Genomic DNA, 56,445 nt, shown 5'->3' on the forward strand with positions numbered 1-56,445 from the left:
ATTTCCCAATTAGTAAGACCCCTTGAAGACGACGAGGTTGATAGGTTCGGGGTGGAAGCACAGCAATGTGTGGAGCTGACGAATACTAATCGGTCGAGGGCTTATCCTAAACAACCCCCAAAAAGTGAAGTTAAGCGTTGCAGCTTATTCCGAGTATTTTTCGGGGACCCCATAATTGACTTAAGGAATCATTATTTCGCATCCAGTTTTCAAGGCGCAAATCTTGAATATAAGGCCCGTTGGTCAAGGGGTTAAGACACCTCCCTTTCACGGAGGTAACAGGGGTTCGAATCCCCTACGGGTCACCAATATTTACCCTAGGGGTAAAAAAAGTATGGAGGCTTAGCTCAGCTGGGAGAGCATCTGCCTTACAAGCAGAGGGTCGGGGGTTCGATCCCCTCAGCCTCCACCATATAAGTTTTGTAATGCCGCGAGGTGGAGCAGTCCGGTAGCTCGTCGGGCTCATAACCCGAAGGTCACAGGTTCAAATCCTGTCTTCGCAACCAATTTTTTTTGGATGTTATCCGAAAGTAGCATGGAGCTGTGGTGTAGAGGCCTAACATGCCTGCCTGTCACGCAGGAGACCGCGGGTTCGAATCCCGTCAGCTCCGCCATTTTTACAAAGCTTTATGCCGGTGTAGCTCAGTTGGTAGAGCAACTGACTTGTAATCAGTAGGTCGTGGGTTCGACTCCTATCGCCGGCACCATCTTTAAAACACAATATGCATGCGGTCGTGGCGGAATTGGCAGACGCGCTAGATTCAGGTTCTAGTGGTGTAACAGCCGTGGAGGTTCGAGTCCTCTCGACCGCACCATATGCGGAAGTGGCTCAGCGGTAGAGCATCGCCTTGCCAAGGCGAGGGTCGCGGGTTCGATTCCCGTCTTCCGCTCCATAATTTTTTGCGGCCTTAGCTCAGCTGGATAGAGCGTTTGACTACGAATCAAAAGGTCAGGAGTTCGAATCTCTTAGGCCGCGCCATTTTTTCTTAATTGAATAACGGGATGTAGCTCAGCTTGGTAGAGCACCTGGTTTGGGACCAGGGGGTCGCATGTTCAAATCGTGTCATCCCGACCATTTCAATTCATTGGAAGTCAGCAGACGTACTTGGTACGTATGGCGGGCTTTTTTTAGTTTATGGACAATTATGAACAACTTAAAGATGAGGTGAGTTCTTATGCTGCGTATTGGTATTATTGGCTCCAACTTTATTACGGAAACGTTTATGAATGCAGCACGTCAGGTAGATAAGGTTGAAGTGACGGCGCTATATTCGCGAACGAAGGAGCGAGCAAAGGCATATGCGGATGCACAGGGCATTTCTCATACCTTTACGGACCTTGAAGCAATGGCGCAAAGCGATCTGATTGACGCGATTTACATAGCAAGCCCGAATTCGCTGCATGCGGAATATGCAATCACTTTTATGAAACATGGGAAGCATGTGCTTTGCGAGAAGCCGCTAGCTTCCAATGCTGCTGAAGTGCAAGCGATGTTTGAAGCGGCGAGGGAGAATAAGGTGCTGCTGATGGAAGCCATGAAGTCGACCGTGATGCCTAACTTTGACGCGGTTCGTGAGAATTTGCACAAGATTGGCAAGGTTCGTACTTTCTTTGCTTCGTTCTGCCAGTACTCCTCTCGTTACGATAAATACAAAGCAGGAGAAGTACTTAATGCTTTTCTGCCGGAATTGTCGAATGGCTCCCTGATGGATATCGGCACATACTGCATATACCCGCTTGTTGTGCTGTTTGGCAAGCCGGATAGCGTCAAGGCAAGTGCGGTTATGTTGGAGTCCGGAGTGGACGGCAAGGGCAGTCTGATCCTGAATTACGGGGATATGGAGGCCATCCTCCTGCACTCGAAGATCTCGAATTCGAATATGCCGGCTGAAATTCAAGGCGAAGCAGGCAATATGATTATCGAGAGAATCAGTCAGCCGGCTAGCGTTCGAATCCAATACCGTGACGGGCGTCCTGAAGAAAGCGTAGGCAGACAGCAAGCGGATAATTCCATGGTATACGAGATTCAAGCATTTGCCGAGCTTATTGAGCGTGGAGAGCTTGAGTCCCCGGTTAACTCCTATGCCAACTCTCTGGTTGTTATGGAGATCATGGATGAGGCACGCCGCCAGATCGGGCTTGTATACCCTGCGGACAAGAAGTAAGCTCATAAAAAAAGCAGGCTGTTCCGGATGAGAAACTCCGAAACAGCCTGTTCGATTATTGAGCAACCGCTTCTGGGGTTTGCTCGTTTTGCTCCAGCTGCTGCATAAGGAAGCCGGAAAGCTCCTGATAACGCTTAGTGATCGTAGCAGCGGATACTTCATATTTCTCGGCAAGATCGTTTTTGCTCTTACCGGACTCGGTAACCTCACAGACCATATATTCCAACGCCGCACAGAATGCGCCGGATTTGCGATACGATGGTTTCGTCATATTCGTGAAATCATGCCAGATCATAACGGCCATTGCGATATGGTTAGGCTTGTAATCCTGTTTCATGGAAGCAATAAGTTCATGCGCCAGTTCTGCATATTGCGGATTAGCCCACGTGGATTCGTGGTCAACCAAGTGAACCAGTTCAGCTTCTGTAAAATGACGAATTGCATTGGAGGCTTTGCTTGTTCTAGCCGATTGTTCGTCCTTCGACATGCAGCACTTTTTATATTTCAAGCCGCTGCCGCAGTGACATTGTTCATTTCTACCTAGTTTAGACATAAGAGCTCCTTCGTGCGAAAATCTTTTATGCAAGAGTACATTCCTATATAATAACATAAAAAGAGGTATGGAAAAACGAAAAGCCTTCATTTTCCATTCTTTTCGTCTGGGGTAATTATTTTCATACGCCCGGGACAAGAAGCAAAGAATAGTTATTATACATATCTAGAAAGGTGTGAATGAGCGATGACAAACGTTGCATTCGTTAGCAATTTAACCAAGTACGCTGAACTAATCGTTCGAGTAGGCGTTAATGTACAAGAGAACCAAGAGGTATTTATTACAGGGGCTATCGATCAAGCTGACCTTGTACGACTTGTTGCCGAGCAGGCCTATTTGGCTGGGGCAAGCAATGTCCACGTCGACTGGACGGATGACACATTGTCCCGCCTCAAATACGAGAAGGCTGCCGATGATGTCTTTACCCGTTTCCCGGAATGGGAGACCGCCAAACGGAATTCCTTCGTGGAGCGTAATGCCGTATTTATCTCCATCGTTTCTTCGAGCCCGGATCTGCTGTCCGGCATAGACTCGCAGCGTATTGCCAACTACCAGAAGGCTGCTGGCCAAGGCCTGCAAGCATTCCGCAGAGCGGTTCAATCCGATAAAGTCAGCTGGACCGTTGTAGCCGCGGCCGGTAAAGCATGGGCTTCCAAAGTATTCCCGAACGTTAAAGAAGAAGAAGCCGTCAACCAGCTTTGGGAAGCGATCTTCAAGGCGGTTCGTCTCCACTCGGAAGACCCGGTGAAAGCATGGGAAGAGCATAATGCTACGCTTCATTCCAAAGCGCAGGCGCTCAATGAGAATCGTTTTGTGAAGCTGCATTATACGGCTCCTGGAACGGATATGACTATCGAGCTTGCGGATAAGCATATTTGGGTTGCTGCAGGCAGCGAAAACCAGAACCATGTTTCTTTCATGGCTAACATGCCGACTGAGGAAGTATTTACCGTGCCGCAAAAGAACGGGGTAAACGGTTATGTATCCAGCACGAAACCGCTTAGCTACGGTGGCAATATTATCGATAACTTCAAGATTACGTTTGAAGCCGGCCGAATCGTGAAGGTAGAAGCTGAGCAAGGCCAGGAAACTCTTCAAAAGCTTGTTGATACAGACGAAGGCTCGCATTACTTGGGTGAAGTTGCGCTAGTGCCGCATGAATCGCCGATTTCGCAATCGAATATTTTGTTCTATAATACTTTGTTTGACGAGAATGCATCGAACCACCTGGCAATTGGCAGCGGTTATGCGTTTAATATCGACGGCGGGAAACAAATGTCTCCGGAAGAGCTGGCCGAGAACGGCGTTAATGCCAGCATCACGCATGTTGATTTTATGATTGGATCCGCGGAGATGGATATTGACGGCATCAAAGCCGATGGAACAATCGTGCCGATCTTCCGCAAAGGGAACTGGGCATTTTAAGAACGGTAGGTGAGGATGAAATGGCGAAGAAGAAAAGAACGGCACCTGCTGCGAGCCACAGGGCGAACACAAGCCCTCAGCAGGAGCAGGGAACAACGTTAAAGGATATCCTTAGCGCAGACGTACTGCAGAAGCTTAAAGCCCAATCTGACGAGATGAAGGCGGCTGAGGAGCAGCGGAAGCAGAAAGCGCGGACGGAGGCCGAGGAGGCCCGCAAGAAGGAACAGAAGCGCCTGGAGAGCGATATGAGCTATCTGCTGGAGAACAGCAAGCTGGATTGGCGGAAATATAAATAAGTGCAAGGAAGAGGCCTCTAAGCCGCGAGACATCGCGGTTTAGAGGCCTTTTCTTTTTTTGGGTAAGGCAGAATCGTGCTTGTCATCATATAACTATTAATAATAATATACAACTCCTTTTGCATAGGCATGGTATAGAAGTACGGGATTTAGGCGATTGCTGAGAGAAAGGGCTGAAATGTACATTGTACAGGTGACGATGATGAGAAAAAATCTATCGGGTAGCAAGCTCCTTCTTCCGGAAGAGCTGCGGTTCCAGAACGTGACGGAGAGCAGGCTTACGATTCATGAGGTGTATGACCGCATATTGAATTTTATGGCGAGTGATCCAAGGGCGGCGTATCATTTTGTCATTGGGACAGACAGCCAAGGGTTTAACGGATATACGAAGTTCGTAACAGGCATCATTATCCGGCGGATGGGGAAAGGTGCCTGGGCTTGTTACAGGCAGGTTGTTGTCCCGCGAGAGCTGACCTCCCTGAAGGAGAAGCTGACGATGGAAACAGCTTTGTCCCAGGAGGTTGCCTATTATTTCGTGGATGGCGCAATCCAGCGAATGGAAGAGGTGCTGCTGCCATTTGTATACCAAGGAGCTTCGCTTGATTTGTTTATCGATATCGACGCAGGTACGGAGCCAACCATTAATAAGACATCGCTTTATGTAGAAGAGATGATCGACCGGGTAAAAGGGATGGGAACGTATCTGGCAAGGGTGAAGCCGGATTCCTACGCGGCATCGGCTTATGCCAACCGCCATACGAAGAAGCCTGTCCGATTCAAAAAGCGCCAGGGTCTTGTGTAAGTAGACGGCGTTTCTTTTTTTGCAACAATAATGAACAAGGTTTAGCTTAATTCATAGCAGGACAAGTTCTTAAGCAGCCGCAGGCCTTATGGCCTGCGGCTTTTTTGCGTTTCGGAAGGTTTTTTTTCGATAGCTGTAGAATGAAATACGTATAGGGGAAGGATGGGATGTCATGGGAAAGGAAAGGACGCTAGTCATTAGCGATATTCATGGTTGTTATGATGCTTTTAACCGGCTGCTCGAGCGGGTAAATTACGAGCCGGTTAAAGATCAGCTCATCTTGCTTGGAGATTTCGTCAGCAAGGGACCGGACAGCAAGCTGGTTGTTGAACAATCGGCAAGCCTGGTTCGGGAGCATGGTGCCATTGCGGTTCAAGGCAATCACGACGAGCGCTTCGTGGATATTGTCCGCAACAAAACCAAAGAGGCAAGGGAGAAGTTCTTCCGCCATGGCGGCCGTCAGACCGTGTACAGCTATCTGAAGGGGAGCGATATGACGGGAAGCGAGGATGATCTGCTGAACAGGCTCAGAGAGACGGTTCTCGAGCGGTATCCTTATCACGCGGATTTCCTCGAGCAGCTGCCTTATTACTACGAAGATACGCATTTTATTTACGTGCATGCGGGGCTGAATCCGAAATACACGAACTGGAAGGAGCAGCCGAAGAGGGATTTCTTATACATTAAGGATTCGTTCCACAGGGCGGATACGGTCGTTGATAAAGTTGTCGTGTTTGGCCATACGAAGACCGTTGATCTGCATGGCAGAGCGGATGTCTGGTACGGCAAAGGCAAGATTGGAATCGACGGCGGCTGTGCAAGCGGCCTGCAGTTAAACGCGCTTGAGATTATCGGCGAAGAGGTACGGTCATTCTCGGTGCCGGCAAGAAGAGCAGCGATATCATAGTAAGAACCTGGAGCGGAGCGGATATTCCGCTCCTTTTATTTTTAAGATTTTTAATATATAAGAGAAAGGTGAAGGATATAATCGAAAAATGTCGAACTTATGAGTAATAAGAACTATTTTCCAATATTTGAGGTGTAAAGATGAAGGCCATTCTGAAGTATACGATTTTCATTCTATTATCTATAGCAGTCATCACTTCAATAAGCCCCACAATCACCTTTGCGAATGAAGAATCAGCATCGAAAATACGAATTACAGAGTGGCAGCTCCATCCGGGGAATGATGAGGATAACCAGATACCGCCTGCCGATGGCTGGATAACCGTAAGGGAAAACGAGAAGGAGCCTGTGTTGCCCAAAGGGACAAGCTCCATGTGGGTTAAAATTCAACTGCCTGCTAAATCGGATTCACATTCAGGATTGCTTGTTAATAAAGCTTATGCGCAAAATGTTTATGCTTATATTGATGGCAAGTTAGTTTATGAATCGATTAGGGATCACTACTATGACGTAAATAAATTCGTTATTCCTTTGGACGGTCCAATAAATGAAACCCTTTACATTCATCTGGTAAATGAAACAGGTAACATAGGAATAAAAGGTTTTGTGTTTGGCGAATATACAAGTTTATACCGTAATATGCTTTTGAACGATTTACCAGATATTATTTTGGGAGCGGCATTTATTTTTGTAGCTGCAATTATGTTCTTTTGCATGATATTTCTTAAAAAGGTGCATGTATCAGGATGGAAATCACTGAGCCTCATTATTTTATCATTAGGCTGCTTGCTGATTTTGTATTCACCATTTCTATATTCGGTATATGAAGAATATGGATTTTTCTTTGCAACGGGAACGGATTTGTCCATTAATGTATTATTTCCTGCTTTATTCTTCTTTTTAGAAACTATATTTGGAAGAGGAAAGTTCGCACTTGTACGTATAATAAAATATTACGCATTGAGTCTTATAACCTTATCAACTATTGGGTTAGGAATAAATATCGTTACCGATAATGCTTACTATTCGATCTATTATTTATTAACGACAACTCTATTTGCAATCGGCGTAATAGGTGGAGGTATTATTTTTGTCGGTTTGCTAGTCGTTCATAGTTTAAAGAAACAGAAAGATGCGATCATTGTTTCTATTGGCTTCGGCATATTCATATTACTTGCAGTATTCGATATGTTTCAATATTATGCAGCATCAAGAAACTATGAGTTTATTTATTGGAAGTGGGGCATTGTATGCTTTATCCTTTCTTTGGTTATTACTCTTGGTAGGCAGATTGTATTAAGTTTTGAAAAGGTTGTCACTTATTCAAAGCAGCTAGAGATTTTTAATAATGAGCTTCAGCGATCGGAAAAAATGGATATGATCAGTCAGCTTGCAGCTTCAGTTGCACATGAGGTTCGTAATCCCTTACAAGTAACACGTGGTTTTTTGCAGCTACTAGAGGAAAAAAGTATAAGCAACAAAGAAAAAAATTATATGCTCTTAGCAATCAATGAACTTGATCGCGCTTCCGAAATCATTACCGATTTTCTTACGTTTGCGAAGCCTCAGTTAGAACATGTTACTTTACTTAATATAGCGAATGAGTTTAAGCATATAGGCAGCATTCTTATACCTCTAGTAAATTTACAAGGTGGACAGCTAAGATTAGATATTCCAGATCATTTACAGATACAAGGGAATTCATCGAAATTTAAGCAAGCTTTCATAAATATGATCAAGAATAGCATTGAAGCATTAGAAGGCAACGGAGAAATTGAAATAAAGGGATACCGAGATGATCATAAAGTAGTCGTTCATATAAAAGATAATGGAATCGGTATGACCGAAACCGAGCTTGCGAAACTAGGTGAGCCTTACTATTCAAACAAAACTAAAGGTACTGGGTTAGGTCTTATGGTCACCTTTAGCATTATTGAAGTAATGCAGGGAGATATCGTATTTAAAAGCCGTAAAGGAATCGGCACTGAAGTCATTATTACTTTTCCAGCAGCATAATAGAAGAACCCCTCCAATTCTCGGAGGGGTTCTTCTGTATGATCAATTACCAAGTAGGAATCTCTTCATTTGAAGCAGCTTTCATCATCGAAGGTTTAGGAGGGAGGACAAGATAGAAATGCTCTGGCGATTCTTCTACTACACTGATTTCAAAATTTTCTGGAATCTCAACGCCAAAGACGTCCTTGATAGCTGCTTTAGGATCAGCCAACAACTGCTGTTTAAAAGCGTCATCTTCCCAAGCTTTTTGAATAATTTGATCGCGAGTAACCTGATTCGACAAAATAACCCCTCCAAAATATGTAGTAATACAACTTGAGTACTAGAATTATAACATAACAACTAGATAAATTATACTAAAATCTGTGAATTTTCGACAAAATGTAATAAAATATGACTAGTCTGATAGACGGTGTTGTTGATTGATTAGATAACTGCTTTGAGAGGGAAAAATAAAAGGGAGCCAACATCAAAATTTGATGTTGGCTCCCTTTTATTTATAAATTACCAGCTTGGGAATTCTTTAACGTCTTGTTTTTTCATTGCGGATGGCTTAGGCGGGATAACGAAGAAATATTCGTCGGACGATTCTTCTACTACTTTGATTTGCGCAGTAGTAGGAAGTTCGATGCCAAATGTTTCTTTAACAGCAAGCTTAGGGTTAGCTATGAATTGTTGTTTGAAAGCTTCGTCCTCCCAAACCTTTTGAATGATTTGATTACGAATAGCTTGAGGAGAAGTAGTGCGTGTATTAGGCGTCTCGAATTTGTCGAACAGTACAAATGGAGCAGGTGCTTGTTTTAATGCGATGTTTTCCATTTCTAAATCCCTCCATAATATATGTAATAATTTATATGTACAAATAAATTATATCATATAAAATAGGCACATTATACTATTATCTAGGTATTATTCGACAGAATATAGTCGAATCCGCCAGACAACAATGCGGTTTTTGTCACATCTACTTGTTTGGCAAAATAATAAAGATCTTCATAGATGGAGTAACTAAAGTGCAGTAGATGCTTTAATTGCAGGGTGTGATTGGCTATGAAACTGATATGTTCATGACAACTATTTGTATAGTCGAGCAAGATACTTCGATCGTAGATATAGGATTCAACTTCCAACACTTCGAGTGGCGCTTCTTGTTTTTTTATGGCTTTAATCATAGACAAGAGACAATTATAGTTATTATCTTGCAAATCTTCCTTCCAGTCTGCCAAATCATCTGCGAGTTGTAGGAGAACAAGACTATGGTCAACAAGCTGCTCCACTTCTTCGATTTTCTCTGGTTGATTTGCTAATAACAGGGCTCCTGTACTAGCTAGCTTAAGAGGAGAAGCTTTTTTGGCGATCATTAGATTATCCGACATGAAGTAGTCTTCTTTATTTTCGTTTACAACAGTTACTGCCCACTCGTTAACGTATTTCTGCCGATAGTTCCAGAATGGAGATGCTGCTTCAAACATTTCACGAAGAATGAACTCAAACTCGGAATGGAGAAGCTGCGCAAGAGCAAGTTGTTCTTTCCATGCGATAGGAGTCTCATCCATTACGTCGTCTTGCAGGAAGTAATAAAGCATATTGAATACGTTCGCCAATGAAAACTTACGACATTGTTCAACGGGTATGTTAGTGATCTCATTCATCCAATAGGGCAGCAGATAACATATATAGTTTTTCGCACTTTCCTTTTGAAAGACATCAAACTTGTCCAGATAGACTAATCCCTTTTGATTAAATGGAGAAGGAAACTTATTGATTCTTACACGAGCTTCTGAAAAGACTTCTAATAACTCTTCCTTGAATGAATCTAAGTAGTTCCTAGTCATGATGCCCTCCATTAGTTAGTTCATTATTCATCACGCTTCATAACCTCCATCAAAGCAACAATCTTGACGGAGTTGAACTCCTCCGGAGAAAGGCGCGAGAGAAGAGTTTCCTTAATAGATTGCTTCTCTTCCGGCGTCAGGCCGTCCTTTGCTTTATCGGCGAGTCCGGTTAATTCCTTCATGGAGAACTTGCTGAGCAGAAGCTGGGCCGCTTCATCCTTATTCTTCACAACAAGCTGTCCGCCTGTGGACGGCTTGTCCGCCGGCTTTGTATCTTCCTTACCGCCGCTTGCCGTATTGCCAGAACTAGAACCTGATTTATCCGGCTTTACCTCACTTGTACCTTCGGCTTTACCGCCGTTGCCGGCCTCGGTAGAGATAGAGCCTTGCAGGGCTTCTACAGCCTTTTTATCGAAATATTTGGAGTTATCGGCAATGATCTGCTGAACGGCAGGATCCTTCTTGAACGATTCGATTTCATCGGTGGTCAGGATTTGATCGGCCATTTCATTCATCATTTTATTGGATAAGTAGTGGAACCCGATCTTATAACCGGCAAATCCAATGACACCAACGATGACGATGAGGGTCAGCAGCCTTGTCCAAATCATCGTGCTTTTCTTTAAGGGTTTTCTGGAGCCGCCAGGATACTTGATCCAGGTTCTGCCGTCCTTGCTTTTGTACTTTTGAATACCTACTAGACGGAGGGGCGTATTCACCTTTTTGAATTCCATTTGTATCGAAATCTCCTTTTATATCCCAGTTGTAATGTGGCTTATTATACCATATAAAAGTAGATTACTAGAAACCGATCTAGTACCAATTCCTCACCTGTTCATTCGAAAGAACTAGCAGTGAATTAATTTACACTTTCCTGCCTATTTGTTAAGTTTTGATTGAGAAATGCTAATATTTCCATTAAGATAGGGGAAACACTAGGTAAATTTTCCAGAACAGGACCAAGGTCGTGGATAGGACTGTACCTCAGCAGGTTAATGAAGCCATGGCTCCTGCATTAAAGTTAGATGAGAAGCGTTACTTCTTTAATGTGGAGGTTGTCGGGCATGACAAGGGAGCTGGAGGTTTATGTTGTCTTAACGGACACGGGAACATTATTTACGAGAACGATTAAGTGGTTTACGAAGGATCCGCTTAATCATGCGTCGATCGCGTTTGACAGCGGGTTAAACGAAGTGTACAGCTTTGGCCGGAAAAACCCGCAGAATCCGTTCTTCGCCGGCTTTGTGAGGGAGAATATGCGCGGGCAGCTATTTGCCGAGGCCAGATGCGCCTTGTACCGCTGCCGCATACAACCGGCTGCTTACGCCAAGATGCGCGGCGTTATTGCGGAGATGGAACGGAATAGGGAACTGTACCGGTATAATCTGATCGGGGTTATTGGCCTGCTGTTTAACACAAGGCTTATTAAGAGGGATTACGCCTACTTCTGTTCGGAATTTGTGGCATCGGTATTCGAGAAGAGTGGTGTCCATCTTGTAAATAAATCTTCGTTTCTTGTGACGCCGGGGGATCTAGAGAATACATCCAAGCTGGAGCTTGTGTACGAGGGCAGGCTGCAGGACTTATTAGATAAATGCATAAACGAGGAAATTGGAAAACGCCTTGCGTAATGGCCGCAAGGCGTTTTTGCTTTTTTTAACCGTTTACAACTTCGCCGCCGTTAATATGGATGAATTGGCCGGTCACATAGCTGGAATCCTGGGAGGCCAGATATACATAAGCCGGGGCAAGCTCATACGGCTGTCCGGCGCGTTTCATTGGCGTATCCGATCCAAAGGTGGATACGGATTGCTCATCGAAGGTGGACGGGATAAGCGGAGTCCAGATTGGACCGGGAGCAATACCGTTGATCCTTATGCCCCGTCCCGCCAGGTTGGTTGCAAGCGCTCTTGTAAAAGAGACGATGGCGCCTTTGGTAGCGGAATAATCAATTAAGGTCGGATTGCCTTTATAGGCGGTGATCGATGCCGTATTAATAACGGAAGCGCCTTGCTTCAGATGAGGAAGGGCGGCTCTCGTCAGAAAGAACATGCCAAATACGTTAGTCCGGAAGGTCTTTTCAAGCTGCTTCGCCGTAATATCTTCAAGCCGCTGCTGCACATGCTGCTCGGCTGCATTATTAACAAGAATATCCAGCTTGCCGAAAGTCATCACCGTCTGCTCAACGGCATTACGGCAAAATGCTTCATCCCCGATATCTCCGGGAATTAACAGGCAGCGTCTTCCGGCTTGCTCGATCTCCTGTTGAACAAGCTTGGCGTCTTCATGCTCATTGTAGTACACGATGCTAACGTCGCAGCCTTCGAGGGCGAACGCGACCGCTACCGCACGGCCGATACCGCTGTCTCCTCCGGTAATAATGGCAGCTTTATTCTCAAGCTTGTTTGCCGCTTTATATTGATCGGTTTTATAGACCGGAAGCGGGTTCATCTCGGATTCTATACCTGGCTGATGATTCTGATGCTGGGGCGGGAAAACCGCGGTCTTGTTGCTTGATGATTGTGACACAGGGTAAAGCCTCCTTTTCTGGATATCCGTTCTTATCTACTAGTGTGGGATGTTGGAAGGCCTACTATACATTATGCTTGAGCGGAGGCGGAGGAATAGGCGAAAGTCCGTCTATATGCGACATGTGTCTAATAAATGTGCCGTGCTAAAAAAGCTAATTGACAATGATTATCATTGTGAATATACTCATTGGTAGTTCATTACGGAATTATATATTAATTGGATGAGGGGTTAGGGATTCATGAAAATCAAGTTAGCTGCGTTAGTGCTGGCGAGCGCGGTCGTATTTGCGGGATGCGGCTCGAACAATAACAATGCGGATAATGCTAAAGAGGCTGCCGCGAATACAACAAATACAGAGCAATCGGCACCGAAGGTGGAGAACTGGGATGAGATCACCGGCCAATACCGCCAGTATGCTCTCGATCAAACCGATAAGCTGGTTGCCGAAACCGATAAATTTGTTCAAGCGGTGAAGTCCGGCGATGTAGAGACGGCGAAGTCGCTGTACGCGCCAACCCGGATGTATTACGAGAGAATCGAGCCTATCGCGGAAGCCCTTGGCGATCTGGACCCTAATATCGATGCCCGCGAAAATGATGTAGAGGAGAAGGACTGGCGCGGTTTCCACCGCATCGAGCAGGCGCTTTGGGTGAACAACGCAACTGCCGGCGCGGAAGATTATGCTTCCCAGTTACTTGACGATACGAAGACGCTTCGTGCCTTGATCGAAACGGTAGACGTAGAACCTAGCCTGCTCGTAACAGGAGCTGTTGAGCTGCTAAACGAAGTATCCTCTTCGAAGGTAACCGGCGAGGAAGAGCGCTATTCGCATACGGACCTATATGATTTTGCGGCTAACGTGGAAGGCGCGAAAAAAATCTACGAGCTGCTGAAAGCCGAGCTGAACAAACAGGATGCTGAACTGGAAGCGCAAATCGGCACAAGCTTTGACAACCTGGAGCAGGCACTCGCAGCGTATAAGAGCGGGGACGGATATGTTTCTTATACCGATCTGAAAGAAGAAGATACCAAGAAGTTGAGCCAATTGCTTGACGCATTAGCTGAACCGTTGTCCCAAATGGGAACGATTCTGGGAGCGTAATGAGATGACAACAGACAACAAGGATAACCAAGCTGGAGACAGCATCTTGGAGAAACCGATCAGCCGCCGGGATATTTTGCGGCTGGCCGGTGTTGGAGGCGCCGGGCTATTGCTTGGCGCTTCAGGCGTTGGAGCGATTTTCGGAGCAAAAGGCAGCGCCGTCTCCGGCGCAGCCAAGCCGAGCAGCGAGGACAGGATAGAGTTTTACGGCAAGCATCAGGCGGGTATAACGACACCTGCGCAGGACTTTCTGATGTTCGCTGCATTTGATCTGACTACGAATTCGATTGACGACGTGCGCAAGCTGTTCAAGGCATGGACGGAAGCTTCCGCGTCCATGGCAAAGGGCGAAATGATCGGGGAGGTAAACGATAATCGGCATCTTCCGCCTGCCGATACGGGGGAAGCCGCGGGGCTGAATCCTTCAAAAACAACGATTACGTTTGGCGTAGGACCGTCCTTTTTTGACTCGAGATTTGGTCTTGCCTCCAAACGGCCGGCTGCGCTTGTGGATTTGCCAGCCTTTGGCGGCGATGAGCTGCGCGAGGAATGGTGCGGCGGCGATGTTGGCGTTCAGGTGAATGCGAACGACATGCAGACTGCCTTCCATGCGATCCGCAATCTAGCCCGCATCGCAAGGGGCAAGGCGGTGCTGCGCTGGACGCAGGAGGGTTTCCAGCGTACCGGCGGCGCCGATCCGAAAGGAGCGACTCCGCGCAACCTGATGGGCTTTAAGGACGGTACCGGCAATCCGGATACGAAGGACGAAGCGTTGATGAACGACGTCGTATGGGCGCAGAGCAGTGATGGCACGCCGTGGATGGCAGGCGGCAGCTATATGGTTGTCCGCCGCATCCGGATTCGGGTGGAAGTATGGGACCGTTCAACCCTTGGCGATCAGGAAGCGACATTTGGCCGGCATCGCGACAGCGGTGCGCCAATCGGCTCCAAGAACGAGTTTGATTCGGTGGACCTCGCCAAGAAGGATGAGAAAGGGAAGCCGCTCATCCCGGTAAATTCCCATGTCGCGCTGGCGCGGGGGAATGGCTCGGTCAAAATCCTCCGGCGATCCTATTCCTATTCGAGCGGCATGGATAACCGGACAGGGCAATTTGATGCAGGACTCTTATTTATTTGTTACAACCGCGATACAAGAAAGCAGTTTATTCCGATGCAGCAGAAGCTTGGACAGATGGATGCCTTGAATGAATATATCGTTCACAACGGCAGCGCCTTATTTGCCTGCTTCCCTGGCGTACGCGAAGGCGGCTATATCGGCGATACGTTATTGTAGAAGGGAGAATGACTAGATATGGCTGGACAACATCAACCTAAAGCTCTAATCTCCCGGGTATTGCTGCTCCTAATTGCGGTATGGATCGGGACGTTTGCTGCAGCTTTAACGATTAGCTTCAACAACACCGCTTATGCTGCCCAAGCGTCGTCGTCCGAACAGCTGGGCAAGCTGCTGCCGCTTGTTGGCGGCGCTCTTGCCGCGGCGGGCGAAGGTGATTGGCAGGATGCCAAGGAGCATATCCGGCAGGCGAGCGAGAGCTGGGAGCAGCTCAAGACCGGGTCGAAGGCAGACTCTGCCGATGTATCCTCGGCCATTGCTCACGCCACGGAAGCGTTGGAGCAGGCGGCAGATAAGCCGGATGAAGCGAAGACCGCTCTATCGTCGCTAGCGAAAGCGATCAATACGTTTGTGAAGAGCGAGAAAGCAGCCGAGATGCCGGCGCTGTCCGGGAAAGACGCTGCCGCAAGCCTGCTGCCTCTGGCGGAGAAGCTGCTTAGCAGCATTGAGGCCGGACAATGGGAGCAGGCGAATGCCGCTTACAAGCAAATCAATGACGGTTGGCCGCCGATTGAGCAATCGATCCGCAGCGAGAATTTTAACGTGTATGGCAAGCTGGAGACGAGCATGAGCATGATCCGGATTGCCCTGCAGGCTGAACCTCCTCGTGCCGAGGATGCCAAGACCTATACAACAAACCTGATTACTCTTATCAACGACTATAAAGACGGGAAAATCGCAGCGGTAAGCACGGATTCCGAAGGGCTGACAATTGCGGATTTAATCGCGATACTAAATCAGGCTTCAAAAGATATTGCAGCGAACCATTTTGCCGAAGCAAACGGTCAGATGCAATCCTTCATCAGCAGTTGGCCTGCAGTTGAGGGCCAGGTGTCAATCCGGTCCGCCTCGGCTTATCAGAACATCGAGATCAAGATGACCGATGTGTCCAAATACCTGCTTGCTTCCACCCCGTCGCCGGATAAAGCGGAAGCGGTTATTGAAGAAATCCGCAGTCAACTCGAACCGATGACGGCCGAGGCCAAATATACGGCATGGGATGCCGGAATGATTTTGCTGCGGGAAGGACTCGAGGCGATTCTTGTTCTGGCGGCGTTGCTTGCTTATTTGAAACGCACGGACAATCAGTCCAAAAATGTCTGGGTATGGTCGGGCGTATGGACGGGATTGCTCTTGAGTATTGCCTTGGCCGTACTGTTGACTACGGTCATTGCCGAAGCAACCGCGGGCAGCGCGCGGGAAGCGATGGAAGGGATTACGGGACTTGTATCCGTGCTTCTGATGCTTTCCGTGGGCAATTGGCTGCACAAGAAATCGAATCTGCAGGCTTGGAACAAATTTATCGATGACCGGATGGGCAATGCGCTTGCCAAGGGAAGCTTATGGTCCCTCTTTATCGTCTCGGGTCTCGCGATTTTGCGGGAAGGCGCGGAGACGACAATTTTCTATATCGGCATGGCGGGCTCCATCGATCCTATTCAGATGATCCTCGGAATTGGAGTCACGTTCCTCCTGCTCTTGATTATCGGTTTTGCGATCATCCGATTTAGCGCGAAGCTGCCGATCCGGCCGTTTTTCCTTACGGCTTCGGCTCTGATCTATTACCTGGTGGTCCGTTTCCTTGGGGAAAGCATTCATTCGCTTCAGGTCGCTTCATGGCTTCCGGCGCATTCCTCGGAATCGCTTGCCACCATTGGTTTCCTGGGCGTATACCCGACGTGGGAGACAACGATTCCGCAGCTGTTCGTGCTGGCGGTTATATTAACAAGAATCGGAATTGTGCAACTTCGCAAAGTCCCGGCCAGGGGGCTTGCCGATTGACGTTTCACTTGATATGCTGAGTACATTAAAGTGAGGTGATCATATGTCCGCCAATGAACATAACGAGGTTCAAGCTGAGGCGCCAGCGCAAGCCAAGCCGCTTACACAAGCTGAGCGCGCGAAGCAGCTTCTTGCTCAGAAGAAGCAAGGGCAAAACGGAGCAGCCGGTCAGAAGCATCAATCGACTTCTACGCAGGCTATGAAGAGCCAGAATACGAAGAAAGTAAACAACCAGCGCAAAAAAATGGGTGTTTAATAAAAACATGCAGGGGCTGTCTTTAACTAGTCAATTCGGGACTAGGCAAAGGCAGCCTTTTTTCATAGCGATACCCAGCCCAAATACGTATAAATGCCGCCACTTTGCCTCATCCTTGGAATAGAGAAGAGGAGGAGGTTCCCCTGCTGAGCTATTGGTTAACGCATCGCCGCAAGCTGCCAGGCCTGATGCTCGTTTGCGCTCTCATCGTCATGCTGGAAGGGGCGGAAAGCGCTGCTAGAAAACAGAATCCGCTTGCTAATCCAAGCACCTATGCGGCTGCCGTTCAAGTGGAAGAGGCACGTTATTCGGAATGGACCATTCATGTCTCATCCTCGCATCCGAATTATCGGCTGGGCAAAGCCGAGCCGGTGTCCGGAGCCTATCTAGGCGCCTATGTTCTGCAGAACTCAACCATCCATAACAGTATGACGGAGTTCAATAGCTTAGCAGGGAAGCAGCATGCCAGCTTTTTTAAATATGTCGGTTACGGAGAGCCATTCCCGGCGGAGTGGGTGTCCGAAGTAAAGGAAGCGGGTGCATTCCCCCACATTGCATGGGAGCCCAATGACGGGCTGGCTAAGGTGAAGGATGATGCTTACCTGCGGACATTTGCCGAAGCGGCGCGCAAGGCAGATGTGCCCATTTTTCTGCGTTTCGCATCCGAAATGAACGGAACCTGGACGAATTACAGCGGAGATCCGGACCTCTATATCAAGACTTGGAGAATGGTTCATGACGTATTCGAGAAAATAGCCCCGAAAACGGCCATGGTCTGGACCGTGCTTAATGTGCCGGAGCGCCCGATTGACGCCTATTATCCGGGTGACAATTACGTAGATTGGGTAGGAATCAACGTCTATAACGTAAGATATCATAACGGAGATATCCAGCAGCCGTCGGATTTCGAAGATCCGCTTCAGATGATGGATTACGTATATAACCGGTTCAGCAGGACTAAGCCGATTCAGCTGTCGGAATATGGCGTTACCCACTATACGGTGACCGACGGGGTAAAGGATAACGCATTTGCCATTGCGAAAATCAATCGTCTGTACTCCAGCCTTCCCAGGCTTTATCCAAGGGTTAAGGCTGTCTTTTATTTTGATGTGAACAATCTTGCAGAATATAATGAGGTACGGCGTATTAATGATTATTCCATCACGAATGAACCTCGGATCATTGAAGCCTACAGACGGGCGACAGCCAGTCCTTACTATTTGAGCCGTTTAGAGGATGACTTTGGAAGCGGGACTTCCGCAATCGTAAACCAGCCGTTTACGTACCGCGGTCATATATTCAAGCTGGACGGAGAGCTGTATGTGGACGAGGATTTCTTCAGCCGCATCCTCCAGGCGGACGTGAAGACCATGAAGGACGGAACAACCCAGCTAATCCGATGGGACAACGGAATACCAAGAATGGCGCAGGTTCCGTTCGTTTCGCATAAAATATGGAGCGGTTACAAATTGAACGGCTTCATCCCGTTATGGCGGGACATAAAAGCTCTCCCCCTTGTTCTGACAGCTAAGGAGCTGGGCTACCAAATCAGCTGGAATGGAATTCACATCTACATGGAGGAATGAAACCGCTTATCCCCCCGCATAATGAAAGTACACAATTCCATTAACACAGCATGAACGGAGGGATGAATCATGACAGCGATCAGCGGCTCGCCTATACGGATTTACTTGCTGGCTGGCGTTGCTACAACCAAAGGCTATTTTGATGAGTGCAGGAATCAGCTTGACCGGATATTTCGGGTGGATGGCCGCGAGCCCATCATTCATATTCTGCACCCGTATGGAGATGTCAGCCGCAATCTGTACCGGCAAATTGTTGAAGTCGGCACGGATCTCACCAACCGCTTGTCCATAGGCCGGATTGGCGGGCGTGCGGCATTCCAGCAAGTGAAGGAAACGATGAAGAGCGAGGAGGAGCCAATCCTTTTTATCGGACATAGCGGGGGTGGGGCAGCAGCCTATCAGGCGGGAAAAATGCTGCATCAGCAGCGTCTGAATCGGAATTTCCGGATTGTTCAGGTGGGCTCGCCTCGTATTCCGATTCATCCTGAGCTGCGGGATAAGGTATGCTTTCTTCATTCCGTTGATACGGAAGGAAAACTCACCGATCCGATCAGCCGGATCGGCACTTGGGGAGGATGGTCGGCAGAAGGGGCAACGGTGCCTCGCTGGAACCGGTTCAAATATTCTCCGTCTATTGTGGAAGGGATTCCGTTAATCGGCGGACATGCTCATTATTTCTGTCATCAGACTCCTTATGTGGATCAGAATTCGGTATGCAATTTGGATAAGACCATTAATCGGGTACGGAACTGGCTCCTTCAATCCTGGACCTGAAAACGCAAAAAAACTCCGCAGCTTTGCGGAGTTTTTTGTTCAAGTTAGCGGGCACCAGCCGGGCGGCTCCGAGCAAATCGCTTCGGCGAACAGCGGCTCCTCGCCGCATAAGTCGGCAAAATAGCTGCTCAGAATATGGTTGCCGGAGACCGAGCCCATCCGGAAGGCGCGTTTTACCTCGCCTTTGACATGCATATAGAAATACGTTTTCTTCGTATCCGGAGACTGATAAACAAGCGGAGGCAGATGGGGAACGATATCGTATTCGTTTTGGAGACGCCAATGCGTCTCTACCGTATTGTTATATAGCTTGACGAAGCGCGTATCCCCGACTCTTGGAGCGCCAAAGGTATAGACGATGGGCGCGGTAAAAGGCGTATTGACGGCGATATCGAGCGCAGCCAGGGTGGCAAGCGCTCCGCCTAAACTATGGCCGGTAATAAATAACGGTTTTTCAACGGGAAGCTGTCCGATCAGATCAAGCACCTGCGAGCGGGTTGATGTATAAATGTCGGTAAAGCCTTTATGGGTTTGGCCGGCATTTTTAACGGGACGGTATGTTGTCTGTTGGGCAATAAAATCCGATACCCAGTCCACGGCTGAACCGGAGCCCCGGAAGGCCAGAACGGAAGAACGGTCCGATTGCAAGACAAAGCCAAAGCGTTCTTCGGTATCATCATAGGCTTTAGCAGAGAAAGCCCCTACTAATTCATACCCTCGGGGGACAAGGAAAAGGCCGTCCTTGTTCTCGAATTGTGAGTAAGTCTGTCCAGCAATACCGGCAAGAAACAGGGCGATGCGGAGATCGAATTGCTGCGGTTGGCCTTGTCTCATAGGCCTTGGCAACGCCGTTGTCGTATTTGCATTGGACCTTCTCGTTGTTTTTGCCATATACGGATCCCTCCGCTCTTATCTTGGGCTGGTTATGTATACTATGTCTGGGCGCTTGTATGGGGAACCGATTCCTCTTGACTTTTTGAAATAAAACATTGTAACATGATAGAAATTTCATATGCAGGCAATGACCAAAGACATGATCTCCTTCCCTAGATCCGCCCAGAGAGAGAAGCCCCGGCTGAAAGCTTCTTCGGTGAAAGATCGGGATTACCGCTTTGCAGCCGTCACCTGGAACCCGCAAACGATTTGCGGCTGTACATGTAACCGACTGATCCCCGTTAACGGATTCCAATGAGCATCGTCGCGCCGGTAACGCGCGGGATGGAATTAGGGTGGAACCACGAGCTGAACGCACTCGTCCCTTGCAGGGAGAGCTGCGTTTTTTTGCGTTCAAAAAATAAGGAAGAATTGGAGGAGCAAAAATGGAGATTCAAGCTGTTTGGCCAGACGGAAGCATAAGGAGGGTGTTGCAAGGCACGACCATTGCGCAGGTAGCGGAATCAATGGATGCCGATTGGAAGAAAAGAATAATAGCGGGGGCAATCAACGGCACGATTGCCGATCTTGATGAGCCGTTTGGCGATGGCAGCCGAATCGACATGATTGCTCTGGACAGCCCGGAAGGGCTTTATATATCCCGGCATAGCACCGCTCATGTGTTAGCGCAGGCGATCAAACGGCTGTACGGCAGCGAAGCGGTAAAGCTGGGCATTGGACCGGTAATCGAAGACGGCTTTTATTACGATGTAGACCTTGCTCATACGCTTTCGACGAAGGATCTGGAAGCCATAGAGAAGGAAATGCGGAGCATCGTCAAGGAGAATTTGCCGATCAGGCGGAGGGTTGTATCGCGGGAGGAGGCGCTGGCTCTTTTCGAAGAAAGAGGGGAGCCGCTCAAGCTGGAGCTGATTCGGGATTTGCCTGAAGGAGAAGTAATCCGTATTTACGAGCAAGGGGAATTTGCGGATCTGTGCCGTGGGCCGCACTTGCCTTCAACCGGCCGCATCAAAGCCTTCAAGCTGCTTCACGTGGCAGGTGCTTATTGGAGGGGCAATTCCGACAATAAGATGCTTCAGCGCATTTATGGTACAGCGTTTCTCAGCAAGACGGAACTGGCTGACTATTTGTACCAGCTGGAGGAAGCGAAGAAGCGGGACCATCGCAAGCTGGGCAAAGAGCTGGAGCTGTTTATGTTTTCGGAGGAAGCGCCGGGGATGCCGTTTTACCTGCCCAAAGGAATGGCGATAAGGACTGCGCTGGAAAACTTCTCCCGGGAGCTGCTTAACCAGAACGATTATGAAGAGGTCCGCACGCCGTTTATGATGAATAAGCGGATGTGGGAGCAGTCGGGACATTGGGAGCATTACAAGGACAACATGTATTTCACTAAGGTTGATGAGTCCGAATTTGCATTAAAGCCGATGAACTGCCCGGGGCATATGCTGATCTTCAAGAACAGTCTGCGTTCCTATCGGGAGCTACCGATACGACTGGCGGAGTTCGGTCAGGTACACCGGCATGAGCTGTCGGGGGCATTAGGCGGCATGATGAGGGTGCGCACTTTCTGCCAGGATGATGCCCATCTTTTTGTCCGTCCGGATCAGATTGAAGGGGAAATCGGCAAGGTCATGAATTTGATCGGCGAGGTGTACAAGGTATTCGGGTTTGCTTATACCGTCGAGCTGTCGACCCGGCCTGCCGATTATATGGGCTCGGATGAGCTGTGGGATGAAGCCGAGCAGTCTCTAAAGAATGTGCTGGATGCACAGGGAGTGAACTATCGCATTAATGAAGGGGACGGCGCTTTTTACGGGCCGAAAATCGACTTTCATATCGTGGATGCCCTGAAAAGAAGCTGGCAATGCGGAACGATTCAGCTTGATTTCCAGATGCCGGAGAAATTTGATCTGTCTTATATCGGCGAAGACAATAAGAAGCAGCGGCCGGTTGTTATCCACCGCGCGGTTTATGGTTCTCTCGACCGGTTCATCGGTATTCTGATCGAGCATTACAGCGGGGCTTTCCCGATCTGGCTGGCCCCGGTGCAGGCCAAGGTAATACCGGTATCGGAGCATGAGCTGGATTACGCGCTTCAAATCAAATCGCAGCTTATTCAAGCAGGAATTCGGGTTGAAGTTGACGCCCGCAGCGAAAAGCTCGGGAATAAAGTAAGGAAGGCCCAGCTCGAGAAGGTTCCTTATATGCTTGTCGTCGGGAAGAACGAGCGTCTAAGCGGCAGCGTATCGGTCCGCAGACGCGGCGAAGCGGAGGGATCCGTGCAGCAGCCGGAAGAGATCGCCGGAGCGATTGTAGAGGAACTCCACAGACGGAGATAGGAATGGAAAAAAGGCGCTTCCTGACGATGTTAAATCGTCTTGGAGCGCCTTTTGCGTGATAGCTTGGACAGGTGGTTCGATTCAGTCTCCATGCTTTCGCTTCTATCGGTTAACTGTTCTTCGAGCATCACGGCCTGCTTTTTACTTTTCTTGTTCTTATTGGTATCCCGTCCCGTGAGCAAATCGCCGGTCCACCCTTTTCGCCATAACCAGACATAAATCAGGATGGTAATGACAAGGATAACGACGCACATTCCCGCAAAGCCCAATTGATGAGTATCCCACGGAAGCGGCTTGAAGTTTGTTCCCCATAGAGCACCTATAACGGTTGCAGGCGTGAAGATAACGGTGAAAATGGTCAGCGTCTTCATAATATCGTTGCCGCGGAAGCTGGAGAGCGCATCATCCATCGAAATCAGCGTATCGATCTCGAGTGCGTAATGCTTCAGCAGAGATTCAATCCGGTCCAGCTTGTAGGTGGTGCGTTTGAATACTTCCGTATCGGTCAGCGCGTCCATGAAAGCTTCCTGAGCAGCACCGTACAGCTCGCGAATAGGGATAAAAAGATGGCTCCAATGCAATAAATCATAGCGGCGTTCAAAGATGACGTCGAGGAGCCCCGTTCTGTTCGAAATCCGCATGGCCTGCTCTAGCTCGCCTAGCCTTTTTTCAAACCCGTCTAGTCCCGAATGGAACGGTCCAAGCAGCTGCCCCAGCATAATAAAAAACGCTTCGGGAGCGGATGCGCAGTCTTTGAGCCTGGAAGTAACGGAATCATCCTGCAACCGAATCATGAGACGCAGGTCTGTGTGCAGGGTAACAAGCTTATCAACGGTAAGCCAGAAGTGAAAAGGCTGCACATCGGTCATTTCCTCCGAGGCCTGCAGCATCAAGGTGCCCGATACGATTGTACCGTGATTGGCATAATGCGCCACGGTAACCTTATTGACTTGTCTGCCCCAGCACTCGTCCAGCCAGCTTGAGCATTCGGGAAGGAGGCGCTTGCATGCCAATTGTTCTTCAATGTCGTCGTCTGTTACAGGAGGTGCTGTAAATGTCATAGATGCCTTAGACGTTTCCGTTTTTTTTCGATTGTCTTTGCGCTTAGGCAGTTCCTCGGTCATCTCCATCGGAGGCCGTTCCAGCTGAAGCACATGCCATTCCCAGTCGGCGGGATAGCGAAGCATCCGGTGAATCATTTTTTACCTCCTGTTCGTTCCTGTCTAAATTCCGAATTCCATGTCGCTTACTCTTCATCATAACCTGAACGGCTTTCTTGCACAACCTTCCTATTACCGAGATTAAACGAGATTGATTGCGGGTGAAACAGGGTATAACTACCTTGAAGGAAGAAGAGGAGGATGATGGGACAATGGCTAAAATAATTGGATCATTTGCTACACAGCAGCAGGTAATCGATGCTATTCATTCCCTTGAGCAAGCCGGTTTCGTCCAAGGGGAAATGAAGATCCTCGCGAAGGATAGCGAGCATTCCCGGCGAATTGAAGCCGAGAGCGACATCCACGTCGACGAATTGACGGAGCTGGCGCAGACAGCAAACGAAGCGGAGAGAGACGAAAGCCGCGGAAGGGCTTGGACGGGGGCAGCCTTTATCCCGGCCATCGGTCTGACGGGAGGCGGTTCATGGAACCCGGGATTTGCGGCTGCGGGGCTGACGGCGATGGGAAATACGCTAACCGGCGATTATATTTTTGGCGATGAAGATCATATCGAGGGGGCTATGATGGCACTTGGACTCGAGGAGCAGGAAGCGGCCTCCTGCCGCGATTCCATTCGGGAAGGCGCAACCTTAATCATTATCGAGTCGGAAGAGAGCAAATCCTTGCTGGACAAGGATGGCGGCCCGGATCTTTCGCGTCTTGGCATCGCGGAAGGCATCTACAGGGAGCACGGAGCGAAACGGATTTTCCACGGCTCTTAATTTTTGAACGGAAATAAAAAAAGGGATTCGGCTATCGGCCGAATCCCTTTTTTTAATGTTTGCTGCATCGCAGCCGGAATTATGTTTGAAGGGTTGGCCGCTTCAGTCCAACGATATCGACGAGCGGATGATGCCCCTCTTTGATGAGAGCAAGCAGTATATTAGAAGCCATCATGCTGTACACCGTGCCGTTGCCGCCGTACCCCAGGCAGTAATAAACACCTGGCATACCCGGATCCTCTCCGATAAAAGGCAGATTATCGACCGATTCTCCGAAGGTCGCGCTCCATTCATATTCGAACGGGGCGTCCAGCATCGGGAAGTGTGCAGTCAGCTTGTCGTACAGCCTGTCTATTCGTTTGGTCCGCTCCTTCTCGCCTTCAACGGGATGCTCGGTCGGTTCATCGAGTCCTCCAATGATCACGCGTCCGTCCATGGTCGTTCTCATATATAAGTAAGGTCTGTCGGTTTCCCAGATCAGCATCTGTTTATGCCAATGAAGCAGCTTGTTCTTGTCTTGCACGGCGGTTACAGCGGCAAAGGAACGGTTCATGACCGGCTTGATTAACTGTCCCCGCAGCTCTTCGGGCTCATAACCCACGGCGTATATGATTTTGTCCGCCAAGACGACATGCCCGCTGGCTGTTGCAAGCCGATGCTTGCCGTCCGCGGTATTCTCGTGAGAGACCACGTCCGTGTGCTCGAATATGCGCGCGCCGGTTGCCGTAGCGGCTTCAGCCATTCCGTGAACGAACCGGAACGGGTTAATTTCGGCATCGCCGTTCGTAATAATTGCTCCGGGGCGACGGAAAGGGAAATGCTTCGAAATGGTGTCCGCTTCCCAAAAACCGACATCAAAGCCGTTCTGCCGCAAAGTTTCGTATTCCTTCCGAAGCTTCGGAAGATCCTGCTCCGAGCTGGCGTAATAAAGGCTGCTTCGCGGCACGAAATGGGAATTGGCTTCCAGCTTGCCTGCAATCTTGCCAATCTGCGTGACGGCGTCCTTGCAGGCAGCATAGAAGCTTACGGCAGCCTGTCTGCCAATCTGCCCGATTAATTCGCACAGCATGATATCATTGGAAAATTGCAATAATCCCGTATTGGCGGAAGTGCTTCCGCCCGCAATCGTCTCTCTTTCCATAATCGCGGTGGTGATACCGCTATTCTGCAACGCATAGGCACAGATGGACCCGGACATCCCGCCCCCGATAATGGCCACCTGCACTTGTATGTCTTCCGATAGAGAGGAGTATTCCTTGTATTGCTCCTCGGTAGTCGGCCAGAACAGCCGGCCGCTGTGCAGCTCCTTCATAAAGATCACCTCGCCCGTTAATATGCCCAATTATGGGCTAACCTTGAATACCCGTTACGTCTTCATTTGACGCATGGATTCGCGGTAGGCGGAGGGAGATAAGCCGTAGAATCGGCGGAATTGCTTGGAGAAATACAAGGAGTCCTGAAGCCCGACTGACGCCGCTATCTGCTCGATAGTAAGTCCTTCGCGTTCCCGGATCATTTGCCGGGCCTTGTCGATCCGGAGCTTTAGCAGGAACGTAATCGGCGATTCGCCTGTATAACGCTTGAATACCCGAGAAAGATAAGCACGGTTGTAGCCGAAGGATTCGGCCATCTGCTCGATCGATACGGGCTGGGCGTATTGGGTTGATAAATAATGAATCATTTGCTGGATCAGCTTATCGGTATCGTCCATATCGGTCATAGCGCCATTATCTTCGGACAACTGATGAACCGTGCAGAATTCAGCCAGCAGCAGCTGCAAATAACCGGCGGCTTTCAGATGGGCTGCCGGATCGTTTTTGCGAAAAATACTGAAAATGTGGTTGTACAGGACGCCTACTCGCCTTATCGAAGCCGTCTCGGCGACGGGATTGGCCACGGAGAAGCCAGCCGCCTGCACAAGCTCGGCTGCCTGCGGGCCGTTAAAGGCGACCCAGCGGTAAAGCCAGGGCTCGTTGGCATCGGACACATAGCTGACAAGCGCCTCAGGCTCGATCAGGAAGGTATCCCCTGCCCGAAGAGGATAGCTGTTGCCTCCGCAGGTGAATTCCCCTTTCCCTTCAAGCACCGTATGCATGAGGTAAAAATCATATACTTTAGGTCCCCGCTGATGAGACGGTTTGGTTTGGCTCTCGCCTGCAAACAATACATTCATGTGCTCGTTGTACGTAATGACGGGATTGGAAGCTACCTTATAAGTATCTTGCCTCATATTTGACGTCACCTGCCTTCCGGTGTTGGATTTACAATAATCCCATATTATCATGCCAAGAAGCTTGCTAAAAGTCACATAAATCCATGTGAAAAGCACTTTGCGCCATTTTGCTCGCGTTATGGCTTGCGTTATACTGAAATAGAACAAAGGCTTCAAAAATTATACAAAAAAGGACTGTTGCAAGCATATGGCCTCTATCGAGCAGCTTACACAACAATTTATACAGCAATTCGGCGGAGAAGCCGCTGAGATCAAAGCTTTTCACGCACCAGGACGCGTTAATCTGATTGGCGAGCATACTGACTATAACGGCGGTTACGTATTCCCGGCAGCACTTACGTTCGGCACAACTTTGCTTATCCGCAAGCGCGATGACCGCCAGCTTGGCCTCGCGACAACAAATTTCCCTTCCTCCAAATCGCTTGATATCGACAACATCGCGTACGACGAAGCGGATGACTGGATGAACTACCCGAAAGGCATCGTTTACGAACTTGAGCAAAAGGGTATCAAATTCAGCAGCGGTTACGATCTGCTTTTCCACGGTGAAATCCCGAACGGCGCGGGCTTGTCCTCTTCCGCATCGATTGAGGTCGTAACGGCTTACGCTTTGCTTACGATGGAAGGCCAGCCTACGGACACGGTTCAAATTGCGCTTCTGTCCCAGAAATCGGAGAACGAATTCAACGGCGTGCAATGCGGCATCATGGACCAGTTCGCGGTGGCTAACGGCAAGAAGGACCACGCGATTCTGCTGATGTGCGATACGCTTGAATACGAACTCGTTCCGTTCCAATCCGGCGCTTACAAGCTTGTCATCGGCAACACGAACAAACGCCGCGGCCTGGTAGACTCCGCGTACAACGAACGCCGTTCACAATGCGAGCAGGCTGTAGTGAACCTGCAGGCGGCATTCCCTGAACTTAAGCTCCTGGGCCAAATCAACCTGGAGCAGTTCAACGCAAACAAACATCTGATCAAGGATGAAGTTGTCCGCAACCGTGCGCAGCACGTAGTCGAAGAGATCGACCGCGTTCTTCGTTCGATGGATGCCCTGAAAGCAAATGATCTCGAAGCGTTTGGCCAATACATGAACGGCTCGCACGACTCGCTCCGCGATTTGTATGAAGTAACGGGTCCTGAGCTTGACGCGATGGTTGCTGCCGCACGCCAGGTTCCGGGTGTGCTTGGCTCCCGTATGACGGGCGCAGGCTTCGGCGGCTGTACCGTATCGCTTGTTCACGAAGACAGCATCGAACGCTTCAAGGAAGAAGTAGGACGCAAATATACGGAAGCAACGGGACTTACTCCTGACTTCTACGTTTGCAGCATCGGCAATGGTGTAGAACAGCTTTAATCATATAAAACATATAGAAAGTGGGATGAGGAGTATGGCAGTATTGGTAACCGGAGGAGCGGGCTATATCGGTTCGCACGCCGTGGCTGCTCTTGCAGAACGCGGAGAAGAAATCGTAGTAGTCGATAATCTGCAGCAAGGTCACCGCGAGGCGGTTGTTGGAGGCAAGCTGTACGTAGGCGACCTTCGCGACGCAGCATTTATGGATACGGTATTCAAAGAAAACAAGATTGACGCAGTTATTCACTTCGCTGCAAACTCGCTGGTTGGCGAGAGCATGACAAACCCTGCGAAATATTATCATAACAATGTGTACGGCACGCTTTGCCTGCTGGAAAAAATGATCGAGCATGACGTGAAGAAGATCGTCTTCTCTTCGACGGCGGCCACTTACGGCGAGCCCGAGAACGTGCCGATCGACGAATTCGACCGTACGCTTCCAACAAACACTTACGGCGAAACGAAGCTGGCGATGGAGAAAATGATGAAGTGGTTCGATGTCGCTCATGGCCTCAAATACGTATCGCTTCGTTACTTTAACGCAGCAGGCGCTCACGCAAGCGGCAAAATCGGCGAAGATCATAGCCCTGAAACTCATCTGATTCCGATCGTGCTCCAGGCAGCGCTCGGACAACGCCCGCATATCTCGGTATTCGGCGATGATTACGCAACGCCGGACGGCACTTGCATCCGCGACTACATCCATGTCAGCGATCTTGCTGATGCCCATGTCCTTGCCGTAGATAAGCTTCGTCAAGACTCGGACAGCGCGATTTACAACCTCGGCAACGGCCAAGGCTTCTCCGTCAAAGAAGTGATCGAGATTGCCCGCAAGGTAACGGAGCGCGAGATCAAAGCGGTTATCGAGCCTCGCCGCGCAGGAGACCCGGCTACGCTGGTTGCATCTTCGGCACGTGCCCGCAAGGAGCTGGGCTGGAACCCATCCCGAGCAAATCTTGAGGACATTATTCGCAGCGCCTGGAACTGGCACGTCAATCACCCTAACGGCTACAGCAACTAAGCAGCCGCCTAGGAACGGAAAGGAGCTTTTTACATCATGACAGTCAAAGAAAACACGACCGTAACCGCAGCGGAAGCGCTTGTCCTGATCGACAGGCTTGTCCAATTTGCCCTTCGCCAAGGGATGATTGAGCCGCTTGACGTTAACTATTCGCGTAATGCGCTGCTGGATCTGTTCAAATTCACGGAGCCGCATGAAGGCGAGATTCCGGAGGAAGAGCTGGACAGCCCGGTATCGCTGCTGGAGCCTTTGCTCGATTACGGTTATTCCATCGGCCTGATCGAAGACAACATTCTGACATACCGCGATTTGCTGGATGCCCGCATCATGGGTCTGCTTATGCCGCGTCCTTCCGAAGCTGCGGCTGCGTTCCGCAAGACAGCGGCTGAAGCCGGCATCAAAGCGGCAACGGATGCTTTTTACAAGCTGAGCATCGATTCCAACTACATCCGGATGGACCGCATCCGGAAAAATAAATACTGGCTGCACGAAACCGAGTACGGCGAGCTGGAAATTACGATCAATCTGTCGAAGCCGGAGAAGGATCCAAAGGAAATTGCGCTGCTGAAAACCTTGCCGCAGGCGCATTATCCGAAGTGTCTGCTCTGCGAGCAGAATGTGGGCTACGCCGGCCGCGCGGATCATCCGGCACGCCAGAACCTGCGAGTGCTGCCTCTGACGCTGGATAACCAGCAATGGTACTTCCAGTATTCTCCTTACGTGTACTATAACGAGCACAGCATCGTGTTCAAAGGCGCCCATGAGCCTATGGTGATCTCGCACGGCACCTTTAAGCGCCTGCTGGACTTCGTGGAGCAGTTCTCGCATTATTTCATCGGCTCCAATGCCGATCTGCCGATCGTTGGCGGCTCGATCCTAAGCCATGACCACTTCCAGGCTGGACGCCATACCTTCCCGATGGAGAAGGCAAAGCCGGTAGCATCGTTTACCGATCCTTCCTTGCCGGGCGTACGCTACAGCATCGTGAACTGGCCGATGTCGGTTGTCCGCGTAAACGGCGCATCCAAGAACGATGTCCTGCAGGCAGCCTGCAGGATGCTCGATACATGGCGCGGCTACAGCGACGAAGCGGTTGACGTCCTTGCTTTTACGGCTAATGGCGACGGATCGCTTACGCCGCATAATACCATTACTCCGATTGCAAGGCTGCTTGATGACGGTGCTTACGAGATTGATCTCGTTCTCCGCAACAACCGGACCAGCGAAGAGCATCCGATGGGGATTTTCCATCCGCATCAGCACTTGCATCATATCAAGAAAGAAAATATCGGCCTCATTGAGGTTATGGGTCTGGCCGTGCTTCCCGGCCGCTTGAAGGCGGAGCTTGAGCAGATTGCCGGTTATCTTACCGGCGAGACCGAAGCGCTCCATAACGAGCTGCATAGCCCGGATCATCCGCTCCGTCTTCACGCGGAATGGATTGAATCGCTGGTAGCCCGCTATGGCGCTTCCAATACGGATGAACAGGCGCAAGCTATCGTGGAAGGCGAGACAGGCGCCAAGTTCTCCGAGGTATTGAAGGACGCTGGCGTGTTTAAGCAAACCGAAGAAGGCCATGCCGCGTTCCAGCGTTTCCTCGCCGCATTCGGCCTGAAACAAGCTTAATATTGTAGGTCTAAAGCCGTCGTATTGCCCTTGGGACATATACGACGGTTTTTTTCATATGAGGAATGTGCAATAATACAAATCTGTAAAGAAATTAATTTGTAAATCGAAAAAAATTATGGTATTTTTTATATGAAAATATAAACTATTCGGATTGTTATATTTTTGAGAAAAACTTTTATCGAAGTTCTTCGTGGTAGTGAAAGATACGTGTTCTTTTTTTGATAAAGGGGAAAGTCAACGCTTATCTGAGCATTTATTTCAGGTTAACGGAGGGGTCAAGATGCCGGAAGCAATTATGCCTTTAGATGATTTCTTGCAGCTGAACGCCGAGGAGCAGATCGAAAAGCTAAAGCGCTGGAAGATGGATTATACGCTTAAAGATATTCGGGAAGCTTGGAATTTCAAGCATTCGGCGCAATATTATATGCTGCTCAAGAAGCTGCGGATTTACGAGCGTGTGGTGAATAAATCAGACAAGTTTTACCCGATGCAGGACCAGCAGCTGGTTCAACAGGGCGGAACCAAGGAACGCACCTGGAGGGGCCGCAGCAATTACGCGCAGCAGGACGAACAGCCTGCAGACCATTTCAACTATCAGTTGAATACAACGCTTACAGGCTCGGAGCTGGCGGAAAAGCTCGAGCGTCTGGCGTTCTTCCTGAAGGGGGAACAGAAGCCGGTGCAAATCAGCTTGACCATCGAATCGGCTGAGGCAGGGGCTTCGATGGAAGCCGAGGAAACAAACGAATAAGACAGCAAAAGGGGAGCTCCGATTGGGATAGGAGCTCCCCTTTTTTTATTCGTAATCGCTTATTGAACATATGTCTAAAAAAATTCTAGTTAATGGCTGTTAGTGGTAAAGATTGTAATAAAAAATGTTACTTTCAGAGTACGGCTAACATAAAGCTAGGGCTGAAGGCTTCGTTCCGAAGTCTTATGGGGTAAAGGAGGGCACCGGCAGGTGTTTAACGCCTGCCGGTGCCTTCTTTAATGACGCTATTTGCCGCGCAGCTTGCCCAGCTCCGATACCAAAGCTTCAACCTCGCTGATGCTGAATTTTTCCTTCGAAGCAACAACTTCATACAGATCGCGGATATCCTCGTATTGATCAATGCTGAAGTGGGAAGCCTGCATCGCTGCCGCTGTCGCCATTCTTAGCTTTGTTTTGATGGTCTCGATCATAAATTCCACGTTTTGCTGGGTTTGTTCTTCCAGATTCACCATGATTAGTCCCCTCTCCGTACAACTTGTCATTATTCTCGCCATTGTAACATATTTCACGCATCCCATGCCTGTAAATTGAACCATACTGCGTAATTCGGGTACAATGAAAGAAACTACCATTTGTACGAACAACATAAAGCAGGTGTATTCATGTCAGGGAAGACAAACGTTCAAGCGGATAACGGGGTGGGGGGGCTCCAGGCATTTTTGGCCCATGTTGCAGAAAGGCATCCTGACCGCAGCCGGGTCGTATTCCTATGTATCGGTACGGACCGCTCCACCGGAGACAGCTTTGGCCCATTGGTAGGCACCAAGCTGGAAGAACGGGGTTGGCCGCATGTCTATGGAACGTTAAAGCAGCCCTGTGACGCAAAACGGTTCGCGGAAGCGCTGGAACAATCGGCCGAGCGGGAGCATGCCGTAATTATTGCGGTTGATGCCTGCCTCGGCAAGCCGCTGTCCGTTGGAAAGTATATTACTGCTGAGGGACCGCTTACGCCCGGTCAGGCAACGGGGGCCAGGCTGCCGGCCGTTGGCGATTACAGCATCGCGGGTGTCGTTAATGCCAGCAGCCATAAGCCTTATATGACGCTTCAAACGACTTCGCTGTATACCGTCATGCAAATGGCTGAGACGGTTGCAGAGCTGGTGGATCAGGCCTGGAAGCAAGCTTCCGGCTTGGCTGGACAAATAACTTTGTTGAAGGAGTAGACGAATGACTCAACTTACCATCGCCAATCACTCGATCACGCTGCCAAGCGGCATCTCGTTAGCTTATTACGATTCCCGGACGGACCAAAAGCCGGTTGTGGTGCTGCTGCACGGCTATTGCGGAAGCTCCGCCTATTGGGAGCGGGTTGCAGAGCCGCTTGCCCGCCAAGCCCGCATTATTGCGCTCGATCTTCGCGGACATGGGCGCTCTTCCGGAGAGACTGGACCGGAAGAGACGAATTCAATGGAATTGTATGCGGACGATCTGGCTGCCATGCTGGATCAATTGAAAATAAACAAGGCATGCGTTCTCGGCCATTCGCTTGGAGGATATATTACGCTTGCCTTTGCCGAGCGCTTCGAAGAGAAGCTGTCCGCTTTCGGGCTGGTTCATTCAACGCCGCTTCCCGACAGCGATGCGGCGAAGGAAAACAGGGACAATGCCGTAGCCGCGATTAAGAAGGACGGCGTAGGCGCATTTGTGGAGGGACTTGTTCCGAAGCTTTATTCCCCGGACAATAAATCGGCGATGCCGGATCAGGTAGAGCGTTCCATTGCCATTGGCAGAGGGACAAGCGAGGCTGGTGCGATTGGCGCAGCCAAAGGGATGAAGGAGCGTCCAGACCGTACGGAGGTGCTGAAGCGGACAACGCTGCCGGTGCTGCTCCTTGCGGGCGAGCAGGATCAAATTATTCCCGTGGAACGCACCTTTGTTACCGACGGAGCAAACGTTACCCGCGAGAAGCTTGCGGATGCCGGCCATATGGGCATGGTAGAGCGCCCTGAAGCTTTCGCGGAAGCCGTACTGCGTTTCATAAATAAGCTTAATTAGCCATTAGGGAGGGGAACAGGTTGTTTCGTCGCGACTACTTAATGAACATGATCGAACAGATGACGGAAGCCGTCGGGCAAATCTTGCAGTTGAAGCGGGAGCTTAAGCATCAGGACGCCTTGCTCGTTATCGATGAGCTGCTGGATAAACGGTTTGGACTTAGCGGCAAGCTGATCCGTTCCTTGTCCGACAAGGATTTGATGGCGGTGCTGACTACAAACGGCGTTATGGAGACGGACAAAATACAGGCGATAGCCGTAACCTTGAAGCAGGAGTCGGAGCTGCATGCCGAGCTTGGTAACGAAGACGCCAGCTTTGCGTCCGGTTTAAAGGCGCTGCAGCTCTTTATGAGGCTGTCGCTGGTTGACGCCGAGCCTACGCTTGCGAACCCTTCGAAGGAAGCCGGAGAGCTGCTTGAGCGGTTAAAAGCGTATGAGCTTCCCGACCATACCAAGCAGCTGCAAGCGGAATGGCTGGAGGGGGAAGGCCAGTTCGCGGGGGCAGAGGATGTCCTGTATGAGCTAATGGAAGATGGAGCGGTAACTGGCGAAGAGGTCGAAGCTTTCTACCGCCGCTTGTTATATTACGCTGACGAGAAGCTGGAAGCCGGCGGATTGCCGCGCGAGGAAGTTCAATACGGGCTTGATTCGTTAGCAACAAATAAATAAAAGCAAAGATCTATGGGAGTGACTTTTCAATATGACAGAAGAATGGCAGCAGACCATACAAAAAATCGTTGATGAAGGAGAACTGCTGCAGGGTACGCTAAGCCAGCTGCGCCGCAAGGATGGAGCGGCTGCCCCCAAAACAGTGGTGAGGCCGGTTCAGTTGAAGAACGGGCTTCATCTGCAGTTCGAATACCATTACAGCAATAAAGTAACTCATGATAACGTAAAGCCGGAGCTGGCCGGCGCCAGAATCGTCGAGCTGCTCGAAGGCGATTACAAGCAGGCATTGTTTAAGACGCCAACGGAGGATCTCCAGCTGCTGTTCAGCAAGAAAGGAAAGGCAACGATTCTCAGCAAGCCGCCGACCGGAACGGTAAAGGCTTCGGCAGAGCTGCAGCATAACCGGCAGAAAAACCGGATATTGGCCGAAGGAACCGCTGCGCCTTTTCTGGTGGAGCTTGGCATCATGTCGAAGGACGGAGCCGTGCATGCAAAGAAACAGGACAAGTACAGACAGATCAACCGTTTCCTGGAGATGGTGACGGATGTTCTGCCCGGCCTTCCGGCGGACAAGCCGCTTACGATTGTTGATTTTGGCTGCGGCAAATCGTATCTGACCTTTGCCTTGTACCATCTGCTTGCTGTTGAGCAGAAGCGGGAGATTTCGATTATCGGCCTGGACTTGAAGGCGGATGTCATCGCTTTTTGCCAGGAGCTTGCGGACCGGCTTCAATATGACAAGCTGAAATTCCTGGTGGGGGACATCGCTGATTACGAGGAGCTAAACGAGGCCGATATGGTCGTTACCCTGCATGCCTGCGATACGGCGACGGATGCCGCGCTTGCCAAAGCAGTTAAATGGGGGGCCTCGGTCATTATGTCCGTGCCTTGCTGCCAGCATGAATTGTTCAGGCAGGTGGAGAGCGACGCGTTGTCGCCGATTCTGTCGCAGGGACTTCTGAAGGAGCGCTTCTCGGCTCTTGCTACTGACGCGGCCAGAGGTACCTTGCTGGAGGTGCTTGGCTACAAGGTACAGATGCTGGAGTTTGTTGATCCGGAGCATACCCCTAAAAATCTGTTGATTCGCGCTGTCCGCAGCGGGCAGAAAGGGTCGGCGGAAAAGTGGGAGCAGTACGAGCAATTCCGCAGCTTCCTGCATATTTCTCCGTCTTTGGAACATATGCTGGCGGACCTTTGGCCTATCCCTTCCGAAAAATAATACGCAGGAAGTCCTATGGAAAGAATTGTCGATTGAAATAACATTTGCTACAATGGCAATAGATGGATAGACAATGGATGGGTGAACCGTATTGGAATCGATGATGTGGCTTGATTTTAGCATGTTCCTCGTACTGCTCGGTTTGTTTTTCTACGTGTTTGCTGTTGGTACCATTACCGTGCTGCACAAAATTTATTTCGCGCTGCATTTGGTGTTGATGGTTTGGCCGCTTACTCAATTTATTGCTCAAACGATGCCTGGTTCTCCATACAGGCTTTTTTATCTTTTGGCTTCTTACGCCGGATTGTCCTTGGTAGGCGTAGGGTGGTTTATCTTTGTTGTTTTTATGACGGGACAAGCTCAATTGATACGCACGCGACGGCTTATTCTGCTGTCGGTCCCGGCGCTGATCTCCGTTGCGTTTGTCGTCGTAAATCCGGATCGGCTGTTCCTCTCTATTAACGAGCAGTTGACGGACAAGCAGCTTCAAAGCGGACCGCTGTACTGGTATATGATCGTTCAGCTGTTCTCTTATATTCTCGTTTCCCTGGTGATCATGGGCTATACGATCCGCCGCGGCGTGTCAGTCCGGCAGCAAATGCTTGTCCGAACGGCCATGAACGGAGTATTCGTGCTTGTTTTGTTCGGATTAGGCGATTTTTTCGTCAATATTATCTTCATTAAATATTTTTCCTCTTATTTCTCGATCTTCTCCGTAGGGATTACCTTGTCCGCGGTGTATCTTGTGCACGCGATTACGAGACACCGGGTCTTCGACATCATTCAAATCGTACAGCGCGACGTGATGAACACAATGTCGACAGGTATTATCGTCTTGGATGAGAGCGGAGGCGTGCTTGAGTTTAACAAGGCGATGAAGCCGATCTTGAAGCTCAAGATTGGCGAGCGGTTTTCTCCGGAGGCGCTTGCGGTTCGTCTTCCCAAGCCGATTCGGAAGCAGTTCGACCAGTTCCTGCAGGAGCAGAAGCAGTGGCCGATGGAACGTCAGGAGCTGGAGATTTCGCTGCATAATAACGGGCATTATCGTTACATCGTTGTGCAGGCCGCCCCGATTCTGAGCCAGAAGAAGAAGGAGCTGCTCGGCCGGCTTTTAACGTTTCACGACGTAACGGAGCTGCGTCTGCTGGTGGATGAGACCAATACGCAGAACGAGCTGCTTCAGGACAGGAACCGCGAGCTGCTGGTCATGCAGGACGAGTTGTTCCAAGCCAACAAGAAGCTGGAGCATATGGCGATTACGGACGGATTAACCGGCTGCTATAACCGGAGATATTTGCTGCAGCAGCTGGAGCATGAGATTGCGGTAAACGTGCAATACGGCATTCCTTTTTCGATCTTCCTCTTCGATATCGATTTATTCAAGGCAATTAACGATCAATATGGCCATCTAGTCGGAGACGAAGTGATCTGCTCGACGGTCGAAGCGGTGAAAAACACGCTGCGTTCCGCCGATATTCTCGCCAGATACGGCGGTGAAGAATTTACGGTCTATCTACCTCATACGACCCGGGATCAGGCGGATATTATTGCCGACATGGTTAAGGAATCGGTAGAGCAGAATGTCGTCAGGACGGGCCTAGGCAGCCAGTCGGTCAGAGTAACAATCAGCATGGGAGTCGTTTCGGTAGAGCAGTTCGACGAGCGCGCTTTGGACGATCCCAAGGCTTTTCTGAGAGAATTGCTTGCCCAGGCTGACGCGGCATTATACGAAGCGAAATACAGCGGTCGCAACCGTATCGTCAAGCGTAAGCTGGCTTGATGACAGACTCGGCTAACTAAGGGATAACAGACCTGGTTAGCCGAGTTTTTTTATTACCATAATACAATTATAAGTTGAACTGAAATTCGATTTGGCGATAGAACTTACCTATAAAAGAGGTCCCTCATCTTCGAGAGACCTCGATAGAGGTTTTCTCAATATTTTATTAATAAATGATAGATATCCTTCCATGATAGTCAGCCCCACATATATCTGATAAAATAGCTTCGTACTGATTAATTGAGTATGGATCGAAAGAGGTATGAGCGATGAGAAAAGTGCAAATTGGATCGGTCAAACCTGGGGACAAGCTTGCAAAACCGATATTTCAAGATAATGGACGGGTTCTACTTGGTGAAGGCATAGAGCTGAATGATCGTTATATAAATCGGCTTCAAAATTTAGGCGTTGATATTGTTTATATTGAAGACGGCATGACAGAGGATCTTATTCCCGAGGATACGCTCAGGGACGAGACCCGCCGGCAGGCGGTAGAAGCGATCTATAAGACGATGAATTCCTTTAAGGACCAGTCGGTGGTTATGAAGGGCAGGGCTATTGCCCCGGATCTGGGACGTACCTTTCGTAATGTGTTCGGCCAGATTATGACGGATTTGACGGCTAGGCCAAACATGATGGTCAATTTGACGAATATTCATGTCGCTGACGCTTATTTGTTCCATCATTCGGTGAATGTCGCGATGCTTGCCGGGGTGATGGGAATTGCGAAGGGTTATAACCGCAACCAGCTGGAGGAGCTTGGCATCGGAGCACTCCTGTTCGATATCGGAATGACCAAGATTCCGCAAAAGCTGATTGAGAAGGTAGGTCCTCTGACAGCCGAAGAACGGGTAGTTATGGAGAGCCATACCAAGGAAGGCTTTGATATTTTGCGCAAATATCATGATATCTCCGTCGTATCGGCGCATTGCGCGCTTCAGCATCATGAACGTTATGACGGCTCCGGTTATCCGCGCCGCCTGAAGCGGGATGAGATTCATATGTATGCCCAGATCGTAGGGATTGCGGATGTCTATGATGCGCTTACCTCTCCGCGGCCGCACCGCAAACGGTATTCGCCATCAGAGGCGATTGAGTTTCTATTTGCCGCAGGCAATACCTACTTTGATTTTGACCTGATTAAGCTGTTCTGCAAGCATATTTCGATCTATCCGGTTTCGACGACCGTATTGCTAAGCTCCGGCCAGATCGGGGTCGTATCTCTTAACAGCGAGCTTGCTCTGCATCGGCCAAGAGTTCGGATTATCCGGGAAGCGGACGGCAAGGAGCCGGCTTCGCCGTATGATCTGGAATTGAAGGACGAGCTGCATCTGACAATCATCAAAGAATTGTAATTTTGGACGGACGGGCATAGGATTCCATCCATACCAAGCTATCACTCTCTGAATATCCTAATAAAGAATTAGGAGGGAGGGTGACAGAATGGCTGCCAGATTAAGACCGACTTTAAAAAGTCCTTCCAAAGGCAAAGGGAAAGTGATTAAAAGAACGGCCCAATTAGCACCTCAGCAATCAGGCCCGATTTTTAGCAGATTGACAATCGTTTGGGTTAACGAGGAAGGTATCCCATTTAATACAACAGGCTTTTTTGCTAGATTATCCAGAGGGAACACGGTTGTTTCCACCGCCAATTTTGACCGTTTTGGCGTAGTTCGCTTCAATAATATTACGACTCTTACAAATGCAACGTTTACGCTCCGGATCTTCCGAAGCGCCGACGGAGCCTTATTCCGTACAAGAACGATTCCATCCGGCGTAGAGACATTTGCTGTTATTGGCTGATTTATGAATAAAAGAGGCTGTGCTAGTTATTACTGGCACAGCCTCTTTTTTATTCTTACTAGGTTAATGACAAACGGAGCATATTGAATGATTCTGGAGAAGCATGGTTTATGCTTAAGAAGCAGCTTTCTTGCAGAAAGCTTTGAAGCGCGATCGGAAGAACATTCAAATGCTAGTTTGCTCCTTAACCTGACACCCTATGGGACATGTTTCGAGGTTGATTGCTATATTCTGCACAGGCCGGTCTTTGAATATCTTGTTTATTAAGGTAAAATAATCGTAATTAGCGAGTTCGGGGGGAGGAACAAGCTACATATGACGGGACATGTACAGCACTTAAAGCTGCCTAAGCTGGAGCTGCTTCGCAGAACTTTATTCATTACGCTGGGAGCGGCGCTGGTTTCAGTAGGATTGGAGATTTTTTTAGTACCTAATCACATTATTGACGGCGGTATCGTCGGGATCTCGATCATGGTATCCCATCTGACGGGGCTGCCCCTGGGTATTTTCTTATTCCTTCTTAACCTGCCTTTTCTGGTGCTTGGCTACAAGCAGATTGGCAAAACGTTCGCGATGTCGACCCTGTACGGGGTCAGCGTGATGTCGCTTGGCACTTTCCTGCTTCATCCCGTTCCGCCTTTGACGGAGGAGTATTTCCTTGCCTCGATATTTGGCGGAGTGATTCTGGGGATTGGAGTCGGTATCGTTATCCGTTTCGGCGGATCGCTCGATGGTACAGAGATTATCGCTATTTTGTTTAACAAGCGTCTGCCTTTTTCGGTTGGCGAGATTGTGATGTTTTTTAATTTGTTTATTCTCGGAAGCGCGGGCTTTGTGTTTGGCTGGGACCGTGCGATGTATTCGCTCGTCGCCTATTACATTGCCTACAAGATGATTGATATTACGATGGAAGGCTTCGAAGAATCCAAAGCCGTCTGGATCATCAGCGATGAGGCTAAAGAGATTGGCTCGGCCATTATGGACCGTCTTGGACGCGGCGTGACGTATCTGCATGGCGAAGGCGGCTTTTCCGGCGGGCAGAAACGAATTATTTTCTGCGTCATTACGCGTCTGGAAGAAGCAAAGATGAAGTCGATCGTTAATGATCTTGATCCGGCAGCCTTTCTCGCCGTTGGCAACATCCATGACGTGAAGGGCGGCAGATTCAAGAAGCGGGATATTCACTAATAGGATAGTTAGGAGAAAAGGGCAGTGGACGAATTTGCAAGCATCCGCCATTGGACTTCGGGGCGGCAGAGCGAAAGCTGGCAGCGGGAACGCGGAGTCCGGCTTGGCATTGGAGACGATGCGGCGCTTGTTGACCCTGCCGCTCCGATAGCAGGCGTAGCTTCCCCGTATGAATACATCATGGCGATGGATACGATGGTAGAGACGGTGCATTTCAACGAGGTGACGATGTCCTACGAGGATATCGGCTATAAAGCGCTCGCTTCCAATGTGAGCGATATAGCTGCCATGGGCGGCGTGCCGCTGCAGGCGCTTGTTTCGGTAAGCGTGCCGAAGCAGCTAGGGCCGGAGCCGATGCGCCGGCTCTATGATGGATTATACGCTTGCGCCGAGCAATATGGCGTAGCGGTGATTGGCGGCGACACTACCTCGTCGCCGCAGCATCTGGTTGTCGCGGTGACGGTGACAGGCGCCGTCGAAGCGGGCAAAGCGCTGCGCCGATCGGGGGCGAAGCCCGGCGACGCGGTTGTATTGACCGGGCCCGTCGGCAAGTCGGCGGCCGGGCTGCATTTCCTGCTTGCGCAGAGGGAACGCGGTGCGGACACGCTTGCGGGGGAACGAACGGCGCAGCTTGTGCAGGCTCACCGCCGTCCGTCGCCTTCGGTACGGGCGGGACGTCTGCTGATTGGGCGGGGAACCTGCCATTCGCTTAATGACGTAAGCGACGGGCTTGCCAGCGAGGCTTGGGAGATCGCTGAAGCGTCGGGGCTTGCCGTATCGTTATTCGAGCAGCAACTGCCGCGCAGCGGCAGTATGGCCGCTTATGCAGGTGCGGCTGGCATAGATCCCCTGGAGTGGATGCTGTACGGCGGAGAGGATTATGTGCTGGTCGGAACTATGGAGCATGGTGATGCGACAGCGTCACAGACGGCTTTCCACGCGGAGGGGCTGCCCTTTTACATCATTGGGGTGACCTCGGCCGGAGAGCCCGCGGTCGAATTAATCCGCGTGACGGACAGAGGCGAGCTGAGACAGCCGCTGCCTAAGCGGGGGTATAATCATTTTGAGCAATAAGCGGGTGAAGAAGATGACGATCAAAGGACAAGTTGTGCTTAATGTCCGGAGCGAGCAGGAAACGGCCTTGCTTGCACAGCGGATTGCCGGGCTTGTCAAACCGGGCACGGTGCTTGCGTTGGATGGAGACCTTGGAGCCGGGAAGACAACCTTTTCGCAAAAATTCGCAAAAGCTATAGGCGTAACGGATATTGTAAACAGTCCGACGTTTACGATTATTAAAGAATACGAGGGGGCTACCATGCCCTTTTATCATATGGATGTGTACCGTTTGTCTCTGGAAGAGGCCGACGAGCTGGGGTTGGACGATTACTTCTTCGGCGACGGGGTTACGATCGTGGAATGGGCAAGCTTGATTGAAGAGCTGCTGCCGCCGGAGCGACTGGAAATGTATATTGCGCATGAAGGCGGCGAGGAGCGCCAGTTCCGGATCTCCGGAATCGGCGAGCCGTATGTCTCTTGGTGCGAGGCTTTTTCGAATGAGATGGGAGCAGGGAATGACGATGACTGAACGTAATGTTGGACCGATACTAGCGTTTGATACTTCAACCGCTGCTTTTGCGGCAGCGATTTTGGATAAAGGCCGTATTCTGGGGGACATGCAGTCGCTGGCGGAAAGAAACCATTCCGTGCACGTCATTACCCATATCAAGCAGCTGATGGAGCAGTGCGGCGTAACGTCAAGCGACGTAGGCGCTATCGCGGTTGGCAGCGGGCCGGGGTCTTATACGGGGATGCGGATTGCGGTTGCGGCAGCAAAAACGCTCGCTTGGGTATGGGGCAAGCCCCTGATCGGCGTATCCAGCCTAGAGGCGATTGCCTATGGAGGATGGCATCATGCGGCTGGCGTTCAGCTTGGAACGGCTTCGGCTTCTGGGGCCGGCACAGGCGAAGACTGGATTCTTCCGATTATGGATGCCCGGCGCGGACAAGTCTATACGGGCGGCTATGCGATGTCCGCAAGCGGCGAATGGAGCGGCTTTGCGGCCGACGGCGTAAGACTTATGCATGACTGGGTGGATCGTATTGCGGGGGAAGCGGCACAGCAGCAGGGACAAGTAAAACGTATTTGGGTAATTGGCGATCTGGCCCTGCACCGGGAAGAAGCGGAACGGCTTCAGGCTTTATGCGGGGCAAATCGATCCGGAGCGGAAGTGCATCTGCTGCAATATGAACTGGAAGGCTGCGCGGTAGCTTGGCTTGGCCGGGAGCGACTGCTTAAAGGCGAGATTGCGGACACGCATGGATTAACGCCTAACTATACCCAGCTGGCAGAGGCGGAAGTGAATCTTCGGGCCAAGCAGCAGGGGGAGGCGAAGTCCTGATGCTGTCCGATCTTGTTTTTCGTTCCATGACGAAGTTGGATATCCCGTATATCGTTGCTATCGAGCATGAAGCGTTTGCTACTCCGTGGACACCGGAAGCGTTCCAAAACGAGCTGACGAGCAATATGTTTGCGCGTTATATGGTGATGGAGCATGACGGCCAAATTATCGGCTACGGCGGAATGTGGGTCATTGTGGACGAGGCGCATGTCACTAACATTGCCGTACGCGCCGATCATAGAGGCCAAGGGCTTGGAGAACGGCTTTTAACCGAGCTGCAACGGACGGCGGCTTTTTTCGGCGCGAACAAAATGACGCTGGAAGTACGCGTGTCAAACGAGATTGCGCAGGGCTTGTACCGCAAGCTGGGCTTTAAGCCTTCCGGCATCCGTCCGGCTTATTATTCCGATAATAACGAGGACGCGTTAATTATGTGGGCGGATCTCAATTCCTATCAGCCTGCAACAGAGGAGCAAGAATGGTGAGCACAACAAATCAGGATGCCGTCATACTGGCGATCGAAACAAGCTGTGACGAAACTTCAGTCGCTGTCGTACGCGGCGGTAAACATATACTATCCAACGTGATCTCGAGCCAGATCGAGATTCATAAACAATTCGGCGGTGTTGTCCCAGAGATCGCATCGCGCAAGCATGTCGAAGTCATTACGCTTATGATCGAGCAGGCTATAGAGGAGTCCGGCCTTACGCTTCAGGATATCTCGGCGGTAGCCGTCACGCAGGGCCCGGGGCTTGTAGGGGCTTTGCTGGTTGGGATCGTTGCGGCTAAAAGCCTCGCGATGGCGCTGGACGTGCCTTTTATCGGGACGCATCATATCGCTGGGCATATTTATGCCAATCAGCTTGTTCATGAGCTGGAATACCCTTGTATGGCCCTTGTTGTTTCAGGCGGCCATACGGAGCTTGTTCTGCTGGAGAGCGAAGGCAGCTTCCGCATGATTGGCCGTACTCGTGACGATGCGGTTGGCGAGGCCTACGACAAAGTAGCAAGAGCTTTGAAATTCCCTTATCCCGGCGGACCTCATATCGACCGGCTTGCTTCGGAAGCGGAGGCTGTCATTGAGCTGCCACGCGCATGGCTGGAGCCGGATTCTTATGATTTCAGCTTCAGCGGGTTGAAGTCTGCCGTCCTTGCCGTTATCAATCAGACGAACATGAAGGGCGAAACGCTGGATGCCGGTGCTCTTGCCCGCGGATTCCAGGAGTCGGTGACCGAGGTGCTCGTCGAAAAAGCGCTTCGCGCCGTCCGCGCCTTTGACGCTAAGCAGCTGCTCTTATGCGGCGGCGTAGCGGCAAATAAAGGGCTGCGCGCAGCTCTTGCTTCGCGCTGCGACAAGGAGGGAGTGCCGCTCTTGGTTCCGCCGCACAAGCTCTGCACGGACAATGCGGCCATGATTGGCGCCGCGGCTTTTTTGAAATGGCAGAAAGGCGAATTCACTTCGCTGGATATGAAGGCGGAGCCTAATTTCTCGCTGGAGGGCTGGGCTAAGCCATCCGTCTCTTAATAAATATTTTTGTTTTTATTTTAATTCTTGGAATTGACAGAATATTTGTTGGAGAATATAATGGGTACCAATAGTTCAAACATCATACTGTGCAAACGCTAAGAACAGGAGTAGTAAGGATAATCCGGGTTTAGAGAGCTGCGGGAAGGTGCAACGCAGCCGAAGGATACCTGAAACTCGCCTGGGAGCGGAGCAACGGATAAGCGCGGCTGGCCATGGATAGCCCGCAAGTACGTTGCTACGGTTAACCCCCGTGACAGGGTGCGCATTCGTCAACATCCGGAGTTGGCAATGTGCCTAAGGTGGACATTCGAAGCTGTTTAACTTTGCAGCAGTTAATGTCAACAAGGGTGGTACCGCGCAGGTTAATGATAGCCTGTCGTCTCTTGATTTCAAGAGGCGACAGGCTTTTTGGTGTCTTTGAACTAGGTTTGGCAAGCTTCGCGTATTCACGGCAGACGAATAAACATACGTAAAATTCATATACAAAACGCTGGGAACAGGATTAGTAAAGCAATGAAGCGGGTACACGGCGCGATTGATCAATCAGGCAGAGCCTGAACGGTGCAATCGCTGCTGCAGAGAGCTGCGGGGTGGTGCGACGCAGTCGAAGCTTAAGCTTGAACTCGCCTGGGAGCGGAATGATGGAGGCCGGCCGGCTGCGTAATCGCAGCTGGGCAGATGCGAGTACATCGTTACGGTAAACCTCCGTCATCGGGTGTTCAAGCGGGTCGGACCCGCATGAAGCTTAAGGCATAGCCGGCACGGCTGGCTGCTTCATGAAGGTTCCGGCCAATGAGAGTGGTACCACGGCAGCTCAATTACGGGCCTGTCGTCTCTTACACAGAGACGTCAGGCCTTTTTTAGTTCCCAAAAAACACATAACGGAGGGTATTCCCATGAAAAAAATTCAAATCTTTGATACAACTTTACGCGATGGCGAGCAATCGCCCGGAGCATCGATTGAGCCAGAACGCAAAATCATTATCGCCCGCCAGCTGGCGAAGCTGGGCATCGATATAATCGAGCCGGGCTTTGCGATCTCCAGCCCCGGGGAATTTGCGGCAATCCAGCAAATCTCCCGCGAACTGCAAAACGTTGAGATCTGCGGTTTTGCGCGTGCGGTGAAGGTTGATATCGATGCTGCGGTCAAGGCGACGCAGGATGCGGCCAAACGGCGCCTGCACCTGTTCATCTCTTCCTCGGATATTCATCTGAGCCATCAAATCCGCAAGACGCGGTCGGAAGTCGTTCAGATTGCCAGGGATATGATTTCTTATGCCAAGCAGTTTGTTGACGAGATCCAATTTGCAGCAATGGACTCCACCCGTTCGGACCGTGATTTCGTCATTGAGCTGGTAGAAGCGGCAATTGAATCGGGAGCTACGATTATCAATCTGCCCGACACATTGGGTTACGCGCTGCCAAATGAAATGGTGGATCTGTTCACGTCGGTGCGCCAGCAGGCGCGAGGCGGAGACAAGGTTCGTTACAGCACGCATAACCATAACGACCTGGGCATGGCGGTGGCGAACAGCCTGGCAGCCGTGCAAGCGGGGGCAACGCAGGTTGAGGTTACCGTAAACGGCGTTGGCGAACGGGCCGGCAACTGCTCGCTGGAGGAGCTGGCGATGCTGATCGAGACGCGTAAATCGGCTCTGCAGATCGAGACCAATATTGAGCAAAGCGAAATTTATACAACTTCTCACATGGTCAGCCGCGCGATGCATTATCCGATCGCCTATAATAAACCGATAGTTGGCCGCAATGCATTCCAGCATGAATCCGGCATTCACCAGGACGGCTTGCTGAAGGACCGCAGCACCTATGAGATCATGGATCCGGAAGCAATGGGAATTTCCCGCAGCATGATTATTCTGGGCCGTCATTCCGGCCGCCATGCCATTAAGCACCGTTTGTCGGAATACGGCATTGCCGTAGCGGACAATGAATTGAACGATGTTTATAACAAATTCAAACAAGTTGCCGACGAGAAAAAGATCGTAACCGATGACGAGCTGATCCGTATTGCCGGTGAAGCGACCGAGACGCAGCCGGATCCATACAAGCTGATGGATCTGCAGGTATTGGCCGGCAGCCAGAAGTCCCGCATTGCTTCGGTTACTATTCGGGACGGCGAGGACGGCCAGGAGCGCTCCTACTCCGGAATGGGCGAGGGGCCATTGGAGGCGGTTATCCACTGTATCCAGCAGGCGATTCCCGTAGCCGCCCAATTTGAGGATCTGGAGCTGCATTCGTTATCGACGGGAGAGGATGCCCACGGCGAAGCGGTTGTGAGCATCATTATCGAAGGCGAGCGCTTCCGCGGCACGTCCATTCATAAGGACATTATTTACGCGGCTGCCCAAGCTTATGTCGCGGCTTGCAATCAGGCCGTTATGACAAGCAGAAAACAGGTCATAGAAGAAAATGTCGGATAATTGGAATAGTTATCCACAAAAACGCGACTGTTGTGCATAAGAGGAAAAAAACGGATAAATACAACCTTTTTCCTGTGTATAAAATTGCGTGCAAGTCGTGGATAGTTTTTACACAGCCTACCTGTGGATAATGTGTATAACGTGGATAGTTGTAGGGATAAGGAAGCTTTTGTAAGTAATTAGTGACATTAACCTTTACAAATCACGCTTTGTTATCGACAGAATTAACTAACAATTCACGTTTTATTGTGGATAAACCTGTGGAAAAGGTGGACATTTCCCCGAAAGCACGACTTTTGTGCTCTCGGGCTTTTTTTTTGCGTTGCGCCCCCGCAAACCATGCCGCAAAAAAATTGCGTGAATCTGCAATATGGTTTTCGGTGAAAACACTTTCAGATTCAGGTAAGGTTAAATTACTAGATCACGTTCCGGCGAGTAGGTATTCCGGCCTGAATGGAGGAGAACTGCAGTGAACTTAGAGACGGTCATTCAAGTAAGCTCGATTTGCAAATGTTATGGTCCGTACAACGCTTTAAATGAAGTCTCCTTTGAAGTAAACAGAGGCGAGCTGTTTGGCATTATCGGGACTAGCGGGGCAGGTAAAACAACCCTGTTGGAGATGCTCATGGGACTTCGCCGACCTGATCAGGGAACGATTGAAGTACTTGGCATGGATGCCATTATGGAAGCCAAGCAGCTGAAGGAATATATCGGAATGCATATGTACAGCAACTCTCTCGTAGACAATCTAACGGTTCGCGAAGCGCTGGAATTGTTCCAATCGTTTTACATCAAACAAAATGACATCGATCGGATTATTGCGGACCTGGAGCTGGAGCCGTACGTAAATAAGCCGGTGAAACGGCTGTCCGGCGGCTGGCAGCAGCGCATCGCGCTTGCCTTCGCGCTGGTGAACGATCCTGAAATCATATTCCTCGATGAGCCGACAACCGGGCTTGATAAGCAGGCGAGAGCCGATTACTGGGCTCTGCTTATGAAGCTGAAGAGTCAAGGCAAAACGATCGTTATGGCATCCCATGATATGGGGGAAATGCAGCGGAATTGCGATCGCATTGCGGTGCTGCGCAAAGGGGATATCGTCAAATGCGATTCCCCGCAGCAGCTCATCTCCCAAATTCCAGAGGGCTGTTTTTCAATGGAAGGCGTATACGTTCATTTCGCTTACGCGGAAATGTAGCCTTGCCTAGATGATCCGGCCTAGTTTGAAGGAGGACTTTTGCGCATATGGAGCCCAGAAACGACACCAACGAAAGTCCGTCCGTTCATCGAAGCCAGGTGATAGAGAAGCGCATGGAGATGATTGCCGTGCTGCTCGATAAATTAAATGGGGAGGAGATCGTCCAACAATCCAAAGCGGGGCAAAAAACTCAAAAGCGGAAGGGGCGAAATAACGATAAGCTGATGCAAATAGTTGGCGGCATATTCTTTCATCGTATAAGATAAGGATGACACTACCATGACGGAGGTCAGAGGATGGAAGAACTGGTGCCTATAATCGGGCAGGAGATGCTGCGGATTTCCGATAAGTATTTCATTACGGAGCCGCTTCGAGGATATGCCCGTGCTTTTATACGGGAAAAGCAGGCCGAATCGATGAGATTCGGCCTTTTGACCGTGCTTCATTACCGGATGTTTGGAGGGGATTCCGGGCAGATCTATCAGGCGGCGGCTGCGGTGGAATTGTTTATACTTGCATCGGATATTCTGGATGATTTGCAGGACGGGGACGCGCATCATCAAGCTTGGTCCCAGGTGCCGCCGGCAGCTGCAATGCAGACTGCGGCCTCCTTTTTGGTACTTTCGCAGCAGGCGGTGCTGGAGCTTGAGTTCGATCAAGCCTTGCTACTCCGGGTGGTCCGTATGATGAACGGCCAATTGCTGAAGGCGGCAAACGGGCAAATGCTGGATCTGATGAATGCCGTGACGGACGAGGATTCCTATCTCGCCATGGTTCAGCATAAATCGGCGGCGCTCATCGTGTTCGCCTGCATGGCGGGGGTCATGCTGGCAGGCCGGGAATGGCATCCCATCGTTGCGGAATATGCCGAGGAAGTAGGAATGGCGGCCCAAATTAAAAATGATATTAAGGACCTGCTTCGCTGGGATGACAAAAATGATTTTATTTTGCGCAAAAAGACCCTTCTCACCTTGTTCCTTTTGGAGGAATTGGCGGAGGACGATCAATGGATTTTGGACTATTTCGAAGGCAGGCTGCGGTCGGAAGATGTCGCAGGCAGGCAGCAAATGCTGGAAGAAGCGTGCGACCGGACAGGGGCGGCATTATATGGGTCGGTGCGCATGAGGATGCATTTTAATCGGTTCCAGGAACTGCTTGGCGGGGTACCGGAGACCGCTTCGGCTAAGGACAAGCTCCTAGAGATTTTCTCCAGCTAGAGGCTTTCTTCACAAACCGCAATGACGATTGCGGAAAATACGGGGCAAGTTGGCGTTTGCTGTCGAAAGATTTCCTGCTATAGTAGAATCAGAATTTGATTCTACTATAGCAGAGGAGGAATTTTAAATGTTGAAAGATGCTATTCGTTCGCTTGCTGCAAGCAAAGAGAAAATGTCGATGGTGATGGGTGGACAGCTGCAATTGGCTGGCGTATCCGCAGCTGAGCACAAAGCACTCCAAGATGCGCTGAAGAATCAAGACGAGAAAAAGGGCAATTACACGCTGGCAGTTTGGGGCTAATATAGTCATAAAACGACTTCATGCGAGTGCAGGAGGAGATTAGACGATGTTTAGACCAACTCTTAGAATTTCAGCACCTCTCTTCCTGATTACATTTCTCGTTATTTTGCTCTATTTGACCCTTACGATCATCAAGGAGCCTTTTATAGGCGTCGAACTAGTGGAAGGTTCAAAGGGAGATTATTTCGTTAAAGCTCTCGAGCCTGCCGGACAAGCGATTAGCAAAGGCATCTTGGTCGGCGATAAAATTCTTTCCGTGAACGACGCGCCGGCAGGTCAATATAGTAATGTGAAGAAGTTCTTCTCCATTGAGAAATCAGATTCCGTGCTGGTCGAGCACAGCAATAAAGATCAGCAGTTGATAGAGTTTAACCGGGGCTGGTATGGGGATCATTCCAGTTGGGAGTTGTTCATTCAGCTGTACATCCCGCTTATTTCGCTGGTCTTGTTCGCAGGGTTTTCTTCTTTTCTGTATTCGAAAAGGAAAAATGACAGCGCAGCATTGATGCTTATGCTGTTTTTTGCCACGATCGGGCTATGCTATTATTCTTCGGCGGCATCCTATCGAAGCGATCCTGTCGGATTTTCGATTATCTATTTCGTTCTCCCTTCAGTTCCGATCATTTTCCTGCAGTTTATGAATCAGTACATGAAGCGGTATAATGTCGTCTTCATCAGCAAAGCCGGTTTAATCGGAATGCTAAGCACGTTTGGCGCAGTCGAGCTGGGCATGCTGCTGTATGTCTGGACGGACTTGGTGTCCAACGGCGCGTTTGTATACATACGGATGTTGTATTACGGTACCTTGATTATCGGAAATTTCATCTGCATCTATCAGCTCGTCAGAAAGTTTCTGCAGTACCGCAAGACGAAGTTTAATTCGCTATTCAAAATCACGCTGGTATCGCATATCGTCGCGTTTACGCCGTTTACGGCAATGAACCTGCTGCCGCTCTTTATCGGCGGAGGGCAGATTTTGCCGGCTGCCTTTACATCGTTATTTTTGTTCGTGCTGCCGATTGTTTATTTCTATCTGCTAACATCCAATCAGCTCTTTGACATTGACTTCATCCTGACAAGGTTTAAATATTATACGCTTCTGTCCGCCCTGCCGGCTCTTCTGCTGACGCTTGCGATAATCGGAGTGCTGAATGGAAAGGCAGACGTATCCTGGATTGGTTACATTCAAATTTTCTTGACTTCTTATGTTGTGATGACTCTCTTCTTGTATGTGAAGGAGCAGATCGATCATAAGTTCCGGCCTAAGCTGTTCAAAGCCATGTACAGCTATCAGGACAGCCTGGACCGATTCTCCCGCAAGGTTGCAACCGTGATGAAGAGAGCGGATTTGGAGGCTGTGCTGAAGCAAGAGATCAGCGACCTGCTTCCGGTTAACCGGATTGATTTTGTCCTTGTGGATCAGGCAGACGGCTCCGTGCACAAGCTGGGTGAATCCGACGAGGAGAAAGGAACGTCCTTGTTCCTGCTTCAGGTGGCGGACTCTCTGCAGGTTGGCGAGATGGTGGAGCTGCCGCATGGCATCGGTCTTGTAATCGGCCGTCAGCGTTCCAAATACCACGTCGTCTGGATTGGTTCGAAGACGAACCATACCCGGTTCAACTCGGACGAGCTGCGTTGGTTAAAGACGCTCGCGAACTACTCCAGCATTGTCTTTGAGAATCTTTATCTGATCGAAGGCCTGATTGAGGACCTGGAATCGGAAGTGCGCAAGGAGCAGACCACAGCCCCTTGGGTTCTGCGGTTGTTGTTCTGTCTGTCGGAGAACGAACGAAGAAAGCTGGCTGCCGATCTTCATGATTCCGCACTGCAGGACCAGTTAATCTGGTACCGCAAGCTGGAGGGATTGATGAACGATTATCCCATCTCGGACAATCTTAGCGAAGAGCTGAACGAGATCAAGGAAGGCCTGCTGGATGTTATTCACCAGATCCGGGAGACCTGCAATGAGCTGCGGCCGCCGCTCCTGAAAGAGATGGGCGTCATCGAAGCGGTGGAATCCATTGTGGAGCACTCGCAGATGCGCGATAATTTCGCCGTTGATTTCAGGCCGAAGCCGTTCGCCCATCCGCTTAACGAAGAACAAATTACAGCCATTTACCGGATCGTGCAGGAATTGCTCAGGAACGCTGCCAAGCATGCGCAGGCGAACCGGGTTACCCTGGAGCTTGAACAGCGGAAAGGAAGAATCTACTTCCGCTACAAGGATGACGGTATCGGAATGGATGTTGATTATATGAAAGCCTCCTTTGAGCATATGGGGCTGTCCGGCATTAAAGAGCGGGTAGCGAGTCTTGAAGGAGAGATTACGTTCCGGTCGAAGCGCGGAAGCGGGCTGGAGGTTGTAATCAACTTGCCGGAGACAATGACGACCGGTCGTTCGGAAAGGGGATTATTGCGTGATTCGTATCTTATTAGTTGATGATCATCCTTCCGTTGGCGAAGGAACCAAAACCATGATCGAACAGGATCCTGAAATGAAGGTAACGGTCGTGCTGTCCGCTATGGAAGCGCTCGATGCCGTCAATCATGACACCTTTGATATTATATTGTGCGACCTGAATATGCCGGGAATCAGCGGTCTTGAGCTTACGAAGCGGCTTATTCAGCAAGATCCCGACCGCCGGGTTCTTATCTATACCGGCTATGAGATCAGCACCCATTACAACCTGCTGATTGAATGCGGAGTCTCCGGGTTTATATCCAAGACGGTATCGCGGGAACAGCTTCATAACAACATCCGTTGCGCGATGCGAGGGGAAGCGGTTATTCCAATAACCCTGCTGAAGCAGCTGCGGCGTAATGAAGTGAAGATTACCCGCGCGGAGAAAGCGATCGAAGAGGTCTCGATTAATGAACGGGACCAGGATATTTTGCAGGAAGTGGCGAACGGCAGCAGCAATAAGGATATCGCTGCCAAGCTTCATATGAGCCAGCGGACGGTAGAGTACAACTTAACCCGTATTTTCGAGAAGCTGAGCGTGCGTTCAAGATCCGAAGCGATTGTAGAAGCCAAACGGCTTGGCCTTATTCGCATGGAGCAATTTTTAACCTAATTGATGCTTACCCCGACTTCTCGCGATTCGCCGCCGGTGAGCGCGAAAGTCTTCTTATATGGGATAGCTGCCGCGGAAGCTGCAGAATCGTATCCCCATGATTTGTCTATGTAAGACCACCCTAACTTTTGGTTTCCCTCTCAATGCTTACGCCTATATGGCGTAAGCATCTTTTTTATTTAAAACAAAGTATAATTGTATCGATAAGGTTTGCGGCATACATACGAGTGCAGGGTGGAGGCAAAGCAATGAAATATATATGGTTGTGGGTGGTCTTTATTATCCTCTTTACGATGGCTGCTATTGGTCTGGAAATACTGGAAGGAAACAAGATTACGACTACGGAATATTACGGGCTGCGTAACATGGGCAGCATCTTCGTTATGTTTTGCTTGCTCTGCAGCATTGTTATATACGCGGTTACGTTCTTCCCGTTAACTTTGCTTCTTACGAGGTTCGTAAAGCTATTACCTGCAAGGATCGTCTTATATTCCATTGCCGGAGGTATAGTGGGAATATGGGTGTTTGATCAATTTTATGATTTGGGCGACGACTATTACGTAAAGGGATATGGCCTTAACGTAAATAGTGCCCTTATTCTGTTTGGTCTGGCAGGATTCTTTTACTCCATCATGGACAAGTTTTTGGAGAGAAAAAAGATATAAAAAACCTCCCCGGTGCGATCACGATGGATGCGCGGGGAGGTTTTGGCGCTTATTCGCTTAATTGTTCCCACTGCTCGTAAGCGGCGTTAAGCGAAGTGCGTTTCTCTTCAATCTTCGTTTGAATTTCTTGAATGGCCATATAGTCGTTAAAGATAGCCGGATCGGTCAGTTGTACTTCGAATTCGGCAATTTGCTCCTCCAGCGAAGCAATCTCCTGCTCAAGCTGCTCCAGCTTGCGGATGCGGCTCCGTTCTTCCCGTTTGGCTTGCTTATCCATTTCGTAGGAAGTAGGAGCTTCCGCAACGGGCTGGTTGGATTTGCTAGCCAGCTTTGCCGCTGCCTCAAGGCGGGCTTCCTCCAGTTCGGCCTTCTTCTCGATCATGTCATCATAATTTCCTAGGAAATGCTCAGTTCCTGTCGGAGTCAGTTCGACAATACGTTCCGCCATCTTGTTAAGGAAATAACGGTCATGGGAGATAAAGAGCAAGGTTCCTTCGTAATCGAGCAGAGCGGATTCAAGCACCTCTTTGCTAAACAGGTCCAGATGGTTGGTAGGCTCGTCCAGAATGAGTACGTTTGCCTGTTCAAGCATCAGCTTGGCAAGCGAGACACGCGCTTTTTCCCCGCCGCTTAGAGAGGAAATACGCTTTAGGACATCCTCGCCGCTGAACAGGAAGTTGCCAAGCACGGTACGCACGCGGGCTTCCTCCATATGCGGGTATGTGCCCCATACTTCTTCGAGTACCGTATGGGAGGAAGTTAGCCCGGTCTGCTCTTGGTCATAATATCCAAGCTTGACGTTGGAGCCCCAACGGACGATGCCTGTCTGCGGTTGTCTTTGTCCAACCAATACCTTTAATAACGTTGACTTGCCGATCCCGTTTGGTCCGATAAGGGCAACCGTTTCACTGCGGGAAAGCTTGAAGGATACGTGCTGGAACAACTGGCGGTCCTTCTCCGGAAACTTGACGGACAAGTCGGCAACATCCAGAACGTCCTTGCCCGTCTGGCGCTCGATCTCGAACGTAAAACGGGCTTTCTTCAAGTCGCCGAGCGGCTTGTCGAGCACATCCATTTTATCGAGCGCTTTACGTCGGCTTTGAGCCCGTTTGGTTGTGGAAGCACGGACGATATTGCGCTGAATGAACTGCTCCATCTTGGCGATTTCTTCCTGCTGCTTCTCGTATTGCTTCATGTCGGCCTCGTATTCGGCAGCCTTCAGCTCTATGTACCGGCTGTAGTTGCCCGTGTAGCGTCTGGCCGCATGCCGTTCGATCTCTACGATGGTCGTAACTAACGCATCGAGGAAGTAACGGTCATGGGAGACGACCAGAATGGCGCCGGAATAGCTGCGGAGATATCCTTCGAGCCAGGTCAGCGTAGGAATGTCCAGATAGTTGGTAGGCTCGTCGAGCATGAGCAGATCCGGTGCCTGCAGCAGAATGCGGGCAAGCGCAAGACGGGTTTTCTGACCGCCGCTTAAGGTGCTGATCAGCGTGTCCGGCGGGAAGCTTCCGAAGCCCATCCCGTGAAGGACGCTGTTAATGCGGGTATTGATCTCGAAGCCGCCTTGCTCGCGGAACCAGTCGGACTTGCGGGAATAACGGTCGAGGACATCCTCGTAACGCTTGGGATTGTCGTGAAGAGCCGGATCAGCGATTTGCTGCTCCATCTCGCGAAGCTCTCGTTCAGCTTCGATCAGATGGGAGAATACGGCGCGCATTTCCTCAATGATCGTGCGGTTTGATTGAAGACCGCTGTTCTGGGCCAGATAGCCGATCCGTGTTTCCTTGGCTTTATGAATGGCACCGGAGTCGTAAGAAAGCTCGCCTGCGATAATTTTGAGCAAAGTCGATTTGCCGGCGCCGTTTACGCCTACAAGCCCTACCCGTTCGCGTTCCAGGACTTGCATCGATATATCGGATAAGATGACGTCTATGCCATAGTTTTTACTGATATTGGATAACTGAAGCAGCATGAATAATACCTCCAACAAATAATGACAGGCTTTTCCGTTCCATTATATATTACCAGTCGCCATTGGCGAAAGTTGCATAACAATGGTAAAATACAATTAAACAAAAAGCATGTATGGGAAGGCTGAGCCGGGGAACGATGAATGAACAATCAAACGGGATGCCGCTGGACAAGGCAGTGCTGCGAAAGGCCATCACAACGCTGCGTGACGGCATTCCCCTTGAAGAGCGTATCATCCGGTCGGAGGCGGCATGCCGGTATTTAGCGAATTGGATGATGGATCGCGGAGTGACAAGCTTTATGTGTTACGTGCCATTCCGTTCCGAACTGAATACCCGTTCATTGATTGAGTGGGGCTGGAAGACGGGAGCGGAGGTTGTTGTTCCGAAATGTTATCCGGCGGACCGGTCAATGACTTTGCATAAACTAGCCAATTGGAGCGGTCTTAAGGCAGGAGCATACGGTATTCTGGAGCCTGACCCGGATAAATGTCCGGCGCTGCCAGATTCCTATGTTCCCGGTCTTGTCGTAACGCCGGGCATTGCCTTCGACCAACAAGGCGGGCGTCTCGGCTACGGCGGCGGATATTATGACCGATTTGCCGAGCGGCTGAGTCGTGAGCGGGCGAATGTGACGTGGCTTGGCATCGCGTTCGAAGATCAGCTGGTCGACGATATTCCAATGCAGGCCCATGACAGGCGAATGGACGGTATTGTAACGGAGCTTTCAGCAAGAGTATGGAGTGAACGCTAATGGAAATGACTCATTTTAACGAGCAAGGACGGGCGCGGATGGTTGACGTCAGCGATAAGGAAGTAACGGCGAGAACGGCAACCGCGCGTACGCAGGTGAAGATGAACCCGGGTACGTTGGCCCGCATTAAGGAAGGCAGCATCGGCAAAGGGGATGTGCTTGCCGTGTCGCAGGTAGCTGCGATTATGGCCGCGAAGAAAACATCGGATTGGATTCCGATGTGCCATCCGCTTCCGCTTACGGGCGTAAATGTTACCTTCGGGGATAACGGACAAGATGAGCTGTATATTGAAGCAACGGTCAAGACAACCGGCAAGACAGGCGTAGAGATGGAAGCTTTAACAGCTGTCTCTGCCGCCGCGCTTACCGTGTACGATATGTGCAAGGCGCTGCAGAAGGATATGGTCATCGGTCCCACGTACCTGATTGAGAAAACCGGGGGCAAAAATGGAGACTATCGGATTTGACAACCCATGAACGGATAAGGGATGGGAGGAATAATAGATGCGGTGGAAAGTAGCGATATTGACGGCAAGTGACAAAGGCTCGCGCGGTGAACGCGAAGATACTAGCGCACAGGTCATTCGCGAGCTGGTAGAAGAGGAATTGGGCGGAGAGATTGTCGATTACCGGATTGTGCCCGACGAGCAAGACGAGATTATCGCGGCCAT

At 50.1% G+C, this 56,445-nt stretch carries 55 protein-coding genes, 9 tRNA genes, 1 rRNA gene and 1 other annotated feature (1 of these 66 only partly in view); of the genes, 53 read left to right on the forward strand and 12 right to left on the reverse strand.

The genetic code is table 11. The features are described 5' to 3' along the window. The 11 genes from WFJ73_RS28390 to WFJ73_RS28440 all read left to right on the forward strand — a co-directional run. Positions 1 to 109 (forward strand): 23S ribosomal RNA (locus WFJ73_RS28390); the annotation flags it as partial. Positions 110 to 233: 124 nt separating this feature from the next. Then, positions 234 to 308 (forward strand) — tRNA-Glu (locus WFJ73_RS28395). 28 nt (positions 309 to 336) lie between these two features. Further along, positions 337 to 412, forward strand: a tRNA-Val gene (locus WFJ73_RS28400). 17 nt (positions 413 to 429) lie between these two features. Next, positions 430 to 506: transfer RNA gene (locus WFJ73_RS28405), tRNA-Met, on the forward strand. 31 nt (positions 507 to 537) lie between these two features. After that, positions 538 to 614 (forward strand) — tRNA-Asp (locus WFJ73_RS28410). Positions 615 to 631: 17 nt separating this feature from the next. Then, positions 632 to 707 (forward strand) — tRNA-Thr (locus WFJ73_RS28415). 21 nt (positions 708 to 728) lie between these two features. Next, positions 729 to 815, forward strand: a tRNA-Leu gene (locus WFJ73_RS28420). 3 nt (positions 816 to 818) lie between these two features. Then, positions 819 to 893 (forward strand) — tRNA-Gly (locus WFJ73_RS28425). Positions 894 to 902: 9 nt separating this feature from the next. Then, positions 903 to 979: transfer RNA gene (locus WFJ73_RS28430), tRNA-Arg, on the forward strand. Between the two features lie 19 nt (positions 980 to 998). Continuing rightward, a tRNA-Pro gene (locus WFJ73_RS28435) sits at positions 999 to 1,075 on the forward strand. A 100-nt stretch (positions 1,076 to 1,175) separates the two neighbouring features. Then, positions 1,176 to 2,165 (forward strand): Gfo/Idh/MocA family protein, encoded by a 990-nt coding sequence (locus WFJ73_RS28440; protein WP_336776277.1) that lies wholly within the window; start codon positions 1,176 to 1,178, stop codon positions 2,163 to 2,165. Between the two features lie 55 nt (positions 2,166 to 2,220). On the opposite strand, the gene WFJ73_RS28445 is transcribed toward WFJ73_RS28440, so the two are convergent. Continuing rightward, on the reverse strand, positions 2,221 to 2,718 hold the full coding sequence (locus WFJ73_RS28445) for an SEC-C metal-binding domain-containing protein (protein WP_336776278.1): 498 nt from the start codon (positions 2,716 to 2,718) through the stop codon (positions 2,221 to 2,223). A gap of 186 nt (positions 2,719 to 2,904) precedes the next feature. Here WFJ73_RS28445 and WFJ73_RS28450 point away from each other — a divergent pair, with 186 nt between their 5' ends. From WFJ73_RS28450 to WFJ73_RS28470, 5 genes are all read left to right on the forward strand, one after another. Further along, positions 2,905 to 4,143, forward strand: a complete 1,239-nt coding sequence (locus WFJ73_RS28450) for an aminopeptidase (protein WP_336776279.1) — start codon at positions 2,905 to 2,907, stop codon at positions 4,141 to 4,143. 20 nt (positions 4,144 to 4,163) lie between these two features. Further along, entirely contained in the window at positions 4,164 to 4,439 is a 276-nt protein-coding gene (locus WFJ73_RS28455) for a YqkE family protein (protein ID WP_336776280.1), read from the forward strand. Positions 4,440 to 4,617: 178 nt separating this feature from the next. Then, positions 4,618 to 5,241 carry a ribonuclease H-like YkuK family protein gene (locus WFJ73_RS28460; protein WP_336776281.1) on the forward strand — a complete coding sequence of 208 codons (624 nt, stop codon included), beginning with the start codon at positions 4,618 to 4,620 and terminating at the stop codon, positions 5,239 to 5,241. 172 nt (positions 5,242 to 5,413) lie between these two features. Then, on the forward strand, positions 5,414 to 6,148 hold the full coding sequence (locus WFJ73_RS28465) for a metallophosphoesterase (protein ID WP_336776282.1): 735 nt from the start codon (positions 5,414 to 5,416) through the stop codon (positions 6,146 to 6,148). A 140-nt stretch (positions 6,149 to 6,288) separates the two neighbouring features. Beyond that, complete coding sequence (locus tag WFJ73_RS28470; RefSeq protein WP_336776283.1) at positions 6,289 to 8,163, forward strand: HAMP domain-containing sensor histidine kinase; 1,875 nt, start codon at positions 6,289 to 6,291, stop codon at positions 8,161 to 8,163. A 46-nt stretch (positions 8,164 to 8,209) separates the two neighbouring features. On the opposite strand, the gene WFJ73_RS28475 is transcribed toward WFJ73_RS28470, so the two are convergent. From WFJ73_RS28475 to WFJ73_RS28490, 4 genes are all read right to left on the reverse strand, one after another. Then, a complete protein-coding gene (locus WFJ73_RS28475; RefSeq protein ID WP_336776284.1) occupies positions 8,210 to 8,446 on the reverse strand; it encodes an NHLP leader peptide family RiPP precursor in 237 nt (78 codons plus the stop codon). Between the two features lie 221 nt (positions 8,447 to 8,667). Beyond that, positions 8,668 to 8,982, reverse strand: coding sequence for an NHLP leader peptide family RiPP precursor (locus WFJ73_RS28480; RefSeq protein WP_336776285.1), 315 nt, complete (start codon positions 8,980 to 8,982; stop codon positions 8,668 to 8,670). 83 nt (positions 8,983 to 9,065) lie between these two features. Further along, positions 9,066 to 9,998: a class 1 isoprenoid biosynthesis enzyme gene (locus tag WFJ73_RS28485; RefSeq protein ID WP_336776286.1), complete on the reverse strand. Its 933-nt coding sequence runs from the start codon at positions 9,996 to 9,998 to the stop codon at positions 9,066 to 9,068. A 23-nt stretch (positions 9,999 to 10,021) separates the two neighbouring features. Next, positions 10,022 to 10,732, reverse strand: a complete 711-nt coding sequence (locus WFJ73_RS28490) for a hypothetical protein (protein ID WP_336776287.1) — start codon at positions 10,730 to 10,732, stop codon at positions 10,022 to 10,024. 330 nt (positions 10,733 to 11,062) lie between these two features. On the opposite strand from WFJ73_RS28490, the gene WFJ73_RS28495 reads away from it, so the two are divergent. Then, entirely contained in the window at positions 11,063 to 11,629 is a 567-nt protein-coding gene (locus tag WFJ73_RS28495) for a hypothetical protein (RefSeq protein WP_336776288.1), read from the forward strand. Between the two features lie 25 nt (positions 11,630 to 11,654). On the opposite strand, the gene WFJ73_RS28500 is transcribed toward WFJ73_RS28495, so the two are convergent. Next, complete coding sequence (locus tag WFJ73_RS28500) at positions 11,655 to 12,527, reverse strand: SDR family oxidoreductase (RefSeq protein WP_336776289.1); 873 nt, start codon at positions 12,525 to 12,527, stop codon at positions 11,655 to 11,657. A gap of 241 nt (positions 12,528 to 12,768) precedes the next feature. Here WFJ73_RS28500 and efeO point away from each other — a divergent pair, with 241 nt between their 5' ends. The 6 genes from efeO to WFJ73_RS28530 all read left to right on the forward strand — a co-directional run bounded on the left by efeO (position 12,769) and on the right by WFJ73_RS28530 (position 19,384). After that, positions 12,769 to 13,632, forward strand: coding sequence for an iron uptake system protein EfeO (efeO, locus tag WFJ73_RS28505; RefSeq protein WP_336776290.1), 864 nt, complete (start codon positions 12,769 to 12,771; stop codon positions 13,630 to 13,632). A gap of 4 nt (positions 13,633 to 13,636) precedes the next feature. Further along, entirely contained in the window at positions 13,637 to 14,926 is a 1,290-nt protein-coding gene (gene efeB / locus WFJ73_RS28510; protein ID WP_336776291.1) for an iron uptake transporter deferrochelatase/peroxidase subunit, read from the forward strand. 18 nt (positions 14,927 to 14,944) lie between these two features. Further along, positions 14,945 to 16,768, forward strand: a complete 1,824-nt coding sequence (locus tag WFJ73_RS28515) for an FTR1 family iron permease (RefSeq protein ID WP_336776292.1) — start codon at positions 14,945 to 14,947, stop codon at positions 16,766 to 16,768. A 43-nt stretch (positions 16,769 to 16,811) separates the two neighbouring features. After that, the gene (locus tag WFJ73_RS28520) at positions 16,812 to 17,024 is read left to right on the forward strand and encodes a hypothetical protein (protein ID WP_015842624.1); all 213 of its coding nucleotides are present in this window, start codon (positions 16,812 to 16,814) and stop codon (positions 17,022 to 17,024) included. 104 nt (positions 17,025 to 17,128) lie between these two features. Continuing rightward, complete coding sequence (locus WFJ73_RS28525) at positions 17,129 to 18,610, forward strand: glycoside hydrolase family 26 protein (RefSeq protein WP_336776293.1); 1,482 nt, start codon at positions 17,129 to 17,131, stop codon at positions 18,608 to 18,610. Positions 18,611 to 18,679: 69 nt separating this feature from the next. Then, positions 18,680 to 19,384 (forward strand): hypothetical protein, encoded by a 705-nt coding sequence (locus WFJ73_RS28530; protein WP_336776294.1) that lies wholly within the window; start codon positions 18,680 to 18,682, stop codon positions 19,382 to 19,384. A 39-nt stretch (positions 19,385 to 19,423) separates the two neighbouring features. Here the strand turns inward: WFJ73_RS28530 and WFJ73_RS28535 are convergent, their stop codons facing one another. Next, on the reverse strand, positions 19,424 to 20,275 hold the full coding sequence (locus WFJ73_RS28535) for a lipase family protein (RefSeq protein WP_336776295.1): 852 nt from the start codon (positions 20,273 to 20,275) through the stop codon (positions 19,424 to 19,426). Between the two features lie 428 nt (positions 20,276 to 20,703). Here WFJ73_RS28535 and thrS point away from each other — a divergent pair, with 428 nt between their 5' ends. Further along, entirely contained in the window at positions 20,704 to 22,617 is a 1,914-nt protein-coding gene (gene thrS / locus WFJ73_RS28540; protein ID WP_336776296.1) for a threonine--tRNA ligase, read from the forward strand. A 29-nt stretch (positions 22,618 to 22,646) separates the two neighbouring features. On the opposite strand, the gene WFJ73_RS28545 is transcribed toward thrS, so the two are convergent. Next, complete coding sequence (locus WFJ73_RS28545; protein ID WP_336776297.1) at positions 22,647 to 23,816, reverse strand: magnesium transporter CorA family protein; 1,170 nt, start codon at positions 23,814 to 23,816, stop codon at positions 22,647 to 22,649. A 173-nt stretch (positions 23,817 to 23,989) separates the two neighbouring features. Between WFJ73_RS28545 and WFJ73_RS28550 the strand changes: the two genes are divergently transcribed. Then, positions 23,990 to 24,559, forward strand: coding sequence for a general stress protein (locus tag WFJ73_RS28550; RefSeq protein WP_336776298.1), 570 nt, complete (start codon positions 23,990 to 23,992; stop codon positions 24,557 to 24,559). A gap of 79 nt (positions 24,560 to 24,638) precedes the next feature. Here WFJ73_RS28550 and WFJ73_RS28555 read toward each other — a convergent pair whose 3' ends face one another. Further along, positions 24,639 to 25,901 (reverse strand): NAD(P)/FAD-dependent oxidoreductase, encoded by a 1,263-nt coding sequence (locus tag WFJ73_RS28555; protein WP_336776299.1) that lies wholly within the window; start codon positions 25,899 to 25,901, stop codon positions 24,639 to 24,641. A 24-nt stretch (positions 25,902 to 25,925) separates the two neighbouring features. Further along, a complete protein-coding gene (locus WFJ73_RS28560) occupies positions 25,926 to 26,789 on the reverse strand; it encodes an AraC family transcriptional regulator (protein ID WP_336776300.1) in 864 nt (287 codons plus the stop codon). Between the two features lie 190 nt (positions 26,790 to 26,979). Here WFJ73_RS28560 and WFJ73_RS28565 point away from each other — a divergent pair, with 190 nt between their 5' ends. The 4 genes from WFJ73_RS28565 (at position 26,980) to WFJ73_RS28580 (ending at position 31,550) form a co-directional block, all read left to right on the forward strand. Continuing rightward, a complete protein-coding gene (locus WFJ73_RS28565) occupies positions 26,980 to 28,149 on the forward strand; it encodes a galactokinase (RefSeq protein ID WP_336776301.1) in 1,170 nt (389 codons plus the stop codon). 34 nt (positions 28,150 to 28,183) lie between these two features. Continuing rightward, positions 28,184 to 29,170, forward strand: coding sequence for a UDP-glucose 4-epimerase GalE (gene galE / locus WFJ73_RS28570; protein WP_336776302.1), 987 nt, complete (start codon positions 28,184 to 28,186; stop codon positions 29,168 to 29,170). A gap of 36 nt (positions 29,171 to 29,206) precedes the next feature. Then, positions 29,207 to 30,796: a UDP-glucose--hexose-1-phosphate uridylyltransferase gene (locus WFJ73_RS28575; protein WP_336776303.1), complete on the forward strand. Its 1,590-nt coding sequence runs from the start codon at positions 29,207 to 29,209 to the stop codon at positions 30,794 to 30,796. A gap of 283 nt (positions 30,797 to 31,079) precedes the next feature. Continuing rightward, positions 31,080 to 31,550: a hypothetical protein gene (locus WFJ73_RS28580; RefSeq protein WP_336776304.1), complete on the forward strand. Its 471-nt coding sequence runs from the start codon at positions 31,080 to 31,082 to the stop codon at positions 31,548 to 31,550. 245 nt (positions 31,551 to 31,795) lie between these two features. Here the strand turns inward: WFJ73_RS28580 and WFJ73_RS28585 are convergent, their stop codons facing one another. After that, positions 31,796 to 32,023 (reverse strand): DUF1128 domain-containing protein, encoded by a 228-nt coding sequence (locus tag WFJ73_RS28585; RefSeq protein ID WP_283094360.1) that lies wholly within the window; start codon positions 32,021 to 32,023, stop codon positions 31,796 to 31,798. A 150-nt stretch (positions 32,024 to 32,173) separates the two neighbouring features. On the opposite strand from WFJ73_RS28585, the gene yyaC reads away from it, so the two are divergent. The 21 genes from yyaC (at position 32,174) to WFJ73_RS28690 (ending at position 53,044) form a co-directional block, all read left to right on the forward strand. Continuing rightward, positions 32,174 to 32,734 carry a spore protease YyaC gene (yyaC, locus tag WFJ73_RS28590; RefSeq protein WP_336776305.1) on the forward strand — a complete coding sequence of 187 codons (561 nt, stop codon included), beginning with the start codon at positions 32,174 to 32,176 and terminating at the stop codon, positions 32,732 to 32,734. Between the two features lie 4 nt (positions 32,735 to 32,738). Continuing rightward, positions 32,739 to 33,566: an alpha/beta fold hydrolase gene (locus tag WFJ73_RS28595; RefSeq protein ID WP_336776306.1), complete on the forward strand. Its 828-nt coding sequence runs from the start codon at positions 32,739 to 32,741 to the stop codon at positions 33,564 to 33,566. Between the two features lie 20 nt (positions 33,567 to 33,586). Further along, positions 33,587 to 34,234, forward strand: coding sequence for a DUF6483 family protein (locus WFJ73_RS28600; RefSeq protein WP_336776307.1), 648 nt, complete (start codon positions 33,587 to 33,589; stop codon positions 34,232 to 34,234). Between the two features lie 31 nt (positions 34,235 to 34,265). Further along, entirely contained in the window at positions 34,266 to 35,453 is a 1,188-nt protein-coding gene (locus WFJ73_RS28605) for a class I SAM-dependent methyltransferase (protein ID WP_336776308.1), read from the forward strand. Between the two features lie 100 nt (positions 35,454 to 35,553). Further along, positions 35,554 to 37,233, forward strand: a complete 1,680-nt coding sequence (locus WFJ73_RS28610; RefSeq protein ID WP_336776385.1) for a histidine kinase N-terminal 7TM domain-containing diguanylate cyclase — start codon at positions 35,554 to 35,556, stop codon at positions 37,231 to 37,233. A gap of 269 nt (positions 37,234 to 37,502) precedes the next feature. Further along, positions 37,503 to 38,588 carry an HD-GYP domain-containing protein gene (locus WFJ73_RS28615; protein WP_336776309.1) on the forward strand — a complete coding sequence of 362 codons (1,086 nt, stop codon included), beginning with the start codon at positions 37,503 to 37,505 and terminating at the stop codon, positions 38,586 to 38,588. Between the two features lie 88 nt (positions 38,589 to 38,676). After that, positions 38,677 to 39,036, forward strand: coding sequence for a hypothetical protein (locus WFJ73_RS28620; protein WP_336776310.1), 360 nt, complete (start codon positions 38,677 to 38,679; stop codon positions 39,034 to 39,036). 315 nt (positions 39,037 to 39,351) lie between these two features. Beyond that, a complete protein-coding gene (locus WFJ73_RS28625; RefSeq protein WP_336776311.1) occupies positions 39,352 to 40,224 on the forward strand; it encodes a YitT family protein in 873 nt (290 codons plus the stop codon). A gap of 24 nt (positions 40,225 to 40,248) precedes the next feature. Then, entirely contained in the window at positions 40,249 to 41,298 is a 1,050-nt protein-coding gene (gene thiL / locus WFJ73_RS28630) for a thiamine-phosphate kinase (protein WP_336776312.1), read from the forward strand. A gap of 13 nt (positions 41,299 to 41,311) precedes the next feature. Then, positions 41,312 to 41,809 (forward strand): tRNA (adenosine(37)-N6)-threonylcarbamoyltransferase complex ATPase subunit type 1 TsaE, encoded by a 498-nt coding sequence (gene tsaE, locus WFJ73_RS28635; RefSeq protein ID WP_336776386.1) that lies wholly within the window; start codon positions 41,312 to 41,314, stop codon positions 41,807 to 41,809. Then, positions 41,802 to 42,623, forward strand: coding sequence for a tRNA (adenosine(37)-N6)-threonylcarbamoyltransferase complex dimerization subunit type 1 TsaB (gene tsaB, locus WFJ73_RS28640; RefSeq protein WP_336776313.1), 822 nt, complete (start codon positions 41,802 to 41,804; stop codon positions 42,621 to 42,623). The genes tsaE and tsaB overlap by 8 nt, the downstream gene beginning before the upstream one ends. Next, complete coding sequence (gene rimI, locus WFJ73_RS28645) at positions 42,623 to 43,108, forward strand: ribosomal protein S18-alanine N-acetyltransferase (protein ID WP_336776314.1); 486 nt, start codon at positions 42,623 to 42,625, stop codon at positions 43,106 to 43,108. Before tsaB ends, rimI begins: the two co-directional genes overlap by 1 nt. Further along, complete coding sequence (gene tsaD, locus WFJ73_RS28650) at positions 43,102 to 44,148, forward strand: tRNA (adenosine(37)-N6)-threonylcarbamoyltransferase complex transferase subunit TsaD (protein WP_336776315.1); 1,047 nt, start codon at positions 43,102 to 43,104, stop codon at positions 44,146 to 44,148. Before rimI ends, tsaD begins: the two co-directional genes overlap by 7 nt. A 91-nt stretch (positions 44,149 to 44,239) precedes the next feature. Beyond that, positions 44,240 to 44,538 (forward strand) — a binding site (T-box leader). 509 nt (positions 44,539 to 45,047) lie between these two features. Then, a complete protein-coding gene (locus tag WFJ73_RS28655) occupies positions 45,048 to 46,589 on the forward strand; it encodes a 2-isopropylmalate synthase (protein ID WP_336776316.1) in 1,542 nt (513 codons plus the stop codon). A 469-nt stretch (positions 46,590 to 47,058) separates the two neighbouring features. After that, on the forward strand, positions 47,059 to 47,787 hold the full coding sequence (locus WFJ73_RS28660; RefSeq protein WP_336776317.1) for an ABC transporter ATP-binding protein: 729 nt from the start codon (positions 47,059 to 47,061) through the stop codon (positions 47,785 to 47,787). A 47-nt stretch (positions 47,788 to 47,834) separates the two neighbouring features. Then, positions 47,835 to 48,053 carry a hypothetical protein gene (locus WFJ73_RS28665; protein ID WP_336776318.1) on the forward strand — a complete coding sequence of 73 codons (219 nt, stop codon included), beginning with the start codon at positions 47,835 to 47,837 and terminating at the stop codon, positions 48,051 to 48,053. Between the two features lie 30 nt (positions 48,054 to 48,083). Continuing rightward, a complete protein-coding gene (locus WFJ73_RS28670; RefSeq protein ID WP_336776319.1) occupies positions 48,084 to 49,004 on the forward strand; it encodes a polyprenyl synthetase family protein in 921 nt (306 codons plus the stop codon). A 127-nt stretch (positions 49,005 to 49,131) separates the two neighbouring features. After that, the gene (gene comX / locus WFJ73_RS28675; RefSeq protein WP_015842656.1) at positions 49,132 to 49,305 is read left to right on the forward strand and encodes a competence pheromone ComX; all 174 of its coding nucleotides are present in this window, start codon (positions 49,132 to 49,134) and stop codon (positions 49,303 to 49,305) included. A 46-nt stretch (positions 49,306 to 49,351) separates the two neighbouring features. Next, positions 49,352 to 51,745: an ATP-binding protein gene (locus tag WFJ73_RS28680; RefSeq protein WP_336776320.1), complete on the forward strand. Its 2,394-nt coding sequence runs from the start codon at positions 49,352 to 49,354 to the stop codon at positions 51,743 to 51,745. Then, positions 51,723 to 52,379, forward strand: a complete 657-nt coding sequence (locus tag WFJ73_RS28685) for a response regulator transcription factor (RefSeq protein WP_336776321.1) — start codon at positions 51,723 to 51,725, stop codon at positions 52,377 to 52,379. The genes WFJ73_RS28680 and WFJ73_RS28685 overlap by 23 nt, the downstream gene beginning before the upstream one ends. A gap of 248 nt (positions 52,380 to 52,627) precedes the next feature. Then, a complete protein-coding gene (locus tag WFJ73_RS28690) occupies positions 52,628 to 53,044 on the forward strand; it encodes a hypothetical protein (protein WP_336776322.1) in 417 nt (138 codons plus the stop codon). Positions 53,045 to 53,093: 49 nt separating this feature from the next. Here the strand turns inward: WFJ73_RS28690 and WFJ73_RS28695 are convergent, their stop codons facing one another. Next, complete coding sequence (locus WFJ73_RS28695) at positions 53,094 to 55,022, reverse strand: ABC-F family ATP-binding cassette domain-containing protein (protein ID WP_336776323.1); 1,929 nt, start codon at positions 55,020 to 55,022, stop codon at positions 53,094 to 53,096. 137 nt (positions 55,023 to 55,159) lie between these two features. Here WFJ73_RS28695 and WFJ73_RS28700 point away from each other — a divergent pair, with 137 nt between their 5' ends. The 3 genes in view from WFJ73_RS28700 to WFJ73_RS28710 are tightly spaced (at most 37 nt apart) and all read left to right on the forward strand, a layout consistent with a single transcriptional unit that may run on beyond the window. Beyond that, positions 55,160 to 55,774: a 5-formyltetrahydrofolate cyclo-ligase gene (locus tag WFJ73_RS28700; protein WP_336776324.1), complete on the forward strand. Its 615-nt coding sequence runs from the start codon at positions 55,160 to 55,162 to the stop codon at positions 55,772 to 55,774. Further along, complete coding sequence (gene moaC / locus WFJ73_RS28705; protein WP_336776325.1) at positions 55,774 to 56,241, forward strand: cyclic pyranopterin monophosphate synthase MoaC; 468 nt, start codon at positions 55,774 to 55,776, stop codon at positions 56,239 to 56,241. Before WFJ73_RS28700 ends, moaC begins: the two co-directional genes overlap by 1 nt. Positions 56,242 to 56,278: 37 nt before the next feature. Continuing rightward, on the forward strand, positions 56,279 to 56,445 hold the start of the coding sequence (locus tag WFJ73_RS28710) for a MogA/MoaB family molybdenum cofactor biosynthesis protein (RefSeq protein ID WP_116393672.1). Its footprint extends 325 nt past the window's final position; only the first 167 of its 492 coding nucleotides appear in the window; the start codon lies at positions 56,279 to 56,281; its stop codon lies beyond the right edge, outside the window.

Source organism: Paenibacillus sp. MMO-58 (assembly GCF_037146255.1).
GTDB lineage: Bacteria > Bacillota > Bacilli > Paenibacillales > Paenibacillaceae > Pristimantibacillus.

Excerpts from the sequence above, each read along its gene's own strand:
- WFJ73_RS28440 (WP_336776277.1), top strand. The coding sequence starts at position 1,176 with ATGCTGCGTATTGGTATTATTGGCTCCAACTTTATTACGGAAACGTTT.
- WFJ73_RS28445 (WP_336776278.1), bottom strand. The coding sequence starts at position 2,718 with ATGTCTAAACTAGGTAGAAATGAACAATGTCACTGCGGCAGCGGCTTG.
- WFJ73_RS28450 (WP_336776279.1), top strand. The coding sequence starts at position 2,905 with ATGACAAACGTTGCATTCGTTAGCAATTTAACCAAGTACGCTGAACTA.
- WFJ73_RS28455 (WP_336776280.1), top strand. The coding sequence starts at position 4,164 with ATGGCGAAGAAGAAAAGAACGGCACCTGCTGCGAGCCACAGGGCGAAC.
- WFJ73_RS28460 (WP_336776281.1), top strand. The coding sequence starts at position 4,618 with ATGTACATTGTACAGGTGACGATGATGAGAAAAAATCTATCGGGTAGC.
- WFJ73_RS28465 (WP_336776282.1), top strand. The coding sequence starts at position 5,414 with ATGGGAAAGGAAAGGACGCTAGTCATTAGCGATATTCATGGTTGTTAT.
- WFJ73_RS28470 (WP_336776283.1), top strand. The coding sequence starts at position 6,289 with ATGAAGGCCATTCTGAAGTATACGATTTTCATTCTATTATCTATAGCA.
- WFJ73_RS28480 (WP_336776285.1), bottom strand. The coding sequence starts at position 8,982 with ATGGAAAACATCGCATTAAAACAAGCACCTGCTCCATTTGTACTGTTC.
- WFJ73_RS28485 (WP_336776286.1), bottom strand. The coding sequence starts at position 9,998 with ATGACTAGGAACTACTTAGATTCATTCAAGGAAGAGTTATTAGAAGTC.
- WFJ73_RS28490 (WP_336776287.1), bottom strand. The coding sequence starts at position 10,732 with ATGGAATTCAAAAAGGTGAATACGCCCCTCCGTCTAGTAGGTATTCAA.
- WFJ73_RS28495 (WP_336776288.1), top strand. The coding sequence starts at position 11,063 with ATGACAAGGGAGCTGGAGGTTTATGTTGTCTTAACGGACACGGGAACA.
- efeO (WP_336776290.1), top strand. The coding sequence starts at position 12,769 with ATGAAAATCAAGTTAGCTGCGTTAGTGCTGGCGAGCGCGGTCGTATTT.
- efeB (WP_336776291.1), top strand. The coding sequence starts at position 13,637 with ATGACAACAGACAACAAGGATAACCAAGCTGGAGACAGCATCTTGGAG.
- WFJ73_RS28515 (WP_336776292.1), top strand. The coding sequence starts at position 14,945 with ATGGCTGGACAACATCAACCTAAAGCTCTAATCTCCCGGGTATTGCTG.
- WFJ73_RS28520 (WP_015842624.1), top strand. The coding sequence starts at position 16,812 with ATGTCCGCCAATGAACATAACGAGGTTCAAGCTGAGGCGCCAGCGCAA.
- WFJ73_RS28530 (WP_336776294.1), top strand. The coding sequence starts at position 18,680 with ATGACAGCGATCAGCGGCTCGCCTATACGGATTTACTTGCTGGCTGGC.
- WFJ73_RS28535 (WP_336776295.1), bottom strand. The coding sequence starts at position 20,275 with ATGGCAAAAACAACGAGAAGGTCCAATGCAAATACGACAACGGCGTTG.
- thrS (WP_336776296.1), top strand. The coding sequence starts at position 20,704 with ATGGAGATTCAAGCTGTTTGGCCAGACGGAAGCATAAGGAGGGTGTTG.
- WFJ73_RS28545 (WP_336776297.1), bottom strand. The coding sequence starts at position 23,816 with ATGATTCACCGGATGCTTCGCTATCCCGCCGACTGGGAATGGCATGTG.
- WFJ73_RS28550 (WP_336776298.1), top strand. The coding sequence starts at position 23,990 with ATGGCTAAAATAATTGGATCATTTGCTACACAGCAGCAGGTAATCGAT.
- WFJ73_RS28560 (WP_336776300.1), bottom strand. The coding sequence starts at position 26,789 with ATGAGGCAAGATACTTATAAGGTAGCTTCCAATCCCGTCATTACGTAC.
- WFJ73_RS28565 (WP_336776301.1), top strand. The coding sequence starts at position 26,980 with ATGGCCTCTATCGAGCAGCTTACACAACAATTTATACAGCAATTCGGC.
- galE (WP_336776302.1), top strand. The coding sequence starts at position 28,184 with ATGGCAGTATTGGTAACCGGAGGAGCGGGCTATATCGGTTCGCACGCC.
- WFJ73_RS28575 (WP_336776303.1), top strand. The coding sequence starts at position 29,207 with ATGACAGTCAAAGAAAACACGACCGTAACCGCAGCGGAAGCGCTTGTC.
- WFJ73_RS28580 (WP_336776304.1), top strand. The coding sequence starts at position 31,080 with ATGCCGGAAGCAATTATGCCTTTAGATGATTTCTTGCAGCTGAACGCC.
- WFJ73_RS28585 (WP_283094360.1), bottom strand. The coding sequence starts at position 32,023 with ATGGTGAATCTGGAAGAACAAACCCAGCAAAACGTGGAATTTATGATC.
- yyaC (WP_336776305.1), top strand. The coding sequence starts at position 32,174 with ATGTCAGGGAAGACAAACGTTCAAGCGGATAACGGGGTGGGGGGGCTC.
- WFJ73_RS28595 (WP_336776306.1), top strand. The coding sequence starts at position 32,739 with ATGACTCAACTTACCATCGCCAATCACTCGATCACGCTGCCAAGCGGC.
- WFJ73_RS28605 (WP_336776308.1), top strand. The coding sequence starts at position 34,266 with ATGACAGAAGAATGGCAGCAGACCATACAAAAAATCGTTGATGAAGGA.
- WFJ73_RS28610 (WP_336776385.1), top strand. The coding sequence starts at position 35,554 with ATGATGTGGCTTGATTTTAGCATGTTCCTCGTACTGCTCGGTTTGTTT.
- WFJ73_RS28615 (WP_336776309.1), top strand. The coding sequence starts at position 37,503 with ATGAGAAAAGTGCAAATTGGATCGGTCAAACCTGGGGACAAGCTTGCA.
- WFJ73_RS28620 (WP_336776310.1), top strand. The coding sequence starts at position 38,677 with ATGGCTGCCAGATTAAGACCGACTTTAAAAAGTCCTTCCAAAGGCAAA.
- WFJ73_RS28625 (WP_336776311.1), top strand. The coding sequence starts at position 39,352 with ATGACGGGACATGTACAGCACTTAAAGCTGCCTAAGCTGGAGCTGCTT.
- tsaE (WP_336776386.1), top strand. The coding sequence starts at position 41,312 with ATGACGATCAAAGGACAAGTTGTGCTTAATGTCCGGAGCGAGCAGGAA.
- tsaB (WP_336776313.1), top strand. The coding sequence starts at position 41,802 with ATGACTGAACGTAATGTTGGACCGATACTAGCGTTTGATACTTCAACC.
- rimI (WP_336776314.1), top strand. The coding sequence starts at position 42,623 with ATGCTGTCCGATCTTGTTTTTCGTTCCATGACGAAGTTGGATATCCCG.
- tsaD (WP_336776315.1), top strand. The coding sequence starts at position 43,102 with ATGGTGAGCACAACAAATCAGGATGCCGTCATACTGGCGATCGAAACA.
- WFJ73_RS28655 (WP_336776316.1), top strand. The coding sequence starts at position 45,048 with ATGAAAAAAATTCAAATCTTTGATACAACTTTACGCGATGGCGAGCAA.
- WFJ73_RS28665 (WP_336776318.1), top strand. The coding sequence starts at position 47,835 with ATGGAGCCCAGAAACGACACCAACGAAAGTCCGTCCGTTCATCGAAGC.
- WFJ73_RS28670 (WP_336776319.1), top strand. The coding sequence starts at position 48,084 with ATGGAAGAACTGGTGCCTATAATCGGGCAGGAGATGCTGCGGATTTCC.
- comX (WP_015842656.1), top strand. The coding sequence starts at position 49,132 with ATGTTGAAAGATGCTATTCGTTCGCTTGCTGCAAGCAAAGAGAAAATG.
- WFJ73_RS28680 (WP_336776320.1), top strand. The coding sequence starts at position 49,352 with ATGTTTAGACCAACTCTTAGAATTTCAGCACCTCTCTTCCTGATTACA.
- WFJ73_RS28690 (WP_336776322.1), top strand. The coding sequence starts at position 52,628 with ATGAAATATATATGGTTGTGGGTGGTCTTTATTATCCTCTTTACGATG.
- WFJ73_RS28695 (WP_336776323.1), bottom strand. The coding sequence starts at position 55,022 with ATGCTGCTTCAGTTATCCAATATCAGTAAAAACTATGGCATAGACGTC.
- WFJ73_RS28700 (WP_336776324.1), top strand. The coding sequence starts at position 55,160 with ATGAATGAACAATCAAACGGGATGCCGCTGGACAAGGCAGTGCTGCGA.
- moaC (WP_336776325.1), top strand. The coding sequence starts at position 55,774 with ATGGAAATGACTCATTTTAACGAGCAAGGACGGGCGCGGATGGTTGAC.